The organism is Pseudomonas sp. B414 (genome assembly GCF_055408445.1).
On sequence record NZ_JBUZTQ010000012.1, the window covers coordinates 56,554 to 112,754 of the forward strand.

The window sequence follows — 56,201 nt, forward strand, 5'->3', positions numbered from 1 at the left end:
GCCGTTTGATGCGATCACCGTGGCCAGTACCAACGACCCCTATGTGACCCGCGAACGGGCCAGCGCATTCAGTGAAGCCTGGGGCAGCGAGCTGGTCTGGCTGGAGAATGCCGGGCATATCAATGGCGAAGGTGGCTTTGGCGCCTGGCCACAGGGGATCGAGTTGCTGTTCAGGCTGACGGGAGATCCGCAGTTCAAGCAGGCCTGACACTTAAGGCCTGTTGGAGCTTGGTCTGATGGGAAACTGTGGGAGCGGCGGTGCGACGATTCGACTTGCTCGCGATGCAGGCAACTCGGTTTATCTGGCGGGCCGAGGTGATGCCATCGCGAGCAAGCCCGCTCCCACAATGGTCCAGCTCCCGCAGGGATCAGGCGTCTTCGGGCAACAACAGAGGTGAATGCATCTTGCTCAGCAAACCCTTGCGCAGGTCATTGCCGCTCGGTTGCTGGTACACGCTCAGGCCAAACTCGGGCAGCACTGACAACAGATAGTCAAAAATATCACCCTGAATACGCTCGTACTCATCCCATACCGTGGTCCGGGTAAAGCAATACACCTCCAGCGGCACGCCTTGAGGCGTGGTTTGCATCTGGCGAACCATGCAGGTCATGTTCGGCTGTATGTCGGCATGGCTCTTCAGGTAGGCCAGGGCATAGGCGCGGAACGTGCCGATATTGGTCATGCGCCGGCGGTTGGCGGACAGGGCGGCAACGTTGCCCTGGGCTTCGTTCCAGCTTCGTAGCTCGGCTTTCTTGCGATGCAGGTAATCGCTCAGCAAGCGCACGCCTTCCAGACGCTGCTCCTGCTCATCGGTCAGAAAGGCAATGTCACTCGCGTCAATAAACAGGCTGCGCTTGATCCGCCGTCCGCCAGATTGCTGCATGCCACGCCAGTTCTTGAACGACTCGGACATCAGGCGCCAGGTCGGAATCGAGACAATGGTCTTGTCGAAATTCTGTACTTTGACCGTGTGCAGGGTGATATCGATGACATCACCATCGGCACCGACCTGCGGCATCTCGATCCAGTCGCCGACCCGCAGCAGATCGTTGCTGGTCAGTTGCACACTGGCCACGAACGACAGCAGGGTATCCTTGTAGACCAGCAGGATGACCGCAGACATCGCTCCCAGACCCGAAAGCAGCAGCATCGGCGAGCGATCGATCAGGGTGGCGACGATGATGATGGCCGAGAACACATACAGCAGCATTTTCGTCAGCTGGATGTAACCCTTGATCGGTCGGGTCTTGGCGTAATTGGTGCGCGAGTAGATATCGAGCAGGGCGTCCAGCAGCGAGCTGATGACCCGCGTCAGCACGAAAATGGTAATGGCCAGCGCCAGGTTACCGAGGAAATGGCGACCGTTGTCGCTCATATCCGGCACCAGGTTGCGCCCGAACTGCACCATCAGCGAGGGCGTCAGTTGCGCCAGGCGATGGAATACTTTGTGTTCGCGTAAATCATTGATCCAGTGCAGGGCCGGTTGGCGGCCGAGCATTTTGGTCACGCGCAGGACAATAATGCGGGCGATGTGTCCGGCCAGCAGGGCAACGCCCACCAGAACGATCAGGCCCAGCATGGCCGAAACCCAGGGATGTTGATCCAGGTTGGCCCACAGGTCCTGGATTTGGGTCCAGAGTGGTTGAGTATCCATAAGCTAAAACGATATCCGGTAATAAATGGCCATGGGATTAGAGCACTTCAGGGCGATTTATGGGGCTTGATTGGACTAAAGACCCTAAAAAACCATTTGTTTCATGCCGTTCGTGCAAAGTAACTCGGCCTTGGCGCTCGAAACCGTTACTCTATGCCGCTGATTTTTTGTATTTCTTCGAGGTAGCACCCGTGTTTTCCGATTTCGCCCTGCACGAACGCCTGCTTAAAGCTGTGGCCGAGCTTAAATTTGTCGAGCCTACACCTGTGCAGGCAGCGGCCATCCCGCTCGCGCTCGAAGGGCGTGACCTGCGGGTTACAGCTCAAACCGGGAGTGGCAAGACTGCCGCTTTCGTCCTGCCGATTCTCAATCGCCTGATTGGTCCGGCCAAGATCCGTGTCAGCATCAAGGCCTTGATCTTGCTGCCGACCCGCGAGCTGGCACAGCAAACGCTCAAGGAAGTTGAGCGTTTTTCGCAGTTCACGTTTATCAAGTCCGGCCTGATTACCGGCGGTGAAGACTTCAAGGTCCAGGCCGCCATGCTGCGCAAGGTGCCGGATATCCTGATCGGCACCCCTGGCCGTCTGCTGGAGCAACTGAACGCCGGCAACCTCGACTTGAAAGAAGTTGAAGTGCTGGTGCTCGACGAAGCCGACCGCATGCTCGACATGGGCTTCTCCGAAGACGTGCAGCGTCTGGTCAACGAGTGCCCTAACCGTCAGCAAACCATGTTGTTCTCGGCGACTACCGGTGGTTCGGGCTTGCGCGAGATGGTTGGCAAGGTTCTGGACAATGCCGAGCACTTGCAGCTCAACCAGGTCAGCCAGCTGAACGCCACCACGCGCCAGCAAATCATCACCGCTGACCACAACCAGCACAAAGAGCAGATCGTTAACTGGCTGCTGGCCAACGAGACGTATCAGAAGGCGATCGTATTCACCAACACCCGCGCCATGGCTGACCGCATCTACGGTCGTCTGGTGGCTCAGGACTACAAGGCGTTCGTCCTGCACGGTGAGAAAGACCAGAAGGATCGCAAGCTGGCTATCGACCGTCTGAAGCAGGGCGGCGTGAAGATTCTGGTTGCCACCGACGTTGCGGCCCGTGGCCTGGACGTTGAAGGCCTGGATCTGGTGATCAACTTCGATATGCCACGCAGCGGCGACGAGTATGTACACCGTATCGGCCGTACTGGCCGTGCCGGTAACGACGGGCTGGCAATCTCGCTGATCTGCCATGGCGACTGGAACCTGATGTCCAGCGTTGAGCGTTACCTGAAGCAAAGCTTCGAGCGCCGCACCATCAAGGAAGTCAAAGGTACCTACGGCGGTCCGAAAAACGTCAAGGCCTCGGGAAAAGCGGTTGGCGTGAAGAAGAAAAAGACCGACGCCAAGGGCGTGAAGAAGAAGTCGGGCGCCAAGGCACCGACCAAGCGCAAGATCGCCAACCGCCCGAAGACCGACGCCCTGTCGCTGGTCAGCAAGGACGGCATGGCACCGCTCAAGCGCCGCAAGCCAGAAGCTCCAGCAGCTGAATAAAGCGCTGGCGTGACACACAAAAAACCCGGCCTGCGCCGGGTTTTTTGTTGTTTGCCTATTAAACAGCTGTCTGCGATGGGCGCGCGGCGGTCTGGCAGGCAAGCCGGGGCGAAGCCATCGCGAGCAAGCCCGCTCCCACAATTGTGTGGTCGTACTGAAATCAAAACCTGTGGGAGCAGGCTTGCCTGCGATGGCATCACCGCGGTTGGCCTGACAGCTGGTGGCATGGATCAGTAAAACGTCCGCTCGGCCTTGAATGTCAGCAAGCTGTCACATTGGGCATTCTGCCCTGAATACGCCGAGCACTCGCTGCCGTCCAGGCTGGAGTCGCTGTAGATCAGGTTCAGGTCGATGCCCATCCAGGGTCGCGAGAATTTGATCGACCAGTCATTGAACCCCCGCACGCTGCCGCCCTCGGCAATGGATACCGGCGTACCCAACTGGTGAGAGGTGTATTTCATGCTCACCCCAATGCCAAAAGGCTGGTTGACCCCCAGGTCGGCAAACAGTGTGCTGTCGCGGCGGTCCGGGTCATTGCTGAAGGCGGCGCCAAAGCGCGTGCCCAGCACGGTGAGGCCAGCAAATACCTGCTGGCTGTCCAGTGAGTCGACTTTAGGGTAGCTGTAATGGATCACCCCCAGCTCATAGCTCAGGGTCTGGTCGAAGGGGTGTTTGTAGCCGAGGTAAGAGTCCACTTCCAGATTGCTGCCAGGCTTGATGCCCATGGTGGGCGCCCATTGGCCAACATACCAGCCGCTGTCGTGGGTCAAGTCCAGGCCGCCATGAAAGGTCGAGCCAGGGCTGGTGGGTTTGACCAGGCCCTGGGCCATGCTGCGGCTGGGCTGGGTGGCCAGCTTGAGATTGAAGTCGCCCAGTTCGCGGGCAAAGACCTGTGCATCCGCAATGGTGCTGGTCAGCAAAGTGCCGGCCAGCAATACCGCCCGTGTGAGCATGATCGGCTCCCTATTTGGGCTCAAAGGCTTGATTCAGAGCCTTTGGAGCATACGCAGGAATATCCGCGAGAAAATGCCGTTCGTCGATTTATCGATTCGGATCAGGGGTGTAGCAGGGGAACAAAGAGGATAAATCGATAGTCCTAGCGCCTTGAAGGGCAAAGCGCATAAGGACCAGATGACGCGAGGGGGTATTACTTTTTGCCGAGCGTGATTTGCTTGGACGGGCCAAAGGTCTGGCCGCTGACGCCTTTTTTGATTTCCTGAATTTCGCCGCCGGATTTCAAGAATGCTTCGATTTGAGCATTGATTGAGGCGCTGGTTTCAACAGCGGGAGCTGGCTTTGCTTTGCTGGCGGATGCTTTTACACGCATGGCGGCTATTGTCCTGTAGAAAATAACTTGGCCAGCGATAGTACCTGAAATACTTGACAATTGCTTGTTAAATATCTTCGTAAAATAATATCGGCGCAGTGTGAGAAGAGATAAACCCTCACCTCATTGTCGTCTAACTCGCTGTTTTAATTCATAACGAGGGAGGATTTTTATAGCTGATCAGGCGTGCCCGGAGGGCTTGTCAGCCCCCATCAGGCTGACGAATGGCGCCCAAGGCCCGCCAGAAAAACCTGATAAATCAAACCTTTCGCAGATTTTTTGAATACCGGGCGGCAGCGTTCCAATTCGCCCCCCTAAACTCGGGTAGAATGCCGCCTACGTAATGAGGGTATTGGACATGGCTTTAATCGGTCGCTACAACAGTTTGCAAGTGGTTAAACATACAAGTTTTGGTTTGTATCTGGACGGTGGGGCCGACGGCGAAATCCTGTTGCCCAATCGTTATATTCCCAAAGATATTCCAAGCGAAGATGAAGATTGGCTCAACGTCTTTGTTTATTTGGACAGCGCGGACAAGTTAATTGCCACGACTGAAAAGCCAAAAGTTCAAGTCGGTGAATTTGCCAGTTTGAAAGTGGTTGAAGTTAACAGCATTGGCGTGTTCCTCGATTGGGGCCTGCCAAAAGATCTGCTGTTGCCGTATTCCGAAGAAAAACGCCAGATGACTGCCGGCGAATATGTCGTGGTGCACGTCTACCTCGACAAGCACACTCGTCGTATTACCGCGACCGCGCGTCTGGACCGTTACCTGGACAAAACCCCGGCCAATTACCAGGTCGGCCAGGAAGTTGATCTGCTGGTGGCCGAGGCCACGGACATGGGCTTTAAAGCCGTGATCAACAACAAGCACTGGGGCTTGATCCACAAGAATGAAATCTTCAAGTTCATGCGTGCGGGCAAGCAGGAAAAAGGCTACATCAAGGAAGCCCGTACGGACGGCAAGATCAGCCTGAGCTTGCAGCCGGTTGGCCAGGAAGCAGCCAGCAGCCTGAACTCGAAGATCCTCAGCAAGTTGCGCGACAACAACGGTGTGCTGGCGGTCAGCGACAAAAGTGCTCCGGAAGTGATCAGCAACCATTTTGGCGTGAGCAAGGGCAACTTCAAAAAAGCCATTGGTGCGCTATACAAGGAAGGCAAGATTGCGATCCATCCGGACCGCATCGAACTGATCTGACCCGACGCGGGAGGGCTGGCGACATGAGCAAGGCAGTGTGGGCGTATATGGGTGCGTTACTGGCTTTTCTGGTGCTCGACGGCCTGTGGCTGGGCCTGCTGATGAGCTCTACCTATAAAGAGCTATTGGGCTCGCTGATGCTGGCGCAACCCAAGTGGGGCCCGGCCATCGTGTTTTACCTGCTCTACGTGCTCGGCGTGGTGTTCTTTGTCGTGCTGCCGGCCCTTGCCCGGGCCAGTGCGCGCAGGGCTGCACTGGCCGGTGCGTTCTTCGGGCTGGTGGCCTATGGCACCTATGACATGACCAACTGGGCGACGCTGCAAGGCTGGTCGGCCCAGCTGGCATTGATGGACATGGCGTGGGGCGGGTTGCTGACCTGCCTTGCTTCGTTGTCGGGTTATTGGGCGGCACGCAAGCTGGCGTCCTGATTGTCTTCGTGTAACAGATAAGCACTGTGCTGTTTTCGACCTTTATCGGCGTGGCTTTTTTCGGGTGAACTATGAGTGTTTCGCGGCGAGCAACGGATGCTTTCGCACTGCAAGTGATGTTGGGGTTGTGCCTGATCTGGGGTGTGCAACAGGTCATCATCAAACTTGCCGCACCTGATATCGCGCCGGTGATGCAAGCCGCCATGCGCTCCGGCATTTCGGCGCTGCTGGTGGGCCTGCTGATTTGCTGGAAGGGCGGCTGGAGCCAGGTACCCGCCACCTGGCGTGGCGGCTTGCTGGCCGGCAGCCTTTTCGGTATCGAGTTTCTGTTTATTTCTGAAGGTCTGCAGCTAACCAGCGCCGCACATATGTCGGTATTTCTTTATACCGCGCCCATTTTCACTGCCCTTGGAATCAACTGGTTGCTACCCAGCGAGCGTTTGCGGCCATTGCAATGGCTGGGGATCGTGCTGGCATTTATCGGCATTGCCTTTTCCTTTGCCGGCGGTGTTTCTTTCGCCGATATGGATCGCAATATGCTGCTGGGTGATGCCTATGCGATTCTTGCCGGCATGGCCTGGGGCGCAACGACCGTGGTGGTGCGTTGCTCGCGTCTGTCAGAAGCGCCGGTAACCCTGACCCTGTTCTATCAGTTGTTGGTCGGTTTTCTCGGGTTGTTGGTGATCGCCGCTGCTAGCGGTCAGATCAGCCATGTTAGCCTGACCACCGTGGCGGTGGCCAGTGTGCTGTTCCAGGGGCTGGTGGTGTCGTTCTTCAGCTATCTGGTGTGGTTCTGGCTGCTCAAGCGCTATATGGCCTCCAATCTGGCGGTGTTTTCGTTTATGACCCCGTTGTTTGGTGTGACCTTCGGCGTGCTGGTGCTGCACGAGCCGTTGAGCGCCAACTTTGTGGTCGGCGCCATTCTGGTGTTGTGCGGTATCACCTTTGTCAGTGCCGAGCAGTGGGTGCGTCGCAAAGTGCGCGCTCTGCTGGGGAACTGACCGACTGCCAGGCCAGTACGCCCGCTATTAGCAGTCCGCTGGCGGCTATGGCCAGCGCTGGTTGCAGGCCACCGCTGAAATGGCTGCTGAGCGCCGCCAGCAATGGCCCGGACAACTGGCCCACGGCAAAGCAGGCGGTCAGCAAGGCGGCGTTACGTGCTGTGGCATGGGGCGCCAGATCCCGTGAGCGCTGCATCACCAGTGGCATGCAGGCCAGAAACGGGGTGCCGCACAGGATCACTCCCAGCGCCAGACCGGCACTGCTCGGTAGCAGGCAGGCCAGCACGCCAAGGGCTTGAATCCACAGCCCGCCCATTAGCCAGAAGCGCGTGGTCCCGGGGTGCGGCCGACGAAAACTGATCAGTACCACACCAATGGCCGCACATAGCCCGAAGGCTGGCCAGAACAGATCGGCTTGCCACTGGCCATGAAAGCGCGCGTTGGCCATCTGTGACAAAAACGTCGCCGGGATGATGTAGCCCAACCCGTAGAGCCCATAAATCGCCCCCAAACGTGCTATCCCGGGTTGGCGGCTATTGGGCTGCGTCGTTTGAGGCTGGGCGGCAAGTGCGGCGGGTTGCGGCAGCGCGGGCAAAATCAGCAGCAGCATCAGCAGTGCCGCTACGGCATAAATCATCCACAGCGTGGCCGAGCCTTGCCCGGTTAAATTGGCCGCCAGTGCCAGCAGGCCGGTCAGCATTACCCCAAGGCCGGGCCCGGCAAATACCAGTGCGCCAAGACGCGGGCGATTGGTGGTGATAGCTATGTGCTGGCTGAGTGCGGTAATCATCACCATGACCCAGGCACTGGCGATACCGGAGCCAAAGCGCAAGAACAAGTGTGGCCAAAAGCCCTGGGCCCAGTACGAAACCAGGGTCAGCCCGACGCATAGCCACAGGCCAGTGTGCAAGCGGCCACGCACCTGATCGGGGCGCCTGGCGCGCATGGCATCCAGGGCGCCGATCAGATAGCCCAGATAGTTGGCGGCAGCAATCAGTCCGGCGCCGGTCAGGTCGATCTGACCTTCGCTGATCAGGTGCGGCAGTTGTGGGGTCAAGGAAAAACGGCCAATACCCATGGCCATCATCAGTGCGATAAGGCTGGCAAGTAAGCGGATCAGGGGGGACATGCTGCGAATTCCTGAAAGTGAACAATGACCGTCAGGCTAGTGGTAATTGACTTTCCTTAAAAATGAATAATAGTGACCTACTTGTTCTGTTTTGGAGAATGGTGTGGAGTTCAGCCAGTTACGTATTTTTCAGGCCGTGGCCGAAGAGGGTTCCATCACCCGTGCGGCTGAGCGTTTGCACCGTGTGCCTTCCAACCTGTCGACACGGCTCAAGCAGTTGGAAGAACAGATGGGCGTTGAATTGTTTATGCGCGAACGTCAGCGCCTGCAGTTGTCTCCGGCGGGTCAGGTGCTGCTGGACTACACGGCACGGCTGTTTGCCCTGCACGATGAGGCATTGGGGGCGGTGCAAGGTGGAGTGCCTTCGGGCAAGTTCACTTTGGGTACCATGTACAGCACGGCGGCGACCCATTTACCGGCCTTGCTGGCGCGCTACCATCGCACCTATCCGGCGGTAAACCTGCATGTACAGTCGGCGCCGAGCGGTGAGTTGCTTGAAGGCTTGTTGACCGGGCGTCTGGATGCTGCGCTGGTGGATGGCCCGCTGGAGCTGGCCGGGCTGGATGGCGTGGAGTTCTGCAAGGAAAGCCTGGTGCTGATCAGTGATCTCGATCATCCGCCGATTACCCGTGCCCGGGATGTGCAGGGCAGGGAAGTGTTTACCTTTCGCCAGGGCTGTTCGTATCGCACCCGGCTGGAGGCCTGGTACGCCAGTGACCGTGCGGCCATGGGGCGGGTGATGGAGATTGAGTCCTACCAGGGCATGCTGGCGTGTGTGGTTGCGGGGTCGGGTGTGGCGCTGATGCCAGCTTCGATGCTGGCCAGCCTGCCGGGGCGTGAAAGTGTCGGCGTACATGCCTTGCAACAACCTTTTGCCAGCGCCACAACCTGGCTGATGTGGAGAAAAGGCATGATGGGCGCCAACCTCAATGCATGGATAGAGCTGCAACAGACGCCGCCGTTGGCAGAAGATGCAAAGTCGACGCAACTCAAGGCTTCGTCGTGAGTCATATTTGTAGGAGATTAGCCTAAAGTTCATTGACCTTAGGCAAGCATTACGTAGGACTTCGGACTATTATCTGTGTGAAGCGACTACAGAATTCCCGTCGCCAGAGTGACCCCAAGGGGGAAATATGAAAGACAAACTGCAAACCTGGCTTCATGACGTTGGTGTTGCGCTTGGCCTGATTGAGCCGCCACTGCAACCTGTGCCGATTCCTGTCGAGGATCCGCGCCGTCGTCCGCAACGTCGCCGTTAAGGGCACGTTAGCGCTGAACGCATTTTGACTGCTTTTCTTCTTCTTATCCTTGGCCGTTGAAAAGGCCAAGGAAGGGCGGATAAAGGGCAGTCTTTACTGACCCTGATTCTGGGCTAGCTAGCCCATGGTATAGCGCACACTGTAATTAAGTGGGGCGCTGTCTGTTTTTTCCGTTACTCGAGCCGAACACTTCACATCTTCAATCCCTGTCGAGGTCGCGCTGGCTGTTCGAGCGGAGCTCAGTGTCGGCCTGAAAACCCCGAATGACTGGCTGACCCTCAGCTCTGTGGTGAAGGTACATTCCCGATTGCCGCTGGCATATGAAATAACTTCGCGCAGTGTGGCCGGGTTTTTTCTGGGGTAGCCGAAGTTGGTTTTGTAGTTCGCCTCGAATGAATGTTCGCTAAGCGGGTTTACATCAAAGAAACCCGGCTCGGCCAGCGACAGGTTCCAGTTCGAGCGATTGAGCGTGAGGGGGCTGGACGTGTTGTTGACGATCTCGAATGTCAGTGTGGTGATTTGCGCTTGAGCGCTGGCGCTGGTTAGGGTCAGGCCGCTGGCAATCAGAGTGATGGCCAGGTATTTGTTGAAGTGGGTCATGGTATTAAGTCCATTTAATCAAAGGCTGTTTGAACGTGTGCAGCGACATCCCATGTCGCTAATTTCAAGACTAGCTGGATTGATTATTCGGCTTGCAGCGATAAGACGCTGTATTGGCAAGGTATTGGAGTCTGGGGTTGTAGGGCAGGCAAAAAAAACGGGTACGACCTGTGAGGTCGTACCCGTTGAAGAACACCGCTATCAGGCGACGCTGGTCACCGGGGCAGGGCGTCGGTCGAGCAGGCTGACCACAATAAAGCTGATCAGCGCCACGCTCAGGCTGTAATAGATGGGGGTGTTGGCTTCCAGGCCGTCCTTGAACATAAACCCCAGTGCCGTGACAAAGCCCAGGCTCATGCTGGTAATGGCGCCTGCGGTGGTGGCGCGCTTCCAGAAAATCGCCCCGATCAATGGCACCAGCATGCCGCCGACCAGCAGGTTGTAGGCCAGGGTAAGTGCGCTGATCACGTCATTGACCACCAGTGCGATCCCGAGCACGGCAAAGCCGGTCAGCAAGGTAAACAGGCGGTTGATATTGAGGCTCGACTGTTTGCCGCCGCGCAGTCGTGGCAGCAGGTCTTCGGTCAGCACCGTGGAGGCAGCCAGCAAACCAGCGCTGGCGGTCGACATCATGGCCGCCAGTGCTGCCGCAATCACCAGCCCGCGAATGCCGTCGGGCAACGAGACTTTTACGATAGCGGCGAAGGCGTTGTTGACGTTGTCCAGGTCAGGCAGCAGTACATGGGCGGCCATGCCGATCAGTGCACAGGTCAGGCCGTAGAGAATGCAGTAGAAGCCTGCGAACGTACCTGCGTACTTCGCCACTTTGGCGGTCTTGGCGGTAAACACCCGTTGCCAGATGTCCTGGCCGATCAGGATGCCAAAGAAGTAGATCATAAAGTAGGTGATGATCGTGTCCCAGCCGATGCTGGTGAAGCTGAAGTTCGAGGCTGGCAGTTTGCTCACCAGCTCGTCCCAGCCGCCGACGCGGTACAGGCAGATCGGCAGCAGCACAAACATCAGGCCGATGGTCTTGATCGCAAATTGCACGATATCGGTCAGGGTCAGTGACCACATGCCGCCGATGGTCGAATACACCACCACCACGCCACCGCCGAGCAATACCGAGATCCAGAAGGGCAGGTCAAACAGCACTTCCAGCACGGTGCCGATGGCCAGGATCGAGGTCACGCCGATCATCAGTGCGTAGGCCAGCATGATCACCGCGCTGGCCTGACGCGCCATCGGGTTGTAACGTTTTTCCAGTACCTGGGTCACGGTGAAGATTTTCAGCTTGAGCAGCGGTTTGGCCAGGAACAGGTTGAGTGCGATGATCCCGCAGCCCAGCGCGGCACACAGCCAGAACCCGGAAATCCCGTGGACATAGCCCAGGCGTACGGTGCCGACGGTTGAAGCGCCGCCGAGTACGGTTGCGGCCATGGTGCCCATGTACAGGGTGGGGCCGAGGTTGCGCCCGGCAACCAGATAGTCTTCGTGAGTTTTTGCCTTGCGCATGCCGTAGTAACCCAGCACCAGCATTGCCGCAGCGTAGATAAGGACGACCAGTAGATCTAAAGCCATGATGGCAATCTCCGATTATTTTTTTTATGGGTGCAGCTAGTCACGGTGCGGTGCAGATGTCCTTATCGATGCACTACGCCGGGTAATACGCAGAGCATTTCGTAGAGCAGGTTGGCGCCCAGCAATGAGGTATTGCCGGTGGTGTCGTACGGCGGCGAGACTTCTACCAGATCACAGCCAACAAGGTCGAGTCCCTGGCAGCCGCGGATGATTTCGATCGCCTGGATGGTGGTCAGGCCGCCGATTTCCGGGGTGCCGGTGCCAGGTGCCCAGGCCGGGTCGATGCCGTCGATGTCGAAGCTTAGATAGACCGGGCCATTGCCGACTTTCTCACGCACTTCGGCCATCAGGGGTTCAAGGGATTTGTGCCAGCACTCTTCGGCCTGCACAACTCGGAAACCCTGGTTGCGGCTCCAGTTGAAGTCATCAGCGGTATAGCCCTGGGCGCGCAGGCCGATTTGCACCACGCGGTCGCAGTCCAGCAGGCCTTCTTCTACGGCGCGGCGGAAGGTGGTGCCGTGGGCGATTTTCTCGCCGAACATATGGTCGTTTACATCGGCGTGGGCATCGATATGCACCAGCCCGACCTTGCCGTGCTTTTTATGAATCGCCCGCAGGATCGGCAAGGTGATGGTGTGGTCGCCGCCCAGGGTCAGCGGGATTACGTCGTGCTCAAGGATTTCGTCGTACGACTCTTCGATGATGCGCACCGCATCCAGCAGGTTGAAGGTGTTGATCGCCACGTCACCGATATCGGCAACCGACAGCGAGTCGAACGGTGCGGCGCCGGTGGCCATGTTGTAGGGACGGATCATTACCGACTCGGCGCGAATCTCGCGAGGTCCGAAGCGGGTGCCGGGGCGCAGCGAGGTGCCGATATCCAGAGGCACGCCGATAAAGGCGGCGTCCAGGCCCTTGGCCGATGGCAGGTGCGGCAGGCGCAGCATGGTGGCGATGCCGGCGAAGCGCGGCATTTCATTGCCACCCAGTGGTTGATGAAGAATTTTGTCCACGGGAAAGGCCTCGTCGTTTGTTGTGGTTATGGCGGTCGATTCTGCGAAAGGCGCGTGGCGGGAAGAATCGCTGTGGGCAAATACTTAGTTCAGATTTTTCTAAACTAATGGTCCGGCTCGGGATAGACTTTGCACCATGCCCTCACCCCAACCCTCTCGCTTTGGGTGAGGGTCAGTCAGCTCCACCGCCTAACCAAAAGATGCCCGGAACGCCCATGGCCAACGCTTTACCCGATCTGAAACTATTGCGAATCTTCGCCAGCGTGGTCAGGCATCAGGGCTTTGCCAGTGCGCAGCAGGAACTCAACCTGTCGACCTCGGCCATCAGCACCTATATGAGCCAACTTGAAGCCAATCTGGGGCTGGTGCTGTGCCATCGCGGGCGCGGCGGCTTCAGTCTGACCAGCAAAGGCGAGCTGTTTCATCAGGAAACCCTGAGACTGCTGGGCGAGCTTGAAGGTTTTGAGCAGTATGCGGCTGCGCTCAAGGGGGAATTGCGTGGCACCCTGAACCTGGGAGTTATCGATTCCACGGTTAGCGACAAGGCTTTGCCTTTTGCCGAGGCGATTGGTGCCTACAGTCAGGAACACCCGGCAGTCCACCTGCACCTGTCGGTGATGAGCCCCTATGAACTGCAACTCGGCGTGCAGGACAACCGCCTGGACCTGGCCATTGGTGCGTTTTCTACGCGTATGAGCGGGCTGGTCTATCAGCCGCTGTATCGCGAGCAACACTGGCTGTACTGCAGCACGCGTCATCCCCTGTTCGCCGAGCGGCGCATCCCCGAGCCGGTCATTACCCAGCAGCGCATGGTCGGGCGCGGCTACTGGAGCCAGGCCGAGCTGGCACGCCACGGTTTCAAGCACAGCGCAGCGACGGTCGACAGCATGGAGGCGCAGCTGATTCTGGTGCTGTCGGGGGCTTATATCGGTTACTTGCCCGAGCATTACGCCGAGCCCTGGGTGGATAAGGGCGACTTGCGTGTGCTGCTGCCCGCGACCTTTGGTTATCAGGCGCCGTTTTCGATGATCGTGCGCCGTGGTCGCAGCCGTGAACCGCTGATTCAAACTTTTCGCGATTTGCTTAAAGCGCAACTTAATCAACCTTGAACGAGAGCTTTACCTTTATGTCACGCGTCCAATGCCCTCGCTGCTTGCGCCCGCAATCGCACTGTTTGTGTGAGCTGATTCCACAACTGCCCAGTCGTACCCGGGTATTGCTGCTGCAGCATCCGAGCGAGGTCAATCATGCGCTGAATACCGCAAGGCTTGCCGCCCTGGGTTTGATCAATGCAGAGCTGGTGGTGGGTGAAGTGTTCGAGGGCCTGGAAGCCTTGCTCAGCCCGCCGGGGTATCAGGCGCGGTTGTTGTTTCCGGGGGAGGATGCACAGTTGATTCAGGCGAGTGTTGCCTCGGGTGACTCTCGGCCGTTGCTGTTGGTGGTGCCGGACGGCACATGGCGCAAGGCGCGCAAGTTGCTGCACCTCAACCCGTTGCTGGCGCAATTGCCCCGGGTCACGCTGCCCGAGGGGGCGGTATCGCGTTATCGGTTGCGCAAGGCACCGGGGCCGGGTGCCCTGTCGACTCTGGAAGCCATTGTGCAGGCCCTGGAGATCATCGAGGCTCCGGCATCATTTGCGCCGTTGCTGCGCCCGTTTGAAGCGCTGATCGAAGGGCAGATCGAGGCGATGGGGGCAGAGACCTATCTGCGCAATCATGGCGACAAGTCTGTGTAATTGATTCCTGCAAGGTTTGGATTTTGTTAGCGCTACAAGACCTGTGGGAGCTGGCTTGCCTGCGATGGCATCTGCGCGGTTTGGCTGTCAGGCCGCGTCGCCTGCATCGCGAGCAGGCTCGCTCCCACGAATATCTGTGTATCGCTCAGGGTCTTTCGAGGGTTTTTTGCCGCAGGATGTAAATGCTCACCAGCACCGCGCTGGTCAGCATAAAGCCCCGCGCCCAGGGTAATGGCACCAGATAGCAGGACACGCCGATGCTCAGCCACATCAGGCCAATGGCGTAGACCTTGCCTTTAAGTGGAATGCCGTTGCCATCAAGGTAGTCGCGGATCCATGGCCCGAGCCGTGGGTGCTCAACCAGCCATTGATAAAAACGTGGTGAACTGCGCGCAAAGCAGGCGGCAGCCAGGAGCAGAAAGGGCGTTGTAGGCAGTACCGGCAGGAAAATGCCGATCACCCCCAACGCTACGCTCAGCCAGCCGATGGCAAATAGAACGTAGCGCAGCAACCGCGGGCGGTTGCTGAAAGAGGGCGGTGTCACTGAATCAATCAGTGGTGACGTGGCTTGAGGATCGCCGGTTTTTCGTCAGGTGCCTGGCACAGCAGGTACAGGGCGGTCAGCGCTTCCGGGATCTGAACGATCATGTCGTCCATCAGGTTGGCATCCTTGGCGATGTCTTCAAACTCTGGCTGATCATCGAACAGACCCGAACCCACCATGATAGGCAGCAGCATTTCGCTGACTTCTTCTTCGGCGGTTTCGAACCAGGCCGCTTCACGCATGAAGACGCCTTCCATAAAGCCGACACACCAGCCGCGCAGATCGGAATCATCCGGCTCGTCGCCCAGATCCAGATCGCATGGCAGCTCGAACTCTTCGTCGGACGCCAGTTGGCGAGCGATATGAGCCTTGAGCTGGATCAGCGTGCCTTCGATCTCGGCGCGTTGGGCATCGTCCTTGTAATGCGGGGCTTCAGAGAAGATCGCGTCGATCCACTCACGCTCAGGAACTTCTTCAGAGCAGATGGACAGGGCTGTCAGATAGCCGTGGGTGGCCACGTAGTCCAGCGCCTCGTCATGCAGCTCGTCGGCGTCGAGGAAGACTTGCAGGCGGGTTAGTTGCTCAGCGAAGGACATTAAAGTGCTACCTAGTAAATAAACGATAGCGAATTCTAGGCTTTCTTGAGCGCCCAAGCCAGTCGCAGGGCACATTTGCCATCAGTTTCCGGTTATCGCTGTTGCAATTACACCCCCCGCAGCGGGGGAGCGCTCGGGTATACTGCCGCATTTTGTGATGCCCTGCGATAAATGTAGCCCACTGGTGGCCTGTGCCCGAGCTTTTTCAAGTGCTTGCGGCCGTACCGGGTGGTGCTGGCGCAGGGGTGTTTCGGCGATTTCTGGAGTTTTTATGCTCGAACAGGCTCAACGCGTACTCAAGGACATCTTCGGCTACGACAGTTTCCGTGGCCGCCAGGGTGACATTATTGAGCGCGTGGCCAGCGGTGGTGACGCCCTGGTGCTGATGCCTACCGGCGGCGGCAAATCCTTGTGCTTCCAGGTGCCGGCATTGCTGCGCGATGGCCTGGCCGTGGTCGTTTCACCGCTGATCGCCCTGATGGACGACCAGGTGGCTACCCTTGAAGAACTCGGGGTAGCCGCTGCGGCCTTGAACTCGACCCTTAGCGCCGAGCAGCAGCGTGACCTGGCCAGCCGCATCAAGCGCGGCGAAGTCAAAATGCTCTATCTGGCGCCCGAGCGCCTGGTACAGCCGCGCATGATGGCGTTTTTGCAGAGCCTGGACATTGCCCTGTTTGCCATCGACGAGGCTCATTGCGTGTCGCAATGGGGTCACGATTTCCGCCCGGAATACCTGCAGTTGGGCCAGTTGGCCGAAGTATTCCCCAATGTGCCGCGTATCGCCCTGACCGCCACGGCAGACAAGCGCACCCGCGAAGAGATCGTCACCCGCCTGCACTTGCAGAATGCCGAGCGTTTTCTCTCGAGCTTTGACCGTCCCAATATCTTTTACCGCATCGTGCCCAAGGAGCAGCCGCGCAAGCAGTTGCTGGCGTTCCTGTCGGAGCGACGCAGCGACGCGGGCATCGTCTATTGCCTGTCGCGCAAAAAAGTCGACGAAGTGGCACAGTTCCTCTGTGCCCAGGGCTTCCCGGCCTTGCCATATCACGCCGGGTTGCCGAGTGATACCCGGGCCGCCAACCAGAAGCGCTTCCTCAACGAGGAAGGGCTGATCATGGTGGCGACCATTGCCTTCGGCATGGGCATCGACAAGTCCAACGTACGTTTTGTCGCGCATCTGGACTTGCCCAAGTCCCTTGAGGCCTATTATCAGGAAACTGGCCGGGCAGGGCGAGATGGCCTGCCGGCGGATGCGTGGATGGCCTACGGCCTGCAAGACGTGGTGATGCTCAAGCAAATGCTACAAAACTCTGAAGGCGACGAGCGGCACAAGCGTCTGGAGCACCACAAGCTCGACGCCATGCTGTCGCTGTGCGAAGAAACCCGCTGCCGCCGTCAGACACTGCTTGCCTACTTTGATGAAGAAATGCCGCAACCCTGCGGGCACTGTGACAACTGCGTGGATGGCGTGCAGACCTGGGACGCCACCGAACCGGCGCGTCAGGCGCTGTCGGCGATCTACCGTACTGGCCAGCGTTATGGCACCGGGCACCTGATAGACGTCCTGCTGGGCCGCGAAAATGAAAAGACCCGCAGCATGGGGCATCAGCATCTGTCAGTGTTTGGCGTCGGCAAGGATCGCAGCGAAGGTGAATGGCGCACGTTGTTCCGCCAGCTGGTGGCCCGTGGTCTGGCCGATATCGATATCGAAGGTTATGGCGGCCTGCGCCTGAGCGACAGTTGTCGGCCGTTGCTGCGCGGTGAAGTGACCCTGGAACTGCGTCGCGAGCTCAAACCGCAAACCTCGGTCAAAAGCAGCTCTGCCAGCCCGGCCAGCCAACTGGTGCGCGGCGAAGAGCGCGAGCAGTGGGAAGCCCTGCGTGCCTTGCGCCGCAAGCTGGCCGAAGAGCACGGCGTACCGCCGTATGTCATCTTCCCCGACTCGACGCTGCTTGAAATGCTGCGCAGCCAGCCCACCTCCATGGCCGAGATGGCCAGGGTCAGCGGCGTCGGTGCGCGCAAGCTGGAGCGTTACGGCGAGGCGTTCCTCGAAGTGCTGGGCGGGCAGGCCGAAACGCCCAAAGTGGTGGCCGATATCCGCCACGAGTTGATCAGCCTGGCCCGTGCCGGCATGACTCCGTTACAGATCAGTGGGCAATTGCAGTGTTCGGAAAAGAACGTTTACACCATGCTGGCTGAAGCTATCGGTCGTCAGGAACTGTCGCTGGAGCAGGCGCTGGACTTGCCTGAAGAGCTGATGGAAGAAGTGCAGGATGCCTTCCTCGATGGCGAAGGTGAGCTGCCGAGCGTGGCCAGTATCGCCGAGCAGTTCAAAGGTCGTGTACCTGAGGGTGTGCTGTATTGCGTGCGTGCGGCGCTGCAGTCGGAGTTCGAAATTTAACTTTTTCGTGAAAAATGTAACGATTCATTGACTTAGAGCCCTTGCCTATGTGCAAGCGCCATGCTTAGCTGACTAATAATTAGTTTCACTCTATTTTCAGTCTAATCATTGAGTTTTTTATGCCGTTAACCGATCAGCACCGTTTTGGTATGCAACTGGCCCAAATGTCTCGCGGGTGGCGTGCCGAACTGGATCGTCGCCTTGCTGGCCTGGGTCTGTCCCAGGCACGTTGGCTGGTGCTATTGCATCTGGCCCGTTTTGACGAGGCGCCGACCCAGCGTGAACTGGCCCAGAGCGTTGGCGTTGAGGGCCCGACCCTGGCCCGTCTGCTTGACAGTCTTGAAGCACAGGGGCTGGTGCAGCGTCACTCGGTGGTTGAAGACCGGCGTGCGAAGAAGATCGTCCTGAGTGATTCTGCCCGCCCGTTGATCGAACAGATCGAAGCCATTGCCACTGCATTGCGCCAGGAACTGTTTGTGGGCATTGATGAGGAAGAGCAACGCATCTGCCTGCGGGTTCACAAGCGGATTCTGGATAACCTCGAAAAGAACTGATGCTCCATACCCCCCCCTTCATCCCTTGGGGGAGCGGGCTTGCTCGCGATGGCATCACTGTGCCCTCTCTGAGGGATCGCGCTGCCTGCATCGCGGGCAAGCCCGCTCCCGCAGATGTTTGGTATTCAGCCGTTAAAACGTCTGCCCCAGGTTCAGATACAACGCCTTCTCGTCATCGTCGTTAAAGCCATAGCTGAAGTTCAGCGGGCCCAGCGGAGTGTCGAAGCCGATAAACACGCTGGCCGCATTGATGTAGCCGCTGTCGAACTCGTTGTCGTTGTTCCAGGCTCGCCCGCGCTCCAGCGATGCACCGGCATACAGCGGGAAATCAAATGGCAAATACGAACGCGGGGTGAGGCGGCGGTAATACACGGCGCGCATCAGGCTGATGTTCTGCCCCGAAATCGCATCTTCCCTGAACCCCGACAACTGCCGCGCGCCACCCAGCAGGAAGCTGGATGTCACCACATTGGCCTTGTCCAGCGTACGCCCGTAACGCCCGCCCAGAATCCAGGTGTCCGGCCCCGAACTCAGGGCCTTGTCCAGCTTGAACTCCCACTGGCGATAGCGCTCGTCCGAACCGATCCCCGGCTCGAACTGGCGCACGCTCAGCGCGATATCCTCACCCGAGTGAGGGAAGTACACGTTATCCAGCGAGTCGAACGAGTATTTAATGTCGTAGAAGCCTTCATTGAAGCTGGTGCTTGGCAAATCCTGTTCACCAATTCGTACATTGGCTTCGCCCCATGCCTCTCCGATACCCAGACGGATCTCGCCGCTGTTGCCGATTTGACGACCTAGATTCAGGCCAAAGCCGTAGCGTTCCAGGCGGTACTCGGCAATCGGGTCGTTATCGAGGATAGCCTCCACGTTCTGTGATCTGGCGTTGATATACGGCGCCACAAAGTAGCGTGAGCCCGCGTCAAGCGGTTGATAGAATTCGCTGTACAACTCTTGCTTGTCGCCAATCTGTACCCGGGTCAGCCATTCGGCACCGAGGGTGTTGATGCCGTTTATGCGGTAACTGGCGCCAAGATTGAATGCGCTGTCGCCGCGCATATCGTCGGACAGGTTCAGCCCCAGGCGCAGGTAGTCGGTACCGCTGCGCTTGCCCCGGGCGCTGATTACCAGGGTGCGCTCCTTGCCTTTGTGCACCACGCGGTATTGCACCTGATCGAAGTAATCCAGGCCGTACAGGGTGCCCATATCCCGTTGCAGGCGGCCCAGGTCCAACGGCTCGCCGATCGGCTGGCGAATGTAGTAGCGGATGACCGAATCGCCGATTTTCGAGTCGTTTTCAATTTTGATCGCGGTAATTACGGGGGTGCGTTCTTCGCCGGTTCGGGCGGCAGCGAGGCTTGCATCCGGGGTCTGGCGCAGGCTGGCGAGGCGTTTTTCAAGGATTTGCGTGGCCCGGTAGCCGGCGTTGATGATATCGGCCGAGCGGCCAAAGTCAGTAGTGCCATAACTGGCCAGCACGGGCTGGATCAAAATGTCATCTGGCTTGAGGGATGCCAGTTGCACTTCGGAGTTGCTGCGGGTCATCAGGGTGATGGACTGGTTAAGGATATCGAACACGGTGTTGAGTTCCTTGCGCCCGCGCAGCGGGGTGCCGATATCCACCACAATAACGATATCCACGCCCATTTCCCGGGCCACATCCACCGGTATATTGTCGACCATGCCGCCGTCGACCAGTAGTTGGCCATTGATTTCCACCGGGGCGAACACTGCCGGTATCGACATACTGGCGCGGATTACCTGGGGCAGATGGCCCTTGCGAAACACCACCTTCTCGCCATTGACGATATCCGTGGCCACGGCGCGAAATGGAATCGGCAGTTTGTCGAAGTCGCGAATATCGCTGCTGTGGGCCAGCAGGCTTTCCAGCAGCAAAGCCAGGTTCTGGCCCTGAATCACACCCAATGGCAGGCCCAGGCTGCCATCGTCGCGGAAACTGAGCTTTTGCTTGACCAGAAAGTCGCGGTCATCCTGCTTGCGCCGGAATGGCACATCTTCGCGCTCTGGCGCATCAGACAGGGCTTCTTTCCAATCGATGCTGAGGGCGAGCTTTTCCAGCTCATCGATCTTGTAGCCGGAGGCATACAGGCCGCCGATCACCGCACCCATGCTGGTGCCGGCGATGGCATCGATATGAATGCCTTGTTCTTCGAGGGCCTTGAGCACGCCGACGTGAGCCAGGCCACGGGCCGCCCCTCCGGACAGGACCAGGCCAACTTTCGGTTTGCCCGCTTCGGCGGCAAACAGCACCAGGGGGCAAAGACACAGGAGTAAACAGCTCAGCAGGCGGCGCATCATGAATCTCTGGGCAAGCGATAAAGGCGGCTATTATAGCGGCGCCTTTCTCTTCAAGAGCCTTTGAAATCATGTCGTCCAACAAAGCGGAAATTGTCATTACCTACTGCACCCAATGCCAGTGGTTGCTGCGCGCTGCCTGGCTGGCTCAGGAGCTGCTCAGCACCTTTGCCGATGATCTGGGTCGGGTTGCGCTGGAACCGGGCACCGGCGGGGTGTTTCGCATCACCTGCGACGGCGTGCAGATCTGGGAACGCAAGGCCGATGGCGGCTTTCCCGAGGCCAAGGTGCTCAAACAGCGGGTGCGTGACCAGATCGATCCGCAGCGCGACCTGGGGCATAACGACCGGGTTCAGTGAGCGGTGGCGTCCAGTGTCGCCTTGTCGGGTGCAGGGCCGCTGGCCATGCGGCTCGACACCACAATTGCGACAATAATCAGCACGCCGCCCAGCAGCATGCGCAGCGAAGGTGTTTCGTGGAACAGCAGCCATGCCAGGGTGATGCCGTAGACCGGCTCCAGGGCAAACACCACGGCGGCTGTGCGGGCCTTGATTACCGCAAGGCTGGCGACAAACAGGCTATGGGCCACCCCTGTGCACAGCACGCCAAGCAGGCAGATCCATAGCCAGTCCAGTGGGCGGACTGCGGTCAGTCCCGGGGCGGCAAAGGGCAGCAGGCACAACGCAACCACGGCGTTTTGCCACATGGCCGCCTGCACGGCGGGCACCCGCCCCGAGTTGGCGCGGTTGTTCAGCGACAGCAATGAAAACAGCAACCCTGAGGCCACTGACCAGAGCAGCCCTTCGGTGGCCTGGCTGGCCAGGTCAAAGCTTGGGGTGACCAGAATCAGGCCGATGCTGACCAGCACCACCAGCACGATTTCGTTGAGGCGAATGCGTTCGCGGAAAATCAGCCCCTCGAGGATCACGGTGAACGCCGGGAAGCTGGCAAAGCCCAGGGTCGCAATCGCCACCCCGGCGATTTTTACCGAGACAAAAAAACTGACCCAGTGCCCCGCCAGCAGCAAACCGCTGAGTAACAGGCTGCGGGCATCGCGCAAGGTCAATCGGTACCAGCCGCTACGCCTGGCCAGCGCGGCAAAGCCCACCAGGGCCAGCACGGCAAATGCGGCGCGGCCAAATACGATGATCGAAGCAGACGCGGCGGCAAGCTTGCCGAACACGCCGGTCAGGCCAAACAGCAAAGCGCCGATATGCAGGGCGCCGAGGGCAGTACGCGGAGTCATTGCAATCCTTGGATCAATACAGGCAAGGCGTGCAGTCTAAGGGGCGGGGCAGGGGGCTGTCTGTCGCGAAACGGGTGTCAGTTGTCGCCAGACTCGCGCCGCAGTACCGACGGCGAGGCGCCGAACTCGCGAAGCATGGCGGCGGCGAACGCGCTTTGCGAGCTGTAGCCGACGCGGTTGGCCACTTCGCCAATGGGCAAGGTGCTCTGGCGCAGCAGGGTCAGGGCGCTACGCAAACGGCGTTGGCGGATGTAGTCCATAGGTGTTTGCCCGCATTCGCTGATAAAACGGCTGTGCAAGCGGGCGCAGGATAAACCGGCAATCTGAGCCAGATCTGCGACCTGTAGCGGGTAGGCGGCGTTCTGCTCGATATAGGCTTCCAGCGCGGCATAGGGCAGGCGCTTGGGTTGCGGCCGTTCGCTGGCAAGGCTGTTCAGGCTGGCCAGTAGCAGAATCGCGCCCTGACGGCCAATCAGTGGATCACCCACCGGGCTGTTGGCGAGCCAGCTCACCAATTGCTGTTGCCTGGGGTCCAGGGGCAAGTGCCCGGCGCTGTCGAGCAGTCGGCGGCTGGCATCGGCGTGCTCGCCCAGGGATTGCCCGAGCCAGTTTTGCCCCGGCACATCGAGCACCAGGCAGTGGCTGCCTTGAGTGCTGCCGCATGTGTGATGGGCGCCGGCGGGGACAATGATCAACTGCTGCTGTTGCAACAGGCTGGCGCGCCCGTCCACTTCGAAGTCGAGCTTGCCGGACAAGCTGATCACCACCTGCGCATGCTCATGGCTGTGGGCAATCAGCTCCTGGCGGTAATGGCGCAGTGACAGGATCGATTCCATGGTGATCTCGTTTCGACTTATGCGGCTCTTGTGGGAGCGGGCTTGCTCGCGATGCAGGCGACAAGGTACATCAGGTAAATAAAGTCGATGCTATCGCGAGCAAGCCCGCTCCCACAGCAGGTTAGAGGCGTGTCTGGGTCAGTGCCGCCAAAAAGCCGGAATGCACAGTACGAACACGGTAATGATCTCCAGCCGTCCAAGCAACATGCCCAGCGACAGAATCCATTTGGCCGCATCCGGCAGACTGGCGAAGTTGCCGGATGGGCCAATGGTTTCACCTAGCCCCGGCCCTACGCCAGACACCGTACTGGCGGCACCGGTCAGGGCAGTCATCCAGTCCAGACCGAGCAGTGACAAGGCCAGCGCGATCACGCAGATGGTGATGGCGAAGAAGAATGAAAAGGTCAAAATCGAGCGTACGATTTCTTCGTCCAGGCGGTGGCCGTTGTACTTCTGTTTGATCACGGCGCGAGGGTGGATCAGTTGGTTAAGGTTGGCCTTGAGCAGGATATAGGCCACCTGAAAGCGGAAAATCTTGATCCCGCCAGCGGTCGAGCCCGAGCAGCCACCGATAAAACCCAGATAAAAAAACAGCATCAGCGAGAAATTGCCCCACAGGCTGTAGTCACCCAGGGCAAAGCCTGTAGTTGTTACTACCGAAGTCACGTTCAGCGCCACATGGCGGAAGGCATCCATGTACGGCATGTTGGTGGTCCACCACAGCCAGGCGCTGAGCACAATCCAGGTCACCAGCAGCAGGCCGAGCAGGCCTTGTACCTGCTGATCCTTGATCAGCGCCTTGCGATGGCCGCGCAGGGTGGCGACGTAGAGGGTAAACGGCAGGCTGCCCATGATCATCACGGCGATTGCCACCCAGTGCACCGCCGGTTGCGACCACTTGGCCAGTGACTGGTCGGAGGTCGAGAAACCGCCGGTGGAGATTGCCGACATGGCGTGGTTGATCGAGTCAAACACGCTCATGCCCGCCCACCAGAACGCCAGGCTGCCGAGGATGGTGATACCGACGTAAGTAGCCACGATCAGGCGGGCCACCATATGCGAGCGGGGCATGACCTTTTCGGAGCGGTCAGAAGATTCGGTCTGAAACAGGCGCATGCCACCGATTCGCAGCAGAGGCAAAATTGCTACCGCCATACCGATAAAGCCGATGCCACCGAGCCAGTGCAGCATTGAGCGCCACATCAAGATGCCCGGGGACATGGTGTCCAGACCGCTCAGCACCGTGGCGCCGGTGGCGGTAATGCCGGACATGCTTTCGAAAAAGGAGTCGGTATAGCTGATGTGCTGGGTCAGCAAAAACGGTAGCGCGGCGAAGATGCACACGATCACCCAACTGGACACAGTGAGCAGGTACATATCTCGGGGGCGCAGGTGAACCTGCTCTGGGCGCCCGGGTATCACCAGCGCCAAACCGGCGAGAAAGGTGATCAGGCTGGCCCACAAAAAGGACGGCAAGTCGCCCAGGTGGTCGTAAATCACCAGGGTCAGCATGGGCACGGCCATGCTGATCGCAAGCGTAATCAGGAAGATGCCGATAATAAAACCGATGATGCGTAAGGTCGGCAACGCCATGAAGTCAGCTCGGGCATGAAAGAGGGGCGCCATTCTACCTGTGGACTGGGCTATGTAAACCGCCAAGCCTTCGGGAGATACCGTTAGAATAGCCGCACATTTTCTTCAGGAGGTGGCCGATGGAGGCTCTCGACGCTTTGCTCAACCGTGTTTCTGCCCCGCGCCTGCTCGATCCGGCGCCGACGGCTGAGCAACGTGAAGTACTTTTTGCCGCCGCCTTGCGTGCGCCGGACCATGGTCAGTTGCGCCCTTACCGGTTTTTGACGGTTGAAGGCGCTGCGCGCAACCAACTGGGCGAAATCCTTGCCGAGGCCGTGCAGGCCGAGGGCGGCGAAGTGACGCAGGCGGCACTGGACAAGGCCCGCGCCATGCCTTTGCGTGCACCCCTGGTAGTTGTGGTGGTGGCCCGTTTGCAGGATCACTTCAAGGTGCCCAAGTCTGAGCAGTTGATTACAGCGGGCTGTGCGGCCCATGCCATTGAGCTGGCGGCTTTTGCCCAGGGCATTGGCGCGGTATGGCGCACGGGTGAACTGTCGTATGCCCCGTTGGTGGCCAAGGGCCTGGGGTTGGGCGAGGGTGAAGAGGTGGTAGCGTTCTTGTATCTGGGTACGCCGCAGAACGAACTGCGTACTGCGCCGAAGGTTGATAGCGCCGAGTTTGTAAAGGTGTGGTCGGTTAATTAAGAAGCATAAATATTCGTAGCTGGCGAAGGAACGAGGCTGCGTCCGGCGGCGCAGCCGTCGTAAATCAGGCGCCTTGGTGGGTCAGTTCTATTGAGTGCTCTGGTTTTACGACGGCTGCGCCGCCGGACGCAGCCTTCGTTCCTCGTCAGCTGCTACGCGATGGAGTTCAGTGCAGCCTTCACAGGTTGCCGTCAGGCTCCAGCGGCAACTCCAGGGTGGCAATAAAGCCGCCCTCGGGATGATTGCCCAGTACCAGCCGCCCGCCATGACGTTCTGCCGCACGGCGCGCAATCGCCAGCCCCAGCCCATGCCCGGCCGCTGTCTGGCCCGGAGCGCGGAAAAATGGCTCACCCAGTTGCGCCAGATATTCTTCGGCTACCCCCGGGCCGTGATCACGCACCTTGATGGTGATGTGTTCACCTTCACGCATTGCACTCAGTTCGATCGGCTGGCCAGGCGGGTTGAAGCGCTGGGCGTTGCGCAGCAGGTTGTCCACTGCGCGCTCGATCATTGTCGGCCAGCCATTGAGGCTCAATTGCGGCTCGGCATTCAGCTGTACCGCTTGTTCCGGCGCTGCCAGCGAAGCATCTTTTTGTACCGCGCCAAGCAGGCTGTTGAGGTCGACGTGCTCGGCACTGGCCTGGTCGGCATCTACCCGGGCCAGGGTGAGGATTTCGCTGATCAATGATTCCAGCCGGTCGCACTCGCGAGTCAGGCGTGGCCACAGCTTTTCACGTTCTTCAGGCCCGGCACGTTCAGCCAGGGCCAGGGCGATTTTCAGGCGGGCAAGAGGTGAGCGCAGTTCGTGGGATACATCACGCAGCAATTGGCGCTGGCTACCGATCAGGCTTTGCAGGCGGGCACCCATGCGGTTGAAGTCGGTGGCCAGTACGCCAAATTCATCACGCCGCGATGCCAGGCGCGCCAGGCTGTTCTGCTGATAGGTGGTTTGCCCCAGATCATGCACTGCCACCCGCAGACGGCTGAGCGGGCGGGTAATCGACAGGGTGACCAGCAGGCTGAACAGGGTCAGTACCACCAGTGCAATACCCAGCGCACTGAGTGGCCAGATCAGGCTCTGGCGGTGCCAGGCGTCCAGTTCCGGGTGCGGGATGCGATAAATCAGCAGATAGGTTTCGGCGGTGGTGGGGCTGGTGTATTCGACGGTCAGGCGGCGCCATGGCAGTTGATCCTGGCCAGGGCTGTGCCGTGCTTCCCAGGCCGCAGCCCGACGCGGGAAGGTGCCGCGTACCACAGGGTCGCCGCTTTCGTTCAGTACTTGCACATCAATATGGTGCCGGCGTTTGCGTCTTTCGAGGAAATCCTGCGCGGCATCGGCGCCTTTGGTTTCGTAAAGTTCAGTCCATTGCTGGGCCAGATTGGCGATCCCGGGATGACGGGAGAGGATCCAGGCGTCCTGATTGAGCATATGCCCCAGCAGGATTGACAGCCCTGCGACCAAGGCTATGGCCAGCCAGAAGCTGGCCAGAATGCGCCAAAACAGTGATCGCACGGGAATTCCTCACAGGTGATTGTTTGAAACGAGCAAAGCCCAACGGCGTGAGCCGTTGGGCCTGGTGACTGCGCGGATTATTGCGCTTTTGTAGCTTGCTGTGCTTTCCAGTCCTTGAATTCTTTCCATTCGGCCTGACGCTCGGCACGTTTCTTTTGCATCTCATCGAAACGTTTTTGCTGATCGGGCTTGAGCAAGGCACGGATTTCGCTCTGGGTTTTGTCGTGCTTGGCCTTCATTTCGTCTTTCAGGGCTTTCTGGTCGGCAGCTGGCAGTTTTTCCAGGTATTTCTCGACCAGTTGCTTGCGGTCATGCATTTGCTCGCCCATCAGCTTGCCGATCTGTTGACGCTGTTCGCGGGTCAGGTCCAGCTGGCTGTAAGGCGCATCGCCGCGGCCGTGGTGCTCGCCGCCGTGACGTGGGCCCATCTGGCCGTCACCACCAGGCATGGCCATTGCGACGGTTGGCAGAGCTGCAGCAAACATCAAAGCAATAAGAGTCTTACGCATGGTGTGTCTCCTTTGAATTTGGATTCCGGTGAATCCGGATGCGCCCAGTTTAGGGAGATCAAGGTCAAGCGCTGTCAATCGTGGGTAAAGCTTTGGTAAAGAGGGTTTTGCCGGGGATTTACAAAGGCTGCCAACTTCAGCCCTCACCTCAACCCTCTCCCTCCGGGAGAGGGGCTTTACTCAGGCGCTATAGAAATACCCGCGGCTGCGCAACGCGACGATACGCGGGCTGCCATCCGGGTGAGGGCCGATCTTCTTGCGCAGGTTGCTGATATGCATGTCCAGGCTGCGGTCATACAGGGTCAACTTGCGGCCCAGGGCAATCTGCGCCAGTTCCTGCTTGTCCAGCGGTTCACCCGGCTGGCGCAGCAAGGCTTCAAGGATGCGGCTCTCGGAAACGGTCAGGGTAATGTCGCGCTGGTCGATGGTGACCACGCCGCGCATCGGGCTGAAGCACAGATCGCCCAGCTCCATCTGGCTCGACACCGCGGCCGGGTGGCTGCGACGCAATACGGCGCGCAGGCGGGCCGTGAGCTCGCGAGGGTCGCAAGGCTTGGCCAGATAGTCATCGGCACCCAGCTCCAGGCCCAGAATACGGTCCAGCGGTTCGCCGCGGGCTGACAGCATCAGCACGGGCAGGTCGGGGTGGTCGTTGCGCAGTTGCTTGAGCAGTTCAAGGCCGCTGCCGTCGGGAAGCATCACATCCAGCACCACGGCATCGGGGCTGGATTCGCTCAGAGCCTTGCGGGCGCTTGCACCGTCGTGGCAGGCGCGAACCTGAAAGCCTTCCTGGCTCAACCAACTGACCAGCAGCTCACACAGCTCCTGGTCATCATCTATCAGTAACAGGTCGCTCATGACTTACTCGATTTAGCCGGTGCCGACGTTGTCTACGTCGGCCACCGGTAAAGATACAGGTTACGGCAGGACTTGCTTGAACGGCTTGACGTTGACATTGGCATACACGCCAGCGGCAACGTAAGGGTCAGCCGCAGCCCAGGCCTGGGCGGCGTCCAGGGACTCGAACTCGGCCACCACCAGGCTGCCGGTAAAGCCGGCAGCGCCCGGATCATTGCTGTCGATAGCCGGGTGCGGGCCGGCCAGCACGATGCGGCCTTCGGCTTTTAGCTGTTGCAAACGCTCAAGGTGCGCAGGGCGTGCTGCCAGGCGAGCTTCGAGCGAATGGGCGACGTCTGTTGCAATGATGGCGTAGAGCATGTCAGTCCTTGGTCTTGGGGGTGGTGGAGTCGGTGTCATGCAGATGGCGCGACAGGTAGATACCCTGGGCGATCAGGAACAATACCGTCATGCCCAGGCTGCCGAACACTTTAAAATCGACCCAGATGCTTTGATAGGTGAATGCAACGAACAGGTTGGCAGCGCCGCAGAACAGGAAAAACCCGATCCAGGCCAGGTTCAGGCGGGTCCACACGGCATCGGGCAGGCTCAGGGCGTGCCCCATCATGCGCTTGATCAGGACCTTGTCGCCGATAAAGTGGCTACCGGCAAAGGCCACTGCAAACAGCCAGTTCACCACCGGGGCTTTCCACTTGAGGAAGGTTTCGCTGTGGAAGGCCAGGGTCAGGCTGCCGAACAGCAGGCAGGCCACCAGGGTCAGCCATTGGCTTTTTTCCAGTTTGCGCTGTTTGAAAAACAGGATGCCGTAAACCACCAGCGAGCTGGCAATCAACATCGCCGTAGCGCTGTAGATACCCCCTACCGAGAGGCTGTGCCCGCCGATTTCGACGATGCGTGGCTCGATTTTGTAGACGATGAAAAACAGTAACAGCGGGATGAAGTCGATGAATTGTTTCACAGTGGCAGCCAGAAGCAGGATGTGACGGCATAATAACAAACATCAATGACAGCGAAAGCGTCAGCTAGAGGTTATTAAATCCCCGTGGAAATTGACTTGCATTGCCATAGCACAGCTTCCGATGGCGCTCTGGCGCCGGCGGTACTGGTCGCGCGTGCGTTCGAGAAAGGTGTGCGAGTCCTGGCCCTGACCGATCACGATACACTTGAAGGTCTCGACGAAGCCCGCGCAGCGGCGCAGGCGTTGAACATGACCTTGATCAACGGCGTTGAATTGTCCTGCACCTGGGGTGGGGCGACGATTCATGTGCTCGGTTACGGTTTTGATGTCAACGCCCCGGCATTGGTCGAGGCCATTGCCAAACTTCATGACGGCCGCTGGCTGCGTGCCGAAGAGATCAGCCGCAAGCTGGCACTCAAGGGCATGCCCGGCGCGCTTGAGGGTGCGCGGGCTATTCAGCAGACCCTGGGTGACAGTGGCAATGCCCCGGCGCGTCCGCACTTTGCCGACTTTCTGGTTGAGGCCGGTTACGTCAAGGACCGTGCAGAAGCGTTTCGCAAGTGGCTGGGTGCCGGCAAGCTGGGCGATGTAAAACTGCATTGGCCAACCCTGGAAGACACGGTTGCCACCCTGCGCGCAGCCGGGGCCTGGGTCAGCCTGGCACACCCTTCGCACTACGATTTCACCCGCAGCAAGCGCCGACGCCTGATTGGCGACTATATTCAAGCTGGGGGTCACGCTATTGAAGTGGTCAACGGGTATCAGCCAGCCGATCAGGTTGGCAGCCTGGCGATCCTTGCGCGTGAGTTCGGTCTGCTGGTCAGTGCCGGCAGTGATTTTCATGGTCCAGGGGGGTGGTCCGAGATCGGCGAATACCGTCCGGTGCCGGAAGACTTGCCGCCATTGTGGTGTCGATTCAAATATGACCAGCCCGCTGCCAACGTCTGAACAGGTAAACACTGTGAGTCAATTTTTCCAGATTCATCCGGAAAACCCACAACCGCGCCTGATCAAGCAGGCGGTTGAAATCATCAAGAAGGGTGGGGTGGTGATCTACCCCACCGACTCGTCCTACGCCGTGGGTTGCCAGATGGGTGACAAGAGCGCGATCGAGCGGATCAAGCGCCTGCGCAACCTCGACGACAAGCACAACTTCACCCTGATGTGCTGTGACCTGTCGCAGTTGGGGCTGTTTGCCAAGGTCGATACCGGGGTTTTCCGTTTGCTCAAGGCCCATACGCCGGGCCCGTACACCTTTATTCTCAACGCCACCCGCGAAGTGCCGCGCCTGCTGCTGCACCCCAAGCGCCGCACCATTGGCCTGCGGGTGCCGAGCCATCCGATTGCCCTGGCCTTGCTTGAGGAGCTGGGTGAACCGTTGATGAGCGTGACCCTGATCCTGCCGGGCGAAAGCGAACCGATGGAAGACCCGTACGAGATCCGTGATGCCCTGGAAAAACAGGTCGACCTGATCATCGATGGTGGTTTTGGCGGCAACAAGGCCTCCACCGTGATCAGCCTGGTGGACAGTGGTGATCCTGAAGTTGTGCGCGTCGGCTGTGGCGACCCTGAACCCTTTATGGTCGAGGCCTGATGTCTGACGTACAAGCTCCCGAGGTGCCAGACACCCAGGCCGGGGCCCAGCAAGAACTGTCGTTCGCCATGGTCTATGGCCAGGCGGTCATCGAAATGCCGCAAGACCTGTACATCCCCCCGGATGCACTGGAGGTGTTTCTCGATGCTTTTGAAGGCCCGCTCGATCTGCTGCTGTACCTGATCCGCAAGCAGAACATCGATATCCTCGACATCCCGGTGGCGGAAATCACCCGTCAGTACATGGGCTATGTCGAGCTGATGAAGACCGTGCGCCTGGAACTGGCCGCCGAATATCTGGTGATGGCAGCGATGCTGGCCGAGATCAAGTCGCGGATGCTGCTGCCGCGTTCGGCTGAGATCGAAGAGGATGAGGGCGACCCTCGCGCCGAACTGATCCGCCGTTTGCAACAATACGAGCGCTTCAAGGCTGCTGCTGAAGGGATTGAGGGGTTGAGCCGGGTAGGGCGCGAGATCTTTGTGCCCAAACTCGATGCCCCCGAAGCGCGGGCGCGCAAGCTGGTGCCGGATGTGGCGCTCGAAGAGCTGCTGATGTCCATGGCTGAAGTGTTGCGCCGTACTGACATGTTTGAAAGCCACCAGGTCAGCCGTGAGGCCCTGTCCACCCGTGAGCGCATGAGCGATGTGCTTGAGCGCCTCAAGGGCGGCGGCTTTGTGCCCTTTGTCGAGCTGTTTACCGCCGAAGAAGGCAAGTTGGGCGTGGTCGTGACCTTTATGGCCATTCTGGAACTGGTCAAAGAGTCGTTGATCGAGCTTGTGCAAAATGAACCCTTCGCGCCGATCCATGTGCGGGCAAGAGCCGAATAAAGAGCTGAAACCATGAATTTGACTGAACCCCGCGAGCTGGCCCCCTTGCTTGAGGCCTTTCTGTTGGCCTCGGGAAAGCCGCAAAGCCTTGAGCGCCTGTTCGAGCTGTTTGAAGAAGGCGAGCGCCCGGAACCGCCGGTGTTCAAGAAGGCCCTGGAGATACTGCGTAAATCCTGCGATGGCCGGGCCTTTGAGCTCAAGGAAGTTGCCACCGGCTACCGTCTGCAGATTCGCGAGAAGTACTCGCCGTGGGTCGGTCGCCTGTGGGAAGAGCGCCCGCAGCGCTATTCACGAGCGATGCTGGAAACCATGGCGCTGATTGCCTATCGCCAGCCCATTACCCGTGGCGAAATTGAAGATGTGCGCGGTGTGGCGGTTAACAGCCATATCGTCAAAACCCTGCTGGAGCGTGAGTGGATTCGCGTGGTGGGCTATCGCGACGTGCCGGGCAAGCCAGCGATGTTTGCGACCACCAAGGGCTTTCTCGATCACTTCAACCTCAAGAGCCTCGATGAATTGCCGCCGCTGGCCGAATTACGCGAGCTGGAGCCTGATCCGATCCTCGATTTCGACGACGCGCCTGTGCCGGCGCACCTTCAGGCCCTGGCCGACGAGAGCGCCGAGCCGGAAGAGCCGAAAGATGAAACCAGTTTCCGCACCTTGCTGACGGAACTGGACTCGATGGAGGAAGGTCTTAAAACCGACTTTGATGACTTGTTGCGCGACGTTGCACCAGTTGATGCTTCTGAGCCGGAGCCGGAGCCGGAGCCGGAGCCTGAAATAGAGTCGCAACCACAACCGCAGCAACCCTCTGCGGCCGAGCTGGCCCGCGAGCGATTGCGCGCTGCGGTGGCTGCACTTGAGCAGCGATCTGCTTTGAGCGATGAAGAGCTTGAGGCGCAGGCGCTGGCCGAAGCCATCGAGCAGGAGCGCCGAGAGCTGGAAGACTGACGCGCACCCCACCTGTTGTGGGAGCGGGCTTGCTCGCGATTGCATCTGCGCGGAGTAACTGAGACACCGTGCTGCCTGCATCGCGAGCAAGCCCGCTCCCACAATGAAAGCAATTGAGGTTTATCCATGACTTCAACAAAAGACCCCTGCATAGGCGTCTGCAAATTCTCCGATGACATCTGCATCGGTTGCGGGCGCAGCAAAGCTGAAATCAAAGGCTGGAAGAAACTCGGCAAGGACGAAAAACGTGCCGTGCTGGCCGAATCAGCCCTGCGTTTGCTGGCGCTTGAGGCCACCGGTCGGCGGAAAAACAAGTAGCCAGCCCACTTCGTGACCAGCCTTTGATGCGCAATGGCCAACATCAGCGTATGATTCGCGACCCTCTGGGGCTCAGCAGAGCCCCAAGGCCCATTTTTTACACTTCAGGCGCTCGCCTGATTTGACACACCGGGAGGTGCCCAGATGAAAGATCTCGACCCTAAAGACAGCCAGGAAATTGGCCCAGCAGGCGAAAAACTGCAAAAAGTCCTCGCCCGTATTGGCGTTGGCTCGCGTCGCGACGTAGAGAGTTGGATCAGCCAGGGCCGCATCAAGGTCAATGGCAAGGATGCAACCCTGGGTCTGCGCGTAGACCTGCACGACGCCATCTCCATCGATGGCAAGGTGATCAAGCGTGAAGAGGCAGCCGAATCGGTTCGCCGCGTGATCATGTACAACAAACCCGACGGCGAAATCTGCACCCGTGACGACCCTGAAGGCCGTCCGACCGTGTTCGACAAGCTGCCGCGTCCAAAAGAAGGCCGCTGGATCAATATCGGCCGTCTGGACATCAACACCACCGGTTTGCTGATGTTCACCACTGACGGTGAGCTGGCCAACCGCCTGATGCACCCTTCCTACGAAATGGACCGTGAATACGCGGTACGTGTACGTGGTGAAGTGGATGACGACATGATTGCGCGCCTCAAGGCTGGCGTTGTGCTGGAAGACGGCCCGGCGCGTTTCACCGACATCAAGCAGGCTCCGGGTGGCGAAGGCTTCAACCACTGGTACCACTGCGTGGTGATGGAAGGGCGTAACCGTGAAGTACGTCGCCTGTGGGAATCCCAGGGCCTGGTGGTCAGCCGCCTGAAGCGCGTGCGTTTCGGTCCGGTGTTCCTCAACTCCGACCTGCCGATGGGTCGCTGGCGCGAAATGAGCCAGTTCGAAGTGGACATCCTCAGCGCTGAAGTCGGCCTTACGCCGGTTGCCATGCCTGAGATGAACGCCAAGAGCAAAGACAAGCTTGAGCGTATGCAGCGCAAGTCCTCGCGCCCTGTGGCCCGTGGTGACCGTGTTGCCCGCGTTCTGCGCCCGGCTGAGGGTGCTCCGTTGGCTCCGCGCCCGGCACGTCAGCCGCATATCGAAGGCGAGCGCCCGGGGCGTCCTGCCCGTGACGAGGCTGCGCGTCCTGCACGCAAGCCTGCAGGTCGTACTGATCGTGTGCCAGCAGGTCGTGGTGCGCCGGTTGCTGAGCGTCCGAGCGAAGTGAACAAGCGTCCAACCAAGCCAAGCCGTTCCGGCCCCAAGTTGGTTGACGATGCACCGTCGGGCAAGCGTCGTGGCGCCCCGGCCGGTTCCGGCCAGCGTCCAGGCTTCGGTCGTCGCAAGCCGCAGTAAGCGTTAACGCTGTACAAAAAAACGCCAGCCCCTCGGGGCTGGCGTTTTTTTATGCCCGCGAAAAATAAAATCAGGTGGCAATATTTCGTTACGGGTCGTAAAAAATACAATACGAATTCAACCACTTACCGACTCTAAACCCCTGAAAACCCCTGTCTGTAATGAAAATCTTCCGACTTTTACAGATTTCGGACACTTTCTGCCGATCAGGCGGCTTGTTTCGTCTTGCAATCGGCTGTGTGATGGGATCTTGCCTTCGTGCGGGTGTACAATGCGCCGCGTTTTAACTGTGACTCAATTGCGTACCCGCGCATTTTGCGCCGTTTGGTTTACACCCAATGGCCAAAACCTCAAGGCTATCCGCCTTGATAATTCCGCAATGCCACAAGCGTTGCGGGTTCGATTTCGTCACAGATAAAAACAAACAGGTGACGCATGACTCGTGAAACAACCTTGGATTCCTGGCGTCTGCGCTGGGGTTTGATTTGTGTTGTAGACCCTTCGATCACTGCCTCTGGTGCTCAAGCTACATCGCACTGAATCACATCAAACCTTGTGTGGGACCTTTTCAATGAGTGGAAATACCTCGCATTCGGGCGAGCTTAAACGCGGCCTGAAAAATCGTCATATCCAGTTGATAGCCCTCGGCGGCGCGATTGGTACTGGCCTGTTCCTCGGTTCGGCCGGGGTGCTGAAGTCGGCCGGCCCGTCGATGATCCTGGGTTATGCGATCTGCGGCTTTATCGCGTTCATGATCATGCGCCAGCTCGGCGAAATGATCGTCGAAGAGCCGGTCGCCGGCTCCTTCAGCCACTTTGCCCATAAGTACTGGGGCGGATTCGCCGGCTTTATGTCGGGCTGGAACTGCTGGGTGCTGTACATTCTGGTAGGCATGTCGGAACTGACCGCTGTCGGCAAGTACGTACACTACTGGTGGCCGGAGATCCCGACCTGGGCCTCGGCAGCAGCCTTCTTCGTACTGATCAACCTGATCAACCTGACCAACGTCAAAGTGTTTGGCGAGGCCGAGTTCTGGTTTGCGATCATCAAGGTGGTGGCCATTGTCGGCATGATCGCCCTAGGCAGCTACCTGCTGGTCAGTGGCAGCGGCGGCCCGCAGGCATCGGTGAGCAACCTGTGGGAACACGGCGGTTTCTTCCCTAACGGGACTACTGGCCTGATCATGGCCATGGCCTTTATCATGTTCTCCTTCGGCGGCCTGGAAATGCTCGGTTTCACCGCAGCAGAAGCCGACAAGCCACGCACCGTGATTCCCAAGGCGATCAATCAGGTGATTTACCGCATCCTGATTTTCTACATCGGTGCTCTGGTGGTATTGCTGTCGCTGACCCCGTGGGACTCGTTGCTTGAAACCCTCAATGCCGGTGGCGACAGCTACAGCAGCAGCCCGTTCGTACAAGTGTTCTCGATGCTGGGCAGCAACACTGCCGCGCATATCCTCAACTTTGTGGTTCTGACCGCGGCGTTGTCGGTGTACAACAGCGGCACCTACTGCAACAGCCGCATGCTGTTGGGCATGGCGCAGCAGGGCGATGCCCCGAAAGTGCTGGCCAAAATCGACAAGCGTGGCGTGCCGGTCAACTCGATCCTGGCCTCGGCTGCGGTAACGGTGATTGCAGTACTGCTCAACTACCTGATGCCCCACGATGCACTGGAACTGCTGATGTCGCTGGTAGTGGCCACCCTGGTGATCAACTGGGCGATGATCAGCTTCTCGCACGTCAAGTTCCGTCAGCACATGGACAAAACCCTGCAGACGCCGCTGTTCAAGGCCCTGTGGTATCCGTATGGCAACTACATCTGCCTGGCATTTGTAGCGTTTATTCTGGTGATCATGTTGCTGATCCCGGGGATTCGCGTGTCGGTTTACGCGATTCCGGTGTGGGTGGTCTTTATGTGGGTGTGCTACCTGATCAAAAACAAGCGCGCGGTGCAGGCCTCGGCTGCGGCTTACAGTTCAGCCAAATAAGCTGAGCGATAAACACCACAAACCCGGCCATTGCGCCGGGTTTGTTGTTTGTGGGGTATCCTGCACGCCTTGAACACGGACTTATTTTAGATGCTGGTGATTTCCAACAACGTGCATATCCCTGATGCCGAGATCGAATTGACGGCGATTCGCGCCCAGGGGGCGGGCGGGCAGAACGTCAATAAAGTCTCAAGTGCCATGCATTTGCGTTTTGATATTCCCAACTCGTCGTTGCCGGAGTTTTACAAGGAGCGGCTGCTGGCGCTGCGTGACAGTCGCATCACCAGTGATGGCGTGCTGATTATCAAGGCCCAGCAGTACCGGACTCAGGAGCAAAACCGCGCCGATGCGCTGGAGCGTTTGCTGGAGTTGATCGTAAGCGCGACCAAGGTCGAGAAAAAACGCCGCCCGACCAAGCCAACCCTGGGCTCGAAAAAGCGTCGCCTGGAATCCAAGACCAAGCGCGGCAGTATCAAGGCCGGGCGGGGCAAGGTGGACTTTTAAGCTGGGCTTTTTTACCCGGCGCGCGCAGCCTGAGCCTGCCGATACAGATAAACACTCAGCAACAACCCGCTAAATGCCGCCAGCGCTGCAAACAGAAAGATCGAGGCAAAGCCAAAGCCTGCGGCCACGGCGCCCACCAGCGGCCCGGTGATGCCCAGTGACAGGTCGATAAACAGCGAATACGCCCCCACCGCCGCACCGCGGCTGGAAGCGGGCACCAGGTTGACCGCTTCAACCCCCAGCGCCGGGAACACCAGCGAGAAGCCAAAACCGCTCAAGGCCGCCCCGGCCAGGGCCAGCTCCGGGTTGGGCGCCAGCCACAGCAACAACAGGCCCAGGGTTTCGACGCTCAGGCAGGCAATTGCCACGCGAAATCCGCCGATACGATTGATCAAATTACCGAAAAGCAGTCGTGCACTGATAAAACTGGCGCCAAACAGGCTCAGGCACAGTGCTGCGTTTTCCCAATGATTGGTCGCGTAGTACAGGGTGATAAAGGTGGCGATGGTGCCAAAGCCGATCGAACCCAGGGCTAGCCCGGTGCCGTGGGGCAGCACTCGCCCGAGCACATGCAGGAACGGCAAGCGCACGCCGCTGACAATCGGCGCCGCCTGTTTTGGCCAGGCCAGTAGCACGCCCAGTGCGCCCAGGAGCATGATGCTAACCCCCAGGCTCCACATGCCCAGTTGGCCGACCATCACCACGCCCAGCGGCGCGCCAATGGCAATCGCGCCGTAACTGGCAATGCCGTTCCAGGAAATCACCTTGGCAGTGTTTTGTGCGCCCACCCGGCCAATGCCCCAGCCGATAGAGCCGGAGCCCACCAGGCTTTCCGCGCTGCCCAGCACCAGCCTGCCGATCAACAGGCTGGCAAGGCTCCAGGCCGGCATGCTGGTCAGCCAGGTCGACACCAGCATAAACACGCCACTCAGGCCGCAGCCGGCCAGGCCAATCATCACGGCGCGCTTGCTGCCCCGGGTATCGATGATGCGGCTGGCATACGGGCGGCTGAGCAGGGTGGCCAGGTACTGCACGCTGATCACCAGTCCGGCGATAACAGTGCCGTAGCCAAGGTGGTTGTGTACGTAACCTGGCAGTACGGCCAGCGGAATACCGATATTCAGATAACCGATAAAGGTAAACAGGACGATGGAAACCACTTGCAGCGTGATTGCCATGGGGCGCTGTGTTTCAGGCATGGGGTAGGGGTCCTGCGGGGTGCGGTTGGGGCAGATTACAACGGTGCAACCAATTGTGTCGCGATTAACGCAGCCAGGGCGTTTTCCTGGGTGCCGAAACGCTTGAGCAGGGCGGCTTGCTTCTCGGGGCTGAGGCGCTCCCAGAGGTCGATCATTTTCTCGGCGGTGCCGATCAGGACGCTGGCCTGGGTTTCGCTGAAGGTGTCAGTCACGCTTGAATCCGCAAATAGGGGGGTGGAGCAATTGTGTCAGACGGTGTGAAAAACAGGGCGCTTTTCGCACCGTCTGATTGTGGACCGTCAGTCTTCGCTGTCGGCCTGGAGGCTTTCAGAGGCCTCGTCCAGTGCGGGGTTTTCGCCACTGGTGTGTTGCGGGGTTGGCTGCTCGGTTTCGTGCAGGCTTGGGAAGGGGAGGTTTGGGATCTCGTGCATCGTCGCGCTCCTCGTAAGGTGTGTTTTAAGTAGCTTGCTAAGGATACAGGAGGGAGTGTGACAATTTGTCTTTTTATTGCGTCTGGGGAGAATTTAAACGAACTGTGGGAGCGGGCTTGCTCGCGATGCATGCGACGCGGTCTTTCAGTCAGACCGCGGTGCTGCAATCGCGAACAAGTCCGCTCCCACAGGGTGCATAGGGTTGCTCTTAGCGGGTACACACCTGCGCAATGGCCTTGGCCAGCAGGCTCAGGCGGGTGCCGTCGACACCGGCCATATTGGCGCGGCCGGAGCCGACCATGTACACGCTGTGTTTCTCGCGCAACAACTGCACTTGTTCCTGAGTCAGGCCGGTGTACGAAAACATCCCGCGTTGCTCATTGATATGGGCAAAGTGTTCCGCCAGCCCGAACGGCGTCAGGGCTTCGACCAGACCGCTGCGCAATTGCGCGATACGGCTGCGCATGGCTTCCACTTCGCTGATCCACAGGTTTTTCAACTGTGCATCACCGAGGATGGTAGCCACCACGGCGGCGCCATGATCCGGCGGGTTGGACCACAGGTTGCGGGCCAGATAGGCCAGCTGGCTGCGGATATCCGTCAGTTTTTCGGCATCGTTGGCGCATACGATCAAGGCGCCGACCCGTTCGCGATACAGGCCGAAGTTCTTCGAGCACGAACTGGTGATCAGCAACTCAGGCAGTTCGCGGGCGAACAGGCGAGTTGACCAGGCATCTTCCTGCAATCCATCGCCAAAGCCCTGGTAGGCAAAGTCGATTAGCGGCAGTAATTCGCGACGGCGTACTACGTCCAGTACCTGCAGCCAGTCCGCCTGGGACAGGTCGAAACCGGTCGGGTTGTGACAGCAGGCGTGCAGCAACACCACGTCGCCCTTTGGCGCGTGCTCCAGCGCTTCGAGCATGGCTGCGACATTGAGCTTGTTATCGCTGCCCACGTAGGGGTAGTGACTGATCTTCTGCCCGGCTGCGGCAAAGATGGTTTCGTGGATCGGCCAGGTCGGATCGCTCAGCCAGATGCCACGGCCCGGCAGGCATTGCGCGATAAAATCGGCGCTCAGACGCAGGGCGCCAGTGCCGCCCGGGGTCTGGGTGGCGCCTGCACGTTTGCCCGCCAGCAGCGGCGAATCTTCGCCCAGCACCAGCTCGCTGATCAATTGCCCGAAACGGCTGTCGCCATGGCCGCCGATATAGGTTTTGGTCTGCTGCTGGTCCACCAGGCGTTGTTCGGCCTGTTTGACCGATTGCAGGATCGGCGTCAGGCCATTGGCGTCTTTATAGACGCCCACGCCCAGGTCGAACTTATCCGGGTTAGTGTCCTGTTGATAGGCGTCCATCAAACCGAGAATCGGGTCGCCCGGTACCCGACCAATGTCGGCAAAGTGCATTACTTGCGACCTTCGGCAGTTTTGGCCACTTCGTCAGTGCGCGCAGCCATGATGAAGTCGTTGCGGTGCAGGCCTTTGATCGAGTGGCTCCACCAGGTCACGGTGACCGAGCCCCATTCGGTCAGCAGGCCCGGGTGATGGCCTTCGGCTTCAGCGATTTCGCCCACGGCATTGGTAAAAGCCAATGCGAATTTGAAGTTCTTGAACAGAAAGACCTTTTCCAGCTGCATGATGCCGTCGCGAACTTCGATGTTCCAGTCAGGGATCTGCTTGATCAGCATCGGCAGTTCTTCGTCGCTGACTTGTGGGGCATCGGCGCGGCAGGCTTCGCAGTGGGCTTGGTTCAGTGCGTTCATGGTGTATTCCTGAATTCGGTTTTTATTGAGGTGTAAAAGACGTTTAGGCAGCTTTTGGCTTTGGCGCGAACTTGGGTGCATGCAGCCCCATGGTCATGCCTTTTTCGACCATGACCATAATGTCTTCGTGGGCCAGGTCAAACAGCCGCTTCAAGTCCGGCAGGACAAAATACAGCGGCTGCAAGATATCGATGCGATACGGCGTGCGCATGGCTTCCAGCGGATCGAAGACCTGATGTTCCGGTTCTGCGGACAGGCTGTAAACCGTTTCTTTAGGCGATGACAGAATCCCGCCACCATAGATGCGCTTGCCTTCGGGGGTGTCGACCAGGCCGAACTCGATAGTCATCCAGTACAGACGGGCCAGGTACACCCGTTGTTCCTTGCTCGCTTGCAGCCCCAGTTTGCCGTAGGTGTGGGTGAACTCGGCAAACCACGGGTTGGTCAGCAGCGGGCAGTGGCCGAAGATCTCGTGGAAGATGTCGGGCTCTTGCAGGTAGTCCAGCTCTTCTGGGGTGCGAATAAAGGTCGCTACCGGGAACTGCTTGTTGGCGAGCAATTCGAAGAAAGTCTGGAAGGGGATCAGTGCGGGCACCCGGGCAACTTGCCAGCCAGTGGTGGCACCGAGTACCTGGTTGATTTCGCTCAATTGCGGGATGCGGTCGTGGGGCAGGCCGAGTTTTTCGATGCCTTGCATATATTCAGGGCAGGCACGGCCTTCGAGCAGTTTCAGCTGACGGGTAATCAGTGTGTTCCACACCCCGTGTTCGGCAGGTGTGTAGTCGATAAAGCCATTGGCATCAGGCTCACGGGCGACGTATTTCGTGTGCTTCATGGGGCTCTCCGCAAGAAAATCGTTTTTATTATTCGGTGTTGTTGCGATGTCTTAGTGATACCCCAAGTGATTGCGTCGTGCAGCTAGCCTAAAGCCGGTAATGCTGGGATGATGGGCCTTATTCGTAAAGTATTCGTTACGGACTGAAGAATGGGTTGTCATTCTTGAGCATGCGACAGTGAAACTGTCACAAAATCGTGACGATGAAATGCCCCTAAGGGCAAAAAACAATTCCCTTTGTGATCAGGTGTGGGAGCGGGCTTGCTCGCGATGGCATCAGCACGGTGTGTCAGACAAATCGCGCCGTCTGCATCGCGAGCAAGCCCGCTCCCACATTTAGATCTCCATTGTCAGTTATTCCCGAGCCCTGCCCATGCGTATCAAAGTCCACTGCCAAAACCGGATTGGCATTCTTCGCGACATTCTCAACCTGCTGGTTGCCTATGGCATCAACGTCAAGCGCGGTGAGGTGGGGGGCGACCAGGGCAATGCGATCTATCTGTATTGCCCGAATCTGATCAATCTGCAGTTCCAGGCCCTGCGGCCGAAGTTTGAAACCATTGCCGGAGTATTCGGGGTCAAGCGTGTCGGCCTTATGCCCAGCGAGCGTCGGCATATGGAACTCAACGCTTTGCTCGGCGCGCTGGAGTTTCCGGTGCTGTCCATTGATATGGGCGGCTGCATCGTCGCTGCCAACCGCGCAGCCGCGCAGTTGCTCGGGGTGCGGGTAGATGAGGTGCCGGGGATTTCCCTGTCCCGTTATGCCGAAGACTTCGACCTGCCTGAATTGGTGCGGGCCAACAAATCGCGGATCAACGGCCTGCGGGTCAAGATCAAGGGGTTGGTGTACCTGGCTGATATCGCGCCGCTGCAACTGGAGCACGACGAAAGCGAGGCGATGGCGGGTGCCGTGCTGACCCTGCACCGTGCCGACCGCGTGGGCGAGCAGATCTACAATGTGCGCAAGCAGGAGCTGCGCGGTTTTGACAGCATCTTCCAAAGCTCAAAAGTCATGGCCGCTGTAGTGCGCGAAGCCCGGCGTATGGCGCCGCTGGATGCGCCGCTATTGATAGAAGGCGAAACCGGCACCGGCAAGGAATTGCTGGCCCGGGCTTGTCACCTGGCCAGCCCGCGCGGGCAATCGCCACTGATGGCGCTCAATTGCGCAGGCTTGCCCGAGTCGATGGCCGAAACCGAATTGTTCGGCTACGGCCCCGGTGCTTTTGAAGGGGCACGGGCCGAGGGCAAGTTGGGTCTGCTGGAACTGACGGCGGGCGGTACGTTGTTTCTCGATGGTGTGGGCGAAATGAGCCCGCGCTTGCAGGTCAAATTGCTGCGCTTTTTGCAGGACGGTTGCTTTCGCCGGGTCGGCAGTGATGAAGAGGTGTATCTGGATGTGCGGGTGATGTGCGCCACTCAGGTCGACTTGTCCGAGCTGTGCGCCCGGGGCGAGTTCCGCCAGGATCTCTATCACCGGCTTAACGTGTTGTCGCTGCATATTCCACCGCTGCGCGACTGCCTGGACGGGCTGGAGCCACTGGTCGAGCATTTTCTCGACCAGGCCAGCCGGCAAATCGGCTGCGCGCTGCCGCGCCTGGCACCTGCGGCCATGGATCGCCTGAGCCACTACCATTGGCCGGGCAATGTGCGGCAGTTGGAGAACGTGCTGTTTCAGGCGGTGTCGCTGTGTGATGGCGGGGTGGTCAAGGCCGAGCATATTCGTTTGCCGGATTATGGCGTGCGTCAGCCACTGGGTGAGTTTTCGCTGGACGGTGGGCTGGAGCAGATTGTCGGGCGTTTCGAAAAGGCGGTGCTGGAGCAGCTTTATTCCGAGCATCCCAGCAGCCGATTGCTGGGCAAGCGCTTGGGGGTTTCCCACACCACCATCGCCAACAAGCTGCGTGAGCACGACATTATCAAGCCGGGCAAGGAAACCTGAGCCTTTAAACATTTACTGGTGGGAGCGAGCCTGCTCGCGATGGTATCGCCGCGGTGTGCCAGACAAATCGGGTCGCCGGCATCGCGAGCAAGCCCGCTCCCACAGGTGTTGCGTCGTCTGGCAGGCCATTGCTTGCCGCTACCGGCATAACCCCGCCGTCTAACCCCGTCTCTCAGCACCTCTCCAACTTCCCGCAAGCCCAGTCAAACCGGCCTTTACCACCGTCAAAAAATAGTTGGTGCGCAAATTGCTTTAGCCACTGCAGTACAGCGGTGGGCGGCAAGCGTCCGTCAGACAGAGGAAAGACTGTGGACAAGTACCTTTATGTGGCAATGACCGGCGCCAGTCAGAACGCTCTGGCGCAAAAGGCCCATGCCAACAATCTGGCGAACATCTCGACCAACGGTTTTCAGCGCGACCTGGAGCAGGCGCGTTCGATGCCGGTGTTTGGCGACAGCTTTGCGGCGCGGGCCTTTGCCATGAGCGAGCGCCCGGCGACCGATTTCAGCCCCGGTGCCATGGTCGAGACCGGTCGTGATCTGGACGTGGCGGTGTCCGGCGATGGCTGGCTGGCCGTGCAGGCCCCCGATGGCAGTGAAGCCTATGTGCGCACCGTCAGCATGAATGTCGACGCCCTGGGCATCCTGCGCGCCGGCAACGGCATGCCGATCATGGGCAATGGCGGGCCGATTGCAGTGCCCCCCCAGCAGCAGATCGAAGTCGGCGAAGACGGCACCATCAGCATCCGCGCCCAGGGCGAAGGCCCGCGGGTGATGGCGCAAGTGGACCGGATCAAGCTGGTGCAGCCGGACCTGAAAACCATGAGCAAGGGCCTCGACGGCCTGATCCACACCAATGACGGTCAGCCCGCTGCGGCGGATGCCAATGTGCGGGTGACCTCGGGGTTTCTGGAGGCGAGCAACGTCAATGCGGTCGATGAAATGACCTCGGTGCTGGCGCTTTCCAAGCAGTTCGAACTGCATATCAAAATGATGAATACCGCCAAAGAAGACGATCAGGCCATGACTCGCGTCCTGTCCATCAGCTAATTATTTGAACGCAGCGCCGAGAAACCGGCGCGCGAGGAGAGCAGCATGCTTCCGGCACTATGGGTTGCAAAAACAGGTCTGGCTGCACAAGACACCAACCTGACCACCATTTCCAACAACCTGGCCAACGTGTCGACCACGGGCTTCAAACGTGATCGCGCCGAGTTCCAGGACTTGCTCTACCAGATCAAACGCCAGCCCGGTGCCCAGTCGACCCAGGACAGCGAGCTGCCCTCGGGCCTGCAACTGGGTACCGGCGTGCGTATCGTCGGCACGCAAAAGAACTTCGCCGCCGGTAGCCTGCAAACCACCGAGCAGCCGCTGGATATGGCCATCAATGGCCGTGGCTTTTTCCAGATCATGCAGCCAGACGGGACTACGGCCTACACCCGTGACGGTACCTTTCACCTGGACTCCAACGGCCAGATCGTCACCGCCAGCGGCTTTGCCCTGGAACCGGCGATTGTGGTGCCTGCCGATGCGCAGACTTTCACCGTAGGCCAGGACGGTACCGTGTCGGTGACCATTGCTGGCACTGCGGCTGCGCAAGTGATCGGCAACGTGCAAACCGCCGACTTTATCAACCCCGCCGGTCTGCAGTCCCAGGGCGGTAACCTGTTCCTCGAAACCGCCTCCAGCGGCGCACCGCAAATCGGTACTCCGGGCCTCAACGGCTTTGGCCTGACCATGCAAAGCATGCTGGAAACCTCCAACGTCAGCACCGTGGAAGAAATGGTCAATATGATCACCACGCAGCGCGCCTACGAGATGAACTCCAAAGTCATCTCCACCGCTGACCAGATGCTGTCGTTTGTGACGCAAAACCTGTAATTACGTGAAATAGCGGGAGAGCTCATGAAGCGCTTGTTTTCTGTTCTGGCACTAGGCGCCATTACCTTTGTGGCCGGTTGCGTCAGTCCGCCGCCGCGGGCCAACGATCCGTACTACGCACCTGTGCTGCCGCGTACGCCGCTGCCGGCTGCGGCCAACAACGGCTCGATTTACCAGGCCGGTTTCGAGCAGAACCTGTACAGCGACCGCAAGGCGTACCGTGTCGGTGACATCATCACCATCACCCTGAACGAGCGGACCCAGGCGAGCAAAAATGCCAACTCGGCCATCGGCAAGAACAGCAACACCAGCATCGGCCTGACCTCGTTGTTCGGCAGCGGCCTGACCACCAATAACCCGTTGGGCAGTGGCGACCTGAGCCTGAATGCCGGTTACAGCGGCAGCCGTGCCACCAAGGGCGATAGCAAGGCCGGGCAGGGCAACAGCCTGACCGGTTCGATCACCGTGACCGTGGCCGATGTGCTGCCCAACGGCATCATCGCCGTGCGCGGCGAGAAGTGGATGACCCTCAACACCGGCGACGAACTGGTGCGCATTGCCGGCCTGGTCCGTGCCGATGACATCGCCACCGACAACACCGTGTCGTCGACCCGCGTCGCCGATGCGCGCATTACCTATTCGGGCACCGGTTCATTTGCCGATGCGAGCCAGCCGGGCTGGTTTGACCGCTTCTTCCTTAGCCCGCTGTTTCCTTTTTAGTGATGACTTTCGCCATGCCCAACCTCAAGCATCTGCTGGCAGCCGTGTTGCTGTTGTCGACCTCCCTGGGCGCCCACGCCGAGCGGTTGAAAGACATCGCCAGCATTTCCGGCGTGCGCTCCAACCAATTGATTGGTTATGGCCTGGTTGTCGGGTTGAATGGTACGGGCGACCAGACCACGCAAACCCCATTTACCCTGCAGACCTTCAACAACATGCTGTCGCAGTTCGGTATCAAGGTGCCGCCAGGGTCGGGCAATGTGCAGCTTAAAAACGTCGCGGCGGTGTCGATCAGTGCCGATTTGCCAGCGTTTGCCAAGCCGGGGCAGGTGATCGATATCACCGTTTCCTCCATTGGTAACTCCAAAAGCCTGCGCGGCGGTACGCTGCTGCTGACACCGCTCAAGGGCATCGACGGCAATGTCTATGCGGTGGCCCAGGGCAATCTGGTGGTGGGCGGCTTTGATGCCGAAGGCCGTGACGGCTCGAAAATCACCGTCAACGTTCCCTCGGCCGGGCGCATCCCCGGTGGTGCCTCGGTCGAGCGTGCCGTGCCCAGTGGGTTTAACCAGGGCAACAGCCTGACCCTGAACCTCAATCGTTCGGACTTCACCACAGCCAAGCGCATTGTCGACAAGATCAACGACCTGCTCGGTCCCGGCGTGGCCCAGGCCATCGACGGCGGCTCGGTGCGGGTGACCGCGCCGCTGGACCCAAGCCAGCGCGTCGATTACCTGTCGATCCTGGAAAACCTCGAAGTCGACCCGGGCCAGGCGGTGGCCAAGGTTATTATCAACTCCCGTACCGGCACCATCGTGATCGGCCAGAACGTCAAGGTTTCGCCGGCCGCGGTGACCCACGGCAGCCTGACCGTGACCATCACCGAAGACCCTATCGTCAGCCAGCCCGGCCCCTTGTCCAACGGTGAAACCGCCGTGGTGCCACGCTCGCGCCTGAATGCCCAGCAGGAAGCCAAGCCGATGTTCAAGTTCGGCCCGGGCACCACCCTGGACGAAATCGTGCGAGCGGTGAATCAGGTGGGCGCAGCGCCAGGTGACTTGATGGCGATTCTCGAAGCACTGAAACAGGCCGGCGCCTTGCAAGCCGACCTGATCGTGATCTGAGGCTGACAGCATGGATATGTCCAAGACCGCAGGATTGGGTGGCAGCGATTCGGGAGCCTTTACCGACCTCAATCGTCTTAACAACCTGAAGGTCGGCGACCGCGAAAGCGATGCGAACATGCGCAAGGTTGCGCAGGAATTCGAGTCGCTGTTCCTTAACGAAATGCTCAAGTCGATGCGCTCGGCCAACGAAGTGCTGGGCAAGGACAACCCGCTCAACACCCCGGCGGCCAAGCAGTATCAGGAAATGTACGACCAGCAGCTGTCGGTGACCTTGTCCCGCCAGGGCGGCGGTATCGGCCTGGCCGATGTGCTGATGCGCCAGATGTCGAAAAACAAATCCGCAGTGCCGGGGGAGGCTGCGGCCACCACCGCATTGAACGCTGAAGTCAAAACCCCGGCAGCCACCAACACGGCCGATAGCCCGTTTGTGCGCTCCAATGGCCAGCGTGCGCTGTGGGCTTCGCGGGTCGATGTGGCTCCGAGTGCGACCCAGGGTGCGCATAAAAACGATATGGCCATGCTCAACCAGCGCCGTCTGGCGTTGCCGAGCAAGCTGACGGATCGGCTGCTGGCCGGGATCGTGCCTTCGGCGGACCCTGCGCGTTCCACCCTGAACACCGGCACTGTGCCAGGGCGTACTTCGCCGGGGCTGGATGCCGTGCTCAAGGGCAGCCGCCAGCCGATGCTCAGCGCCAGTGGCGCATCAGGGCGGATGCAGATTTATGGCCGTGCCGTGGCCCAGCCACCATTGGCGCCGGCCAAGCAGGCGTTCGAATCACCGGATGCCTTTGTCGCCACCATGCTGCCGATGGCGCAGCAGGCTGCCGACCGGATTGGCGTCGACCCGCTGTATCTGGTGGCGCAAGCTGCGCTGGAAACCGGCTGGGGCAAATCGGTGATGCGCCAGCAAGATGGCAGCAGCAGCCACAACCTGTTTGGCATCAAGGCCACCGGCAGCTGGCAGGGCGCGCAGGCGCGGGCCATCACCAGCGAGTTCAAGGGCGGGCAGATGGTCAAGGAAACGGCGGACTTCCGCTCCTACGACTCGTATCAAGACAGCTTCCACGATCTGGTGACGCTGTTGCAGAGCAACAATCGTTATAAAGAAGTACTCAACGCGGCCGATAAACCGGAGCAGTTTGTGCGCGAGTTGCAGAAGGCCGGTTATGCGACCGACCCTGAATACGCGAGCAAGATTTCGCAGATAGCCAAGCAAATGAAAACCTACCAGAGCTACGCCTCGACGGGTTCTCTCACGAATTTATAAGGTTTGAACCATGGCGAGTTTGATCAACATCGGGATGTCGGGGCTGAACGCCAGCCAGGGCGCATTGGCTACTGTCGGCAACAACATTGCCAACGCCAATACCTCGGGCTATTCGCGTCAGCAAATCGTCCAGGGCAGTGGCGCGTCGCAACAGGTGGGCGGGGTGTTTATCGGCACCGGCACCACCCTGGCCGACGTGCGCCGTGTGTACAACGCCTACCTCGACGCCCAGTTGCAAACCACCACCTCGCTCAACGGCGATGCCCAGGCCTATCTCGACCAGATCGGCACGGTCGACAAACTGCTGTCGGATAAAAACACCGGTGTTTCGGCCGCCCTCAGCAGTTTTTTCTCGTCCTTGCAGACGGCTGCCGCTACTCCGGGTGATGTGTCGGCTCGCCAGTTGCTGCTGACCAGTGCGCAAACCCTGAGCAACCGTTTCAACTCGATTTCGTCCCAGCTCAACCAGCAGAACGAAGGCATCAACAGCCAGCTGGACACCCTGACCTCGATGGTCAACCAGCACACGGCCACCATTGCCTCGCTGAACAAGCAGATTGCCCAGGCCACCACCGCCGGCAACACCCCGAACAACCTGCTGGATGCACGTAACGAAGCGGTGCGCACCCTTAACGAGCTGGTCGGGGTAACGGTCCAGGAACACGACAACGTTTACGACATCACCCTGGGCACCGGCCAGAGCCTGGTGCAGGGCACCACTTCCAACACCATTTCGGCGGTGCCGGGCAAAGTCGACAAAAGCCAGTTCGGCATCCAGATCAACTACCAGCAATCGAGCTCCGATGTGACCTCGGTGCTTAGCGGCGGCAAGATCGGCGGTCTGCTGCGCTATCGCGACGATGTGCTGGCGCCGGCAATGAACGACCTGGGACGCACCGCAATCGTGGTTGCCGATGCGATCAACAAGCAGCTGGGCCAGGGCCTGGACGCCAACGGCGAGTTCGGTTCGTCGCTGTTCAACAGCATCAACAGTGACAAGGCCATCACCCAGCGCAGCCAGGCATCGAGCAGCAACAGTGCCGGTTCCAGCAACCTCAATGTGAGTATCAGCGACAGCAGCCAGCTGACGGCCTACGACTATAAGGTGACCTTCACCAGCGCGACTGAATACACCATTCAGCGCTCCGACGGCGAGGCGGCCAAAGGGCCATTCAAACTCGGCGACAAGCAGGAGATCGACGGCTTTACCCTGCAACTGCCCAAAGATGGCGTAGTCGCAGCGGGCGATACCTTCAAGGTCAGCCCCACCCGCAGCGGCGCGAGCAATATCGGTGTGCAGATGAGCGATGCCAATAAGTTGGCGTTCGCTGGGCCATTGGTGGCCGGGGCGGGCGGTTCCAATACCGGCACCGGTGCGGTGGGTGGCCTGAACCTGTCAGCGGCGCTGGATATTTATGGCGGCGTCAATCTGGGCAAGTCGCAAAGCGATATTGAAGGTGCGATGCCGGTGCGTATCGCCTTTGACGAGGCTGCTGCCGATGGCACCCAGAGCTATCGGGTGCTGAACGAAGCGGGTAAGGAAATCGGCAAGGGCAGCATCGTGCCGGGGCAGGACAACAAGGTCACCATCAATGTGCCCGTCACCAACGCTGACGGCAGCACCACCAATGTGGGCTTTGATACGGTGATCAGCGGCTCGCCAGCCAAGGGCGACAGCTTTGATATCAAGTTCAACAAGGACGGCAAGGCCGACAACCGCAATGCCAACGAACTGTTGGGCCTGCAAACCAAGGCCACGGTCGGCGTAGGCAAGGACGGCACTGGCGGCGTCAGTGTGGGTACCTCCTATAGCCAGTTGGTGTCCAATGTCGGCGGCAAGGCCAGCCAGGCGGCGGTCGACGGCACTGCCAACGGCGCGGCCCTGGCGTACGCCAAGGAAGTGCGCAACTCGGTGTCCCAGGTCAACCTGGATGAAGAGGCGTCCAACCTGGTCAAGTTCCAGCAGTACTACACCGCCTCGTCGCAGATCATCAAAGCGGCGCAAGCAACCTTCAGCACGCTGATCAACAGTCTTTAAGGGAGCCCGCGACGATGCGTATTTCAACTTCGCAGTTTTTTGAATCGACCAGTGCCACCTACCAGAACAACTTCTCGTCGGTGGTCAAGACCCAGGGTCAGATCGACTCTGGCGTGCGCATCCAGACTGCCGCCGATGACCCGGTGGGCGCGGCGCGCCTGCTGCAACTGCAGCAGCAGAAAGACATGCTGGGCCAGTACTCCACCAATATGAACAGCATCAAGGCGTCATTGGGTGCTCAGGAAGCGGTGCTCGACAGCATCAACACTGCCCTGCAAAAGGCCAGTGAACTGGCCCTGGGCGCTGGCAGCGGCAAGAGCGATGCGGATCGTACGGCCATTGCCAATGAACTGGGCAGCATCGAAGACCAGGTGTTCAGCCTGCTTAACAGCAAGGATGCCTCGGGCAACTACATGTTCTCCGGTTCCAAAACCGACACACCGCCTTACACCCGTAACAACGATGGCACCTACAGCTATCAGGGCGACGATACCCAACTCAACCTGAAAGTCTCCGACACCCTGACCCTGGCCAGCAGCGACACGGCCAAGAGCATCATGGAAGGCGCGACCAATACCGGCCGCACCCAGGCCATCTTTGTGCCAGGGGTGGACGCCAATGGTGAACCGACCGTCAACGATGGCAAGCTTACGGTGTCTGCTGGCCTGGTAACTTCAAGCCCGGTATTCAACAAGAGCTTTGCCGAAGGCCAGCCGTACACGCTTAAATTCAGCAGCAGCACCCAGTACACCGTGACCGACCGTGACGGCAACGACCTGACCTCGCAAATGGCGGGCAATGGCGTGTTCGATCCGACCAAGGATGGCTCGCAGAGCATCAGCCTGCGCGGCGTGTCGTTCGACATCACCCCCAACAGCCTCAAGGATATCCCGGCGGCGGAGCGGGATGCGGCAGTGGCGGGGCGCACCTTTACCCTGGAAGCCAAGGCGGACACGTTCAATGCCTCGCGCACGCCGGGCAACACCTCGACGGCGCAGCTCACCGGTTCAACCGTGACCGACCCCAAGGTTTACGCCGACAGCTTTCCGAGCAATGGAGCGGTGATCAAATTCACCAGCGCCACCGAATACGAGGTGTATGCCCAGCCGCTGACCGCCGACAGCAAGTCGATAGCCCAGGGCAATGTGGCTGACGGCGCGCTGGGGGTTGATTTCAAGTTTTCCGGCACGCCGGAGGCGGGCGACCAGTTCGTGGTCAACCGCAATAACCATCAGAGCCAGAATGCGCTGGACACCATCAGCCAGCTGCGCAAGGCGCTGGTGATCCCCAGCGACAAAGACCCGCTGGCCCAGCAGACGCAAAAAGACGCGATCAACTCGGCGATCGGCAACCTGAAAAACGCCAGCGCCGGGGTCGACAGCGCCCGGGGCTCGATTGGTGCGCGCTTGAAGGCAGTAGACGTGCAGGCTGACGAAAACATCAGTCTGGGCCTGGCCAACGACTCCACCACGGCGGCGATTGGCAACACCGATACGGCCGGGGCCGCTATCCAATTGGCGTTCCAGAAAGCCATGCTCGAAGCCTCGCAGCTGGCCTTCGTCAAAATCTCCCAGCTGAGCCTGTTTAATCAGCTTTGATTGGCGACAGCACTCCTCTCCTGTAGTCGCTGACGAGGAACGAAGGCTGCGATTGAAGACACAGTCTTAGCCAGACCGGCTACTGCGGTGTTTCTGAAATACCGAGGGTGAATAGATTACGAGTGCTTCGCCCTCGATCGCAGCCTTCGTTCCTCGTCAGCGACTACAGGCCAATCGCTGTGTTCTCGTAATGTTTTGTATAAAACCACACAAAATAGCGTGACCTATGAGTCATAACGGGCATCTTCACTGTATCGTGTGAAATGTACGGGCGGGTGCCGGGCCTTTTTTGGGCTGTTTTGTTTATTTTTATGCACCCACACAAGCCCTTTTATTGTCAGCGCCCCTCGATTGTGCGAGCGGGTGATCTCCAGCTATTCAGTATTGGGAAGCCACAATGATTGGCATTAAAAGCATCGCCAGTTACGTGCCAGCAAGCGGTGTAGACAACTACGCGCAAGGCGCGAAGTTCTCCAAGGACGAAGACTTCATTCTGGGCAAGATCGGTTCGGCGTTTCTGCCGCGCAAAGATGCCGACCAGGAAACCTCGGATCTGTGTGTAGAAGCAGTAAACGCACTGTTTGCCAACAATCCGCAGCTTAAACGCGAATCCATCGACGCGTTGATCGTCGTCACCCAGAACGGTGACGCCGAAGGCCTGCCGCACACGGCCGCCATCGTGCAGGACAAACTGGGTCTGCCGACCCACGTTGCTGCCTTTGATATTTCCCTGGGTTGCTCGGGTTATGTCTACGGCATCTACGCGATGAAAGGTTTTATGGAAGCCACGGGCCTGAAAAACGGCCTGCTGATCACTGCCGACCCGTACTCGAAAATCGTCGACCCCGAAGACCGCAACACCACCATGCTCTTCGGCGACGCCGCGACCGCTACCTGGATGGGCGAAGACGCCCCCTGGCAGCTGGGCAAGGCCAAGTTCGGTACCGACGGCTCGGGTGCGCCGCACCTGAAAGTCAGCGATGGCGTGTTCTTTATGAATGGTCGTCAGGTGTTCAACTTCGCGCTGCTTAAAGTGCCTGCGCATTTGAATGAACTGCTGGAAGAGTCGCAGCTGACTTCGCAAGATATCGACGCTTTCTGCATCCACCAGGGCAGTGCGGCGATTGTCGATGCAGTGGCGCGTCGTTTTGAAGGCGAGCCGGAGAAATTTATCAAGGATATGGTCGAGACGGGTAACACCGTGTCATCGAGCATTCCGCTGTTGCTGGAAAAGCATGTGATGGAAGCCACCTGGAAGCGCGTAGCCCTGAGCGGCTTCGGCGTGGGCCTGTCGTGGGGTTCGGCGATTATCTATCGCCCATAAGCTGCAAGCCGAAACACAAAACGCCCGTGGCCTTAAAGCCATGGGCGTTTTGCGTTATGTGCCCGGCGAAAATCTCTTGTGGGAGCTGGCTTGCCAGCGATGCAGGCAATTCGGCCTGCCTGAAGAAATCAGCTGATGCCATCGCTGGCAAGCCAGCTCCCACAGGAGTTTGCATCGACGCTAACCCCCTGAAATACAAGGCATGGCCCCTAGCCAGCAAAAAAAAACAAAATAACCCTCAAGCAACCGGCATTCACGACGATAACTATTACGAAGGTTCTCTAGGCCACACCCGGCGGTTGCCAGGGCCGGAAGCCGCAGTATTCATCCAATGAGGATTTCGTCATGGCTTTATCAGTAAACACTAACGTCACGTCCCAGACCGTTCAGAAGAACCTGAACAAAGCCGGCGACTCGTTGAGCACCTCGATGACCCGTCTGTCTTCCGGCCTGAAAATCAACAGCGCCAAAGACGACGCTGCCGGCATGCAGATCGCCAACCGTCTGACCTCTCAGGTTAAAGGCATGACCGTTGCCATCGCCAACGCCAACAACGGCTCGTCGATTGCACAGACTGCTGAAGGCGCGATGCAAGAATCGACCAACATTCTGCAACGTCTGCGTGAACTGGCCCTGCAGTCCGCGAACGGTGATAAAAGCGCGGATGACCGTGCATCCCTGCAGCAAGAATTCACAGCGAAAGTCGGTGAGCTGACCCGTATTTCGTCTACCACCACTTTCGGTGGTCGTAACCTGCTGGACGGTTCGTTCCAGAACCAGGCTTTCCAGGTCGGTGCTGATGCCAACCAGACCATCTCGTTTGGTATGAGCGATATCAGTGCTACTGGTTTGAAAGGTTCTTATGGTGAGGCGAATGCGTCCGGTGGAGTAAATGAGCTGTCTGCGACTGTAGTTGGTGGTTCTAACGATGCTGCCAAATTCAAGACTGCAGGCGCTGTGGCCTTTACTTCGGTCGCGGCCCAGACTTTAACCATTAATGACACAGATTTTGATTTCGCTATTGGAACTAAAGTTGGGGAAGCGGTTACAGCGATAAATAAGCAGTCTGCTTCTACAGGTGTCACTGCTTCCTTGGACTCAACAGGCACGAAATTGAACCTGTCGTCCGACGCTACATTCAAAGCTAAGGGTTCTACTGCAGAATCTGGTTATGGTACGGAGTTGACTGGTACTGTAGGTGGTGAAATTGGAGAAATTAATGTCAACGGAGTCAAAGTTGATATTGAAGCAGGTAAGACACTTGCTGAAACGGCAGGACTGATCGCTGCAGAGAAAACTAAAACAGGTGTAGATGCATCTGTTAAAGATGGCCGATTGGTTCTTACTTCGACTGATGGCAAGGCTATCAATCTTGCCGATGGCGCGGGTACGGATGGTCCAGGTTCGCTTTCCAAGCTGGGCCTGACAGCAGGCAGTACTCAAGCCAAGCTGACCAATGATACTTCCGTATCTTTCAATGGCGTAGAAGTGAAGTTCAAGAAAGGCGATTCGATGGACACCATCGTTTCTTCGATCAACAGCGCAAGCACGGGCGTAACTGCCAGCAAAAATGCTGACAACACGCTGAAGCTGTTCTCTACCAAGGACATCACCATTGCTGACGGCAGTGCGGGTACTGGCCTGGCTTCTTTGGGCCTGACAACTACTGCTAAAACCACCACCGCCAACACCGTTGAAACAACCGTTTCCGACTTGAGCGTGTTGACTGCCGAAGGCGCTCAACAAACCATCCAGGCCCTGACTGGCGCAATCCAGCAGATCGATACCCAGCGTTCCGCACTGGGTGCCGTACAAAACCGTTTCGACAGCACCGTATCCAACCTGCAAAGCATCTCCGAGAACTCGACTGCTGCCCGTGGTCGCGTACAGGACACTGACTTCGCATCGGAAGCTGCTGAGCTGACCAAGCAACAAACCCTGCAACAGGCCGCTACCGCGATCCTGTCCCAGGCTAACCAGCTGCCATCCGCTGTAATGAAGCTGCTTCAGTAAATTCGGCGCTTGGTTGATAACGGAAGGGCGCGTTTACGTGCCCTTCCGTTTTTTCAGTGTTGAGGTGATGACATGGACATAAGCATCAAGCTGAATGCCGCTTACCCGAGTGCCGCCGGATTACCCAATCCCGCGCCAGCACCGGTTGCAACAACCCAACCAGTCGTGCCCCCGGCCCCGGTGACAGGCAAGCAGCCTGAGCGCGCCGAGCTGGAAAAAGCTGTTAGTGACATACAAGAATTCGCACAGTCCAACCAACGCAAGTTGGACTTTTCAATTGATGACACCACGGGCGTGATGGTGGTCAAGGTGATCGCCTCCGACAGCGGTGAGGTGATTCGCCAGCTACCTTCAGAGGTGGCCTTGAAATTGGCGCAAAATCTGGCTGATCCCCACAGCCTGCTTTTTCAGGCCAAAGTATGAAGGTGGCATGAATTGTGATGCTGTCTGCTTCCTCGGTCTTGCTCGTCAAAAAAGCGTAAGCCCATAAAGCGGCAGCCCGGACAAGGAGAATACAGATGGCCAGTTCTACGATTACCGGTGTTGGTTCGGGTTACGACACCATCGGCATTGTAAAAGCCTTGGTAGACGCTGAAAAAGCGCCCAAGCAAAGCCAGATTACCGCGCAACAAAAAGACACCACCATTCAATTGTCCGCTGTGGGCACGGTAAAAGCTTCGCTCGAAACCTATCGCGCAGCTATTGCCAAGCTCAATAGTGTCTCCAGCTTCAACGGCCTGGCCGCTACGTCGTCTGACGAAAAAATCTCCAAAGTCACCATTGATGACAAGGCCTCCAGCGGTATCTATGCGCTTGACGTTACCAAGTTGGCAACCGCGTCAAAAATCACCAGCAAGGTGTTTGAGGGTGGCACTTCCTCGGTGGTTAACTCGGGCACAGAGCCTACGACCCTGACCATTTCTCAGTCCGGTTCTGACTACAGCGTGTCGATCCCTGCAGGCGCAACCCTGCAGCAGACCCGTGAAGCGATCAACACGCAGTTGCAGTCCAAGGGCATCAGCGCCAACGTTTTGACCGACGCCAATGGTTCACGTCTGGTTATTGGCTCGCAGACCACGGGCAAGGGCACCGATATCACCATCAGTGGTGATTCCGCGTTGTCGACCGGGTATGACGCCGGTAAAGCACCGGTGAATGCTGAATACACCATCGATGGCATCGCCATGGAGTCATCCAGCAACAAGGTTACCTCTGCCATCAGTGGCGTGACTCTGGAGTTGATTGATACCAAAGCGTCCACCATCACCGTTGCCTCCAATACCGCGACGCTGAAAACCTCGGTGCAGTCGTTTGTCAGTGCCTACAACGCGCTGCTGACCAGCATCAACACGCAAACCAAGGTCACCGCTACCGGTGATGCGGCAACCACCACCTCGGGCGCATTGACCGGCGATGCGTCGATGCGTCAACTGGTCAACGGCATTCGTAATGAGCTGCTGCAAAACTCCGGCTCAT

The 56,201-nt window shown here is 58.9% G+C and carries 57 protein-coding genes (2 of these 57 only partly in view); 33 read left to right on the plus strand and 24 right to left on the minus strand.

Going from position 1 to position 56,201, the window contains the following annotated elements; genetic code table 11:
* Window positions 1-208, plus strand: partial view of an RBBP9/YdeN family alpha/beta hydrolase gene (locus tag ACZRMH_RS12540; protein ID WP_464013663.1) — the final stretch only. Its footprint begins 353 nt before the window's first position; the window shows 208 of its 561 coding nt (coding positions 354-561); its start codon lies off the left edge, out of view; it ends in the stop codon at window positions 206-208.
* Window positions 209-368: 160 nt separating this feature from the next.
* Here the strand turns inward: ACZRMH_RS12540 and ACZRMH_RS12545 are convergent, their stop codons facing one another.
* The gene (locus ACZRMH_RS12545) at window positions 369-1,655 is read right to left on the minus strand and encodes a mechanosensitive ion channel family protein (protein ID WP_464013664.1); all 1,287 of its coding nucleotides are present in this window, start codon (window positions 1,653-1,655) and stop codon (window positions 369-371) included.
* Between the two features lie 191 nt (window positions 1,656-1,846).
* Here ACZRMH_RS12545 and ACZRMH_RS12550 point away from each other — a divergent pair, with 191 nt between their 5' ends.
* On the plus strand, window positions 1,847-3,193 hold the full coding sequence (locus tag ACZRMH_RS12550; protein WP_464013665.1) for a DEAD/DEAH box helicase: 1,347 nt from the start codon (window positions 1,847-1,849) through the stop codon (window positions 3,191-3,193).
* Between the two features lie 230 nt (window positions 3,194-3,423).
* Here the strand turns inward: ACZRMH_RS12550 and ACZRMH_RS12555 are convergent, their stop codons facing one another.
* Both ACZRMH_RS12555 and ACZRMH_RS12560 read right to left on the minus strand, forming a co-directional pair.
* A complete protein-coding gene (locus ACZRMH_RS12555) occupies window positions 3,424-4,146 on the minus strand; it encodes a TorF family putative porin (protein ID WP_464013666.1) in 723 nt (240 codons plus the stop codon).
* A 194-nt stretch (window positions 4,147-4,340) separates the two neighbouring features.
* Window positions 4,341-4,520: a hypothetical protein gene (locus ACZRMH_RS12560; protein ID WP_048360704.1), complete on the minus strand. Its 180-nt coding sequence runs from the start codon at window positions 4,518-4,520 to the stop codon at window positions 4,341-4,343.
* Between the two features lie 358 nt (window positions 4,521-4,878).
* On the opposite strand from ACZRMH_RS12560, the gene ACZRMH_RS12565 reads away from it, so the two are divergent.
* From ACZRMH_RS12565 to ACZRMH_RS12575, 3 genes are all read left to right on the plus strand, one after another.
* Entirely contained in the window at window positions 4,879-5,715 is an 837-nt protein-coding gene (locus ACZRMH_RS12565) for a CvfB family protein (RefSeq protein ID WP_464013667.1), read from the plus strand.
* Between the two features lie 23 nt (window positions 5,716-5,738).
* Window positions 5,739-6,143 (plus strand): DUF2177 family protein, encoded by a 405-nt coding sequence (locus ACZRMH_RS12570; protein WP_464013668.1) that lies wholly within the window; start codon window positions 5,739-5,741, stop codon window positions 6,141-6,143.
* A gap of 71 nt (window positions 6,144-6,214) precedes the next feature.
* Window positions 6,215-7,144 carry a DMT family transporter gene (locus ACZRMH_RS12575; protein ID WP_464013669.1) on the plus strand — a complete coding sequence of 310 codons (930 nt, stop codon included), beginning with the start codon at window positions 6,215-6,217 and terminating at the stop codon, window positions 7,142-7,144.
* Here the strand turns inward: ACZRMH_RS12575 and ACZRMH_RS12580 are convergent.
* Window positions 7,092-8,273 carry an MFS transporter gene (locus ACZRMH_RS12580; protein WP_464013670.1) on the minus strand — a complete coding sequence of 394 codons (1,182 nt, stop codon included), beginning with the start codon at window positions 8,271-8,273 and terminating at the stop codon, window positions 7,092-7,094. The two genes, ACZRMH_RS12575 and ACZRMH_RS12580, sit on opposite strands and share 53 nt — an antisense overlap.
* 103 nt (window positions 8,274-8,376) lie before the next feature.
* On the opposite strand from ACZRMH_RS12580, the gene ptrR reads away from it, so the two are divergent.
* Together ptrR and ACZRMH_RS12590 are read left to right on the plus strand one after the other, a co-directional pair.
* On the plus strand, window positions 8,377-9,279 hold the full coding sequence (ptrR, locus tag ACZRMH_RS12585; protein WP_464013671.1) for a putrescine utilization regulator PtrR: 903 nt from the start codon (window positions 8,377-8,379) through the stop codon (window positions 9,277-9,279).
* Between the two features lie 127 nt (window positions 9,280-9,406).
* Window positions 9,407-9,532 carry a PA1414 family protein gene (locus ACZRMH_RS12590; protein ID WP_003441703.1) on the plus strand — a complete coding sequence of 42 codons (126 nt, stop codon included), beginning with the start codon at window positions 9,407-9,409 and terminating at the stop codon, window positions 9,530-9,532.
* Between the two features lie 117 nt (window positions 9,533-9,649).
* Here ACZRMH_RS12590 and ACZRMH_RS12595 read toward each other — a convergent pair whose 3' ends face one another.
* The 3 genes from ACZRMH_RS12595 to speB form a co-directional block, all read right to left on the minus strand.
* Window positions 9,650-10,132, minus strand: coding sequence for a hypothetical protein (locus tag ACZRMH_RS12595; RefSeq protein ID WP_464013672.1), 483 nt, complete (start codon window positions 10,130-10,132; stop codon window positions 9,650-9,652).
* Window positions 10,133-10,333: 201 nt separating this feature from the next.
* On the minus strand, window positions 10,334-11,713 hold the full coding sequence (locus tag ACZRMH_RS12600; protein WP_464013673.1) for a sodium:solute symporter family protein: 1,380 nt from the start codon (window positions 11,711-11,713) through the stop codon (window positions 10,334-10,336).
* A 62-nt stretch (window positions 11,714-11,775) separates the two neighbouring features.
* The gene (speB, locus tag ACZRMH_RS12605) at window positions 11,776-12,726 is read right to left on the minus strand and encodes an agmatinase (protein WP_464013674.1); all 951 of its coding nucleotides are present in this window, start codon (window positions 12,724-12,726) and stop codon (window positions 11,776-11,778) included.
* A 215-nt stretch (window positions 12,727-12,941) separates the two neighbouring features.
* On the opposite strand from speB, the gene ACZRMH_RS12610 reads away from it, so the two are divergent.
* A complete protein-coding gene (locus tag ACZRMH_RS12610) occupies window positions 12,942-13,835 on the plus strand; it encodes a LysR family transcriptional regulator (RefSeq protein ID WP_464013675.1) in 894 nt (297 codons plus the stop codon).
* 17 nt (window positions 13,836-13,852) lie between these two features.
* Complete coding sequence (locus ACZRMH_RS12615; protein ID WP_464013676.1) at window positions 13,853-14,461, plus strand: tRNA-uridine aminocarboxypropyltransferase; 609 nt, start codon at window positions 13,853-13,855, stop codon at window positions 14,459-14,461.
* 145 nt (window positions 14,462-14,606) lie between these two features.
* Here the strand turns inward: ACZRMH_RS12615 and ACZRMH_RS12620 are convergent, their stop codons facing one another.
* Together ACZRMH_RS12620 and ACZRMH_RS12625 are read right to left on the minus strand one after the other, a co-directional pair.
* Window positions 14,607-15,005, minus strand: a complete 399-nt coding sequence (locus ACZRMH_RS12620; protein ID WP_464013677.1) for a YbaN family protein — start codon at window positions 15,003-15,005, stop codon at window positions 14,607-14,609.
* A gap of 8 nt (window positions 15,006-15,013) precedes the next feature.
* Complete coding sequence (locus tag ACZRMH_RS12625) at window positions 15,014-15,601, minus strand: UPF0149 family protein (protein WP_019828755.1); 588 nt, start codon at window positions 15,599-15,601, stop codon at window positions 15,014-15,016.
* Window positions 15,602-15,872: 271 nt separating this feature from the next.
* Between ACZRMH_RS12625 and recQ the strand changes: the two genes are divergently transcribed.
* Both recQ and ACZRMH_RS12635 read left to right on the plus strand, forming a co-directional pair.
* Window positions 15,873-18,002, plus strand: a complete 2,130-nt coding sequence (recQ, locus tag ACZRMH_RS12630; protein ID WP_464013678.1) for a DNA helicase RecQ — start codon at window positions 15,873-15,875, stop codon at window positions 18,000-18,002.
* A 119-nt stretch (window positions 18,003-18,121) separates the two neighbouring features.
* Window positions 18,122-18,556, plus strand: a complete 435-nt coding sequence (locus tag ACZRMH_RS12635; protein WP_133079003.1) for a MarR family transcriptional regulator — start codon at window positions 18,122-18,124, stop codon at window positions 18,554-18,556.
* 132 nt (window positions 18,557-18,688) lie between these two features.
* Here ACZRMH_RS12635 and ACZRMH_RS12640 read toward each other — a convergent pair whose 3' ends face one another.
* Window positions 18,689-20,872, minus strand: a complete 2,184-nt coding sequence (locus ACZRMH_RS12640; protein WP_464013727.1) for a patatin-like phospholipase family protein — start codon at window positions 20,870-20,872, stop codon at window positions 18,689-18,691.
* A 71-nt stretch (window positions 20,873-20,943) separates the two neighbouring features.
* On the opposite strand from ACZRMH_RS12640, the gene ACZRMH_RS12645 reads away from it, so the two are divergent.
* Window positions 20,944-21,231, plus strand: coding sequence for an Rdx family protein (locus ACZRMH_RS12645; protein ID WP_464013679.1), 288 nt, complete (start codon window positions 20,944-20,946; stop codon window positions 21,229-21,231).
* Here the strand turns inward: ACZRMH_RS12645 and ACZRMH_RS12650 are convergent.
* The 3 genes from ACZRMH_RS12650 to ACZRMH_RS12660 all read right to left on the minus strand — a co-directional run bounded on the left by ACZRMH_RS12650 (window position 21,225) and on the right by ACZRMH_RS12660 (window position 24,547).
* Complete coding sequence (locus tag ACZRMH_RS12650; RefSeq protein ID WP_464013680.1) at window positions 21,225-22,118, minus strand: DMT family transporter; 894 nt, start codon at window positions 22,116-22,118, stop codon at window positions 21,225-21,227. The genes ACZRMH_RS12645 and ACZRMH_RS12650 overlap by 7 nt on opposite strands.
* A gap of 77 nt (window positions 22,119-22,195) precedes the next feature.
* Window positions 22,196-22,975: an AraC family transcriptional regulator gene (locus tag ACZRMH_RS12655; protein WP_464013728.1), complete on the minus strand. Its 780-nt coding sequence runs from the start codon at window positions 22,973-22,975 to the stop codon at window positions 22,196-22,198.
* Between the two features lie 117 nt (window positions 22,976-23,092).
* Window positions 23,093-24,547: a TrkH family potassium uptake protein gene (locus tag ACZRMH_RS12660; protein ID WP_464013681.1), complete on the minus strand. Its 1,455-nt coding sequence runs from the start codon at window positions 24,545-24,547 to the stop codon at window positions 23,093-23,095.
* Between the two features lie 119 nt (window positions 24,548-24,666).
* Between ACZRMH_RS12660 and ACZRMH_RS12665 the strand changes: the two genes are divergently transcribed.
* Window positions 24,667-25,230 carry an NAD(P)H nitroreductase gene (locus tag ACZRMH_RS12665; protein ID WP_464013682.1) on the plus strand — a complete coding sequence of 188 codons (564 nt, stop codon included), beginning with the start codon at window positions 24,667-24,669 and terminating at the stop codon, window positions 25,228-25,230.
* 178 nt (window positions 25,231-25,408) lie between these two features.
* Here ACZRMH_RS12665 and ACZRMH_RS12670 read toward each other — a convergent pair whose 3' ends face one another.
* The 5 genes from ACZRMH_RS12670 to ACZRMH_RS12690 all read right to left on the minus strand — a co-directional run bounded on the left by ACZRMH_RS12670 (window position 25,409) and on the right by ACZRMH_RS12690 (window position 29,068).
* A complete protein-coding gene (locus ACZRMH_RS12670) occupies window positions 25,409-26,743 on the minus strand; it encodes a sensor histidine kinase (protein WP_464013683.1) in 1,335 nt (444 codons plus the stop codon).
* A 77-nt stretch (window positions 26,744-26,820) separates the two neighbouring features.
* Window positions 26,821-27,252 carry a Spy/CpxP family protein refolding chaperone gene (locus tag ACZRMH_RS12675; RefSeq protein WP_464013684.1) on the minus strand — a complete coding sequence of 144 codons (432 nt, stop codon included), beginning with the start codon at window positions 27,250-27,252 and terminating at the stop codon, window positions 26,821-26,823.
* 180 nt (window positions 27,253-27,432) lie between these two features.
* Entirely contained in the window at window positions 27,433-28,110 is a 678-nt protein-coding gene (locus tag ACZRMH_RS12680) for a response regulator transcription factor (protein WP_464013685.1), read from the minus strand.
* 60 nt (window positions 28,111-28,170) lie between these two features.
* Window positions 28,171-28,470, minus strand: coding sequence for a YciI family protein (locus ACZRMH_RS12685; protein WP_464013686.1), 300 nt, complete (start codon window positions 28,468-28,470; stop codon window positions 28,171-28,173).
* Between the two features lies 1 nt (window position 28,471).
* Entirely contained in the window at window positions 28,472-29,068 is a 597-nt protein-coding gene (locus ACZRMH_RS12690) for a septation protein A (protein ID WP_464013687.1), read from the minus strand.
* A gap of 84 nt (window positions 29,069-29,152) precedes the next feature.
* On the opposite strand from ACZRMH_RS12690, the gene ACZRMH_RS12695 reads away from it, so the two are divergent.
* The 8 genes from ACZRMH_RS12695 (at window position 29,153) to arfB (ending at window position 36,593) form a co-directional block, all read left to right on the plus strand.
* Window positions 29,153-30,016 carry a PHP domain-containing protein gene (locus ACZRMH_RS12695; protein WP_464013688.1) on the plus strand — a complete coding sequence of 288 codons (864 nt, stop codon included), beginning with the start codon at window positions 29,153-29,155 and terminating at the stop codon, window positions 30,014-30,016.
* Between the two features lie 13 nt (window positions 30,017-30,029).
* Complete coding sequence (locus ACZRMH_RS12700; RefSeq protein WP_464013689.1) at window positions 30,030-30,662, plus strand: L-threonylcarbamoyladenylate synthase; 633 nt, start codon at window positions 30,030-30,032, stop codon at window positions 30,660-30,662.
* 128 nt (window positions 30,663-30,790) lie between these two features.
* The gene (locus ACZRMH_RS12705) at window positions 30,791-31,489 is read left to right on the plus strand and encodes a segregation and condensation protein A (protein ID WP_464013729.1); all 699 of its coding nucleotides are present in this window, start codon (window positions 30,791-30,793) and stop codon (window positions 31,487-31,489) included.
* Window positions 31,490-31,501: 12 nt separating this feature from the next.
* Window positions 31,502-32,440 (plus strand): SMC-Scp complex subunit ScpB, encoded by a 939-nt coding sequence (gene scpB, locus ACZRMH_RS12710; RefSeq protein ID WP_464013690.1) that lies wholly within the window; start codon window positions 31,502-31,504, stop codon window positions 32,438-32,440.
* 126 nt (window positions 32,441-32,566) lie between these two features.
* On the plus strand, window positions 32,567-32,758 hold the full coding sequence (locus ACZRMH_RS12715; RefSeq protein WP_464013691.1) for a DUF1289 domain-containing protein: 192 nt from the start codon (window positions 32,567-32,569) through the stop codon (window positions 32,756-32,758).
* A 144-nt stretch (window positions 32,759-32,902) separates the two neighbouring features.
* Window positions 32,903-34,099, plus strand: coding sequence for a 23S rRNA pseudouridine(2605) synthase RluB (rluB, locus tag ACZRMH_RS12720; protein ID WP_464013692.1), 1,197 nt, complete (start codon window positions 32,903-32,905; stop codon window positions 34,097-34,099).
* Between the two features lie 571 nt (window positions 34,100-34,670).
* Complete coding sequence (locus ACZRMH_RS12725) at window positions 34,671-36,089, plus strand: amino acid permease (protein ID WP_464013693.1); 1,419 nt, start codon at window positions 34,671-34,673, stop codon at window positions 36,087-36,089.
* 90 nt (window positions 36,090-36,179) lie between these two features.
* A complete protein-coding gene (gene arfB / locus ACZRMH_RS12730; protein WP_464013694.1) occupies window positions 36,180-36,593 on the plus strand; it encodes an alternative ribosome rescue aminoacyl-tRNA hydrolase ArfB in 414 nt (137 codons plus the stop codon).
* Window positions 36,594-36,604: 11 nt separating this feature from the next.
* Here arfB and ACZRMH_RS12735 read toward each other — a convergent pair whose 3' ends face one another.
* From ACZRMH_RS12735 to phhA, 6 genes are all read right to left on the minus strand, one after another.
* Window positions 36,605-37,792: an MFS transporter gene (locus ACZRMH_RS12735; RefSeq protein WP_464013695.1), complete on the minus strand. Its 1,188-nt coding sequence runs from the start codon at window positions 37,790-37,792 to the stop codon at window positions 36,605-36,607.
* Between the two features lie 35 nt (window positions 37,793-37,827).
* Window positions 37,828-38,004, minus strand: a complete 177-nt coding sequence (locus ACZRMH_RS12740) for a hypothetical protein (RefSeq protein ID WP_464013696.1) — start codon at window positions 38,002-38,004, stop codon at window positions 37,828-37,830.
* A gap of 87 nt (window positions 38,005-38,091) precedes the next feature.
* The gene (locus tag ACZRMH_RS12745) at window positions 38,092-38,223 is read right to left on the minus strand and encodes a hypothetical protein (RefSeq protein WP_016781597.1); all 132 of its coding nucleotides are present in this window, start codon (window positions 38,221-38,223) and stop codon (window positions 38,092-38,094) included.
* Window positions 38,224-38,431: 208 nt separating this feature from the next.
* A complete protein-coding gene (locus ACZRMH_RS12750; RefSeq protein ID WP_464013697.1) occupies window positions 38,432-39,628 on the minus strand; it encodes an amino acid aminotransferase in 1,197 nt (398 codons plus the stop codon).
* Complete coding sequence (locus ACZRMH_RS12755) at window positions 39,628-39,984, minus strand: 4a-hydroxytetrahydrobiopterin dehydratase (protein WP_464013698.1); 357 nt, start codon at window positions 39,982-39,984, stop codon at window positions 39,628-39,630. The genes ACZRMH_RS12750 and ACZRMH_RS12755 overlap by 1 nt, the downstream gene beginning before the upstream one ends.
* A gap of 43 nt (window positions 39,985-40,027) precedes the next feature.
* Window positions 40,028-40,819 (minus strand): phenylalanine 4-monooxygenase, encoded by a 792-nt coding sequence (gene phhA, locus ACZRMH_RS12760; RefSeq protein ID WP_464013699.1) that lies wholly within the window; start codon window positions 40,817-40,819, stop codon window positions 40,028-40,030.
* Between the two features lie 373 nt (window positions 40,820-41,192).
* Here phhA and ACZRMH_RS12765 point away from each other — a divergent pair, with 373 nt between their 5' ends.
* The 12 genes from ACZRMH_RS12765 to fliD all read left to right on the plus strand — a co-directional run.
* Window positions 41,193-42,758: a sigma-54-dependent transcriptional regulator gene (locus ACZRMH_RS12765; protein WP_464013700.1), complete on the plus strand. Its 1,566-nt coding sequence runs from the start codon at window positions 41,193-41,195 to the stop codon at window positions 42,756-42,758.
* A gap of 308 nt (window positions 42,759-43,066) precedes the next feature.
* On the plus strand, window positions 43,067-43,807 hold the full coding sequence (locus ACZRMH_RS12770; RefSeq protein WP_464013701.1) for a flagellar basal body rod protein FlgF: 741 nt from the start codon (window positions 43,067-43,069) through the stop codon (window positions 43,805-43,807).
* 45 nt (window positions 43,808-43,852) lie between these two features.
* Complete coding sequence (gene flgG, locus ACZRMH_RS12775; protein ID WP_464013702.1) at window positions 43,853-44,638, plus strand: flagellar basal-body rod protein FlgG; 786 nt, start codon at window positions 43,853-43,855, stop codon at window positions 44,636-44,638.
* Window positions 44,639-44,662: 24 nt separating this feature from the next.
* Window positions 44,663-45,358: a flagellar basal body L-ring protein FlgH gene (gene flgH, locus ACZRMH_RS12780; protein WP_464013703.1), complete on the plus strand. Its 696-nt coding sequence runs from the start codon at window positions 44,663-44,665 to the stop codon at window positions 45,356-45,358.
* A 14-nt stretch (window positions 45,359-45,372) separates the two neighbouring features.
* The gene (locus ACZRMH_RS12785) at window positions 45,373-46,482 is read left to right on the plus strand and encodes a flagellar basal body P-ring protein FlgI (protein WP_095002626.1); all 1,110 of its coding nucleotides are present in this window, start codon (window positions 45,373-45,375) and stop codon (window positions 46,480-46,482) included.
* Window positions 46,483-46,492: 10 nt separating this feature from the next.
* Window positions 46,493-47,752, plus strand: a complete 1,260-nt coding sequence (gene flgJ / locus ACZRMH_RS12790; RefSeq protein ID WP_464013704.1) for a flagellar assembly peptidoglycan hydrolase FlgJ — start codon at window positions 46,493-46,495, stop codon at window positions 47,750-47,752.
* 10 nt (window positions 47,753-47,762) lie between these two features.
* Entirely contained in the window at window positions 47,763-49,790 is a 2,028-nt protein-coding gene (gene flgK, locus ACZRMH_RS12795; RefSeq protein ID WP_464013705.1) for a flagellar hook-associated protein FlgK, read from the plus strand.
* A gap of 14 nt (window positions 49,791-49,804) precedes the next feature.
* Window positions 49,805-51,388, plus strand: a complete 1,584-nt coding sequence (locus tag ACZRMH_RS12800) for a flagellar hook-associated protein 3 (RefSeq protein WP_464013706.1) — start codon at window positions 49,805-49,807, stop codon at window positions 51,386-51,388.
* A 397-nt stretch (window positions 51,389-51,785) separates the two neighbouring features.
* Window positions 51,786-52,712, plus strand: coding sequence for a ketoacyl-ACP synthase III (locus ACZRMH_RS12805; RefSeq protein ID WP_464013707.1), 927 nt, complete (start codon window positions 51,786-51,788; stop codon window positions 52,710-52,712).
* 345 nt (window positions 52,713-53,057) lie between these two features.
* Window positions 53,058-54,725 carry a flagellin N-terminal helical domain-containing protein gene (locus ACZRMH_RS12810; protein WP_464013708.1) on the plus strand — a complete coding sequence of 556 codons (1,668 nt, stop codon included), beginning with the start codon at window positions 53,058-53,060 and terminating at the stop codon, window positions 54,723-54,725.
* Between the two features lie 72 nt (window positions 54,726-54,797).
* Window positions 54,798-55,148: a flagellar protein FlaG gene (locus ACZRMH_RS12815; protein WP_464013709.1), complete on the plus strand. Its 351-nt coding sequence runs from the start codon at window positions 54,798-54,800 to the stop codon at window positions 55,146-55,148.
* A gap of 95 nt (window positions 55,149-55,243) precedes the next feature.
* On the plus strand, window positions 55,244-56,201 hold the 5' portion of the coding sequence (gene fliD / locus ACZRMH_RS12820) for a flagellar filament capping protein FliD (RefSeq protein WP_464013710.1). The gene runs 404 nt beyond the window's last position; the window shows 958 of its 1,362 coding nt (coding positions 1-958); its start codon is at window positions 55,244-55,246; its stop codon lies off the right edge, out of view.

Excerpts from the sequence above, each read along its gene's own strand:
- ACZRMH_RS12570 (WP_464013668.1), top strand. The coding sequence starts at position 5,739 with ATGAGCAAGGCAGTGTGGGCGTATATGGGTGCGTTACTGGCTTTTCTG.
- ACZRMH_RS12765 (WP_464013700.1), top strand. The coding sequence starts at position 41,193 with ATGCGTATCAAAGTCCACTGCCAAAACCGGATTGGCATTCTTCGCGAC.
- ACZRMH_RS12575 (WP_464013669.1), top strand. The coding sequence starts at position 6,215 with ATGAGTGTTTCGCGGCGAGCAACGGATGCTTTCGCACTGCAAGTGATG.
- ACZRMH_RS12625 (WP_019828755.1), bottom strand. The coding sequence starts at position 15,601 with ATGTCCTTCGCTGAGCAACTAACCCGCCTGCAAGTCTTCCTCGACGCC.
- arfB (WP_464013694.1), top strand. The coding sequence starts at position 36,180 with ATGCTGGTGATTTCCAACAACGTGCATATCCCTGATGCCGAGATCGAA.
- flgJ (WP_464013704.1), top strand. The coding sequence starts at position 46,493 with ATGGATATGTCCAAGACCGCAGGATTGGGTGGCAGCGATTCGGGAGCC.
- flgG (WP_464013702.1), top strand. The coding sequence starts at position 43,853 with ATGCTTCCGGCACTATGGGTTGCAAAAACAGGTCTGGCTGCACAAGAC.
- scpB (WP_464013690.1), top strand. The coding sequence starts at position 31,502 with ATGAATTTGACTGAACCCCGCGAGCTGGCCCCCTTGCTTGAGGCCTTT.
- flgK (WP_464013705.1), top strand. The coding sequence starts at position 47,763 with ATGGCGAGTTTGATCAACATCGGGATGTCGGGGCTGAACGCCAGCCAG.
- recQ (WP_464013678.1), top strand. The coding sequence starts at position 15,873 with ATGCTCGAACAGGCTCAACGCGTACTCAAGGACATCTTCGGCTACGAC.
- ACZRMH_RS12750 (WP_464013697.1), bottom strand. The coding sequence starts at position 39,628 with ATGCACTTTGCCGACATTGGTCGGGTACCGGGCGACCCGATTCTCGGT.
- ACZRMH_RS12615 (WP_464013676.1), top strand. The coding sequence starts at position 13,853 with ATGTCACGCGTCCAATGCCCTCGCTGCTTGCGCCCGCAATCGCACTGT.
- flgH (WP_464013703.1), top strand. The coding sequence starts at position 44,663 with ATGAAGCGCTTGTTTTCTGTTCTGGCACTAGGCGCCATTACCTTTGTG.
- ACZRMH_RS12805 (WP_464013707.1), top strand. The coding sequence starts at position 51,786 with ATGATTGGCATTAAAAGCATCGCCAGTTACGTGCCAGCAAGCGGTGTA.
- ACZRMH_RS12735 (WP_464013695.1), bottom strand. The coding sequence starts at position 37,792 with ATGCCTGAAACACAGCGCCCCATGGCAATCACGCTGCAAGTGGTTTCC.
- ACZRMH_RS12645 (WP_464013679.1), top strand. The coding sequence starts at position 20,944 with ATGTCGTCCAACAAAGCGGAAATTGTCATTACCTACTGCACCCAATGC.
- ACZRMH_RS12580 (WP_464013670.1), bottom strand. The coding sequence starts at position 8,273 with ATGTCCCCCCTGATCCGCTTACTTGCCAGCCTTATCGCACTGATGATG.
- ACZRMH_RS12610 (WP_464013675.1), top strand. The coding sequence starts at position 12,942 with ATGGCCAACGCTTTACCCGATCTGAAACTATTGCGAATCTTCGCCAGC.
- rluB (WP_464013692.1), top strand. The coding sequence starts at position 32,903 with ATGAAAGATCTCGACCCTAAAGACAGCCAGGAAATTGGCCCAGCAGGC.
- ACZRMH_RS12715 (WP_464013691.1), top strand. The coding sequence starts at position 32,567 with ATGACTTCAACAAAAGACCCCTGCATAGGCGTCTGCAAATTCTCCGAT.
- ACZRMH_RS12785 (WP_095002626.1), top strand. The coding sequence starts at position 45,373 with ATGCCCAACCTCAAGCATCTGCTGGCAGCCGTGTTGCTGTTGTCGACC.
- ACZRMH_RS12755 (WP_464013698.1), bottom strand. The coding sequence starts at position 39,984 with ATGAACGCACTGAACCAAGCCCACTGCGAAGCCTGCCGCGCCGATGCC.
- ACZRMH_RS12685 (WP_464013686.1), bottom strand. The coding sequence starts at position 28,470 with ATGCTCTACGCCATCATTGCAACAGACGTCGCCCATTCGCTCGAAGCT.
- ACZRMH_RS12660 (WP_464013681.1), bottom strand. The coding sequence starts at position 24,547 with ATGGCGTTGCCGACCTTACGCATCATCGGTTTTATTATCGGCATCTTC.
- ACZRMH_RS12565 (WP_464013667.1), top strand. The coding sequence starts at position 4,879 with ATGGCTTTAATCGGTCGCTACAACAGTTTGCAAGTGGTTAAACATACA.
- ACZRMH_RS12600 (WP_464013673.1), bottom strand. The coding sequence starts at position 11,713 with ATGGCTTTAGATCTACTGGTCGTCCTTATCTACGCTGCGGCAATGCTG.
- ACZRMH_RS12725 (WP_464013693.1), top strand. The coding sequence starts at position 34,671 with ATGAGTGGAAATACCTCGCATTCGGGCGAGCTTAAACGCGGCCTGAAA.
- ACZRMH_RS12595 (WP_464013672.1), bottom strand. The coding sequence starts at position 10,132 with ATGACCCACTTCAACAAATACCTGGCCATCACTCTGATTGCCAGCGGC.
- ACZRMH_RS12675 (WP_464013684.1), bottom strand. The coding sequence starts at position 27,252 with ATGCGTAAGACTCTTATTGCTTTGATGTTTGCTGCAGCTCTGCCAACC.
- ACZRMH_RS12650 (WP_464013680.1), bottom strand. The coding sequence starts at position 22,118 with ATGACTCCGCGTACTGCCCTCGGCGCCCTGCATATCGGCGCTTTGCTG.
- ACZRMH_RS12545 (WP_464013664.1), bottom strand. The coding sequence starts at position 1,655 with ATGGATACTCAACCACTCTGGACCCAAATCCAGGACCTGTGGGCCAAC.
- ACZRMH_RS12590 (WP_003441703.1), top strand. The coding sequence starts at position 9,407 with ATGAAAGACAAACTGCAAACCTGGCTTCATGACGTTGGTGTTGCGCTT.
- ACZRMH_RS12800 (WP_464013706.1), top strand. The coding sequence starts at position 49,805 with ATGCGTATTTCAACTTCGCAGTTTTTTGAATCGACCAGTGCCACCTAC.
- ACZRMH_RS12815 (WP_464013709.1), top strand. The coding sequence starts at position 54,798 with ATGGACATAAGCATCAAGCTGAATGCCGCTTACCCGAGTGCCGCCGGA.
- ACZRMH_RS12560 (WP_048360704.1), bottom strand. The coding sequence starts at position 4,520 with ATGCGTGTAAAAGCATCCGCCAGCAAAGCAAAGCCAGCTCCCGCTGTT.
- ACZRMH_RS12555 (WP_464013666.1), bottom strand. The coding sequence starts at position 4,146 with ATGCTCACACGGGCGGTATTGCTGGCCGGCACTTTGCTGACCAGCACC.
- ACZRMH_RS12665 (WP_464013682.1), top strand. The coding sequence starts at position 24,667 with ATGGAGGCTCTCGACGCTTTGCTCAACCGTGTTTCTGCCCCGCGCCTG.
- ACZRMH_RS12635 (WP_133079003.1), top strand. The coding sequence starts at position 18,122 with ATGCCGTTAACCGATCAGCACCGTTTTGGTATGCAACTGGCCCAAATG.
- ACZRMH_RS12745 (WP_016781597.1), bottom strand. The coding sequence starts at position 38,223 with ATGCACGAGATCCCAAACCTCCCCTTCCCAAGCCTGCACGAAACCGAG.
- ACZRMH_RS12810 (WP_464013708.1), top strand. The coding sequence starts at position 53,058 with ATGGCTTTATCAGTAAACACTAACGTCACGTCCCAGACCGTTCAGAAG.
- ACZRMH_RS12640 (WP_464013727.1), bottom strand. The coding sequence starts at position 20,872 with ATGCGCCGCCTGCTGAGCTGTTTACTCCTGTGTCTTTGCCCCCTGGTG.
- phhA (WP_464013699.1), bottom strand. The coding sequence starts at position 40,819 with ATGAAGCACACGAAATACGTCGCCCGTGAGCCTGATGCCAATGGCTTT.
- ACZRMH_RS12680 (WP_464013685.1), bottom strand. The coding sequence starts at position 28,110 with ATGAGCGACCTGTTACTGATAGATGATGACCAGGAGCTGTGTGAGCTG.